This is a genomic window from Fibrobacter sp. (assembly GCF_017545445.1).
In the GTDB taxonomy this organism is placed as follows: domain Bacteria; phylum Fibrobacterota; class Fibrobacteria; order Fibrobacterales; family Fibrobacteraceae; genus Fibrobacter.
In genome coordinates this window covers 1-57,671 of the sequence record NZ_JAFWOM010000067.1, presented here as the reverse complement: position 1 = coordinate 57,671, position 57,671 = coordinate 1, and the positions used below count along the sequence as shown (strand labels likewise).

The following is a 57,671-nucleotide window of genomic DNA, read 5'->3' as shown; positions in this document are numbered from 1 at the left end:
GATGTAGATCATTTTAAGCAAATTAACGACACATATGGCCATGCCGAGGGCGACAAGGCTTTAGTCCTTGTTTCTCAAGCGCTCAAGAAAGCTTGTGAAAGCTTGAGCTATTCGATGTTCCTGTGCCGTTATGGCGGAGACGAATTTTTGATGATTGCGCAAACCGATGTTCCGGATGATGTAGTGAACAAGATTAAGGAATGCCTGCAAGAAGAAATTGCAAATCAAAAGCGTTCGCTGTCCTACACTATCGAAGCGAGCGTTGGCTTTGCTCGTTGGGACGGCCACCCGGAAAGCTTTAAAGAGAGCATGATCAACGCTGATAAGAAAATGTACGAAGATAAAAGAGATTAGGTTTTTAAAAGTGGTTAGTAAACAGTGATTAGTAAACAGGAATGCAATGGGAACGTTATTATATACAATCCTAACCACTAACCACTGTTTACTTTCTCTCGTCTTTCGTCTATAGCCGCGTGGTTCGGCAAGCTCACCAACCTAAGCGGCGTTCTTTCGTCTAGTATTACCCTTCCAGTTTGTTTTTCAAATAATGTTTTGCGGTGTAAGCGAGGTACATGATATCCGCAAGCACAAGAGCAATAGCGCAGGCGAAAAACACCGGCTGGTGCATGCCGAAACGGTTCGCCATTGCGCCGCCGACGAGAATTCCAATGCCGATGCCGATGTCCCAGCCGCTGAGGTAGGTGCTGTTTGCGGTGCCGCGTTGGTCATGGCGGGCTAGGTTCACGCACATCGTCTGGTAGCCGGGGAAAATGAGACCAAGGCTTGTGCCGATGAGGAACGATGCAAGGAAAAACATGACGGGGCCATGGCAGAATGCCAAGATGAAATATGCAACAACGTTCAGCGTCATCCCGGTGCCGACGAGATGAACAAGGTATCCCTTGTCGATGAGGCGACCCGTCATGATGCGGTTCAGAATGAGGCCCGCCGCAATGAGGGCGTAAAACCATCCCGAGCCGCCAATGCCAAGCTCCTTGGCGTATAGCGCAATGTAGTTCGTAACCGGCCCGTAAGCGAAACCGACGAAGATGAAGTTTGCAAACTGCGGCACGGCTCGCGTTAAAAAGAACCGGTCCAGCGAAAGCGGGGCGTGTGCTTTTTTCTCTTTGCGGGGAACGCGTAACGTTTGCACAAGAATAAGCCCTATAACGCACAAAATAATCGAAATCGCAAAGACGATGGAATCGCCGAAAGCTTCGTAAAGGAACATCCCTGTCATGGGGCCGGTTGCAAAAGCGAGGTTCACGCTGATGCCAAAATAGCCGATGCCCTCGCCGCGGCGGCTTGCAGGCAGTGCGTCAATAGCGACGGTATTGCTTGCCGTTGTCGAAATTCCAAAGAAAAGCCCATGTGCAAATCGCACAACAGCAAGAATCGGCAAAAGCCCAACCGTCTTGTAACCGATAAAGCAAAGAGTGAATGCGAAGAACGTCCAAAAGTACAGCGGTTTTCTGCTGAGCGTATCGACGAGAAACCCTGCGAAGGGGCGGCATGCGAGTGCTCCAATCGTGTAAAGCGAAATGATGATGCCGGCAGTCGCGTTGTCGGTTGCGAATTTGTCAATAATGTACAACGGAAGAATCGGCAACAACTGGTAAAAACTGAAGAACAAAAGAAAGTTCGCGGCAGAGCACGTTACAAAGTTACGCGTCCAAAGAGGAGGCTTTGCGTTGCCTCCAGTGTTTCCGCTCCCGATAGCTGTTGTATTTTCGTTAGATGTAACCATAATCAAATACCCCAGCACAAAGATAGAAAAAAGGAATCAATGCTTTGGACGAACTCGTCCTTGTCATTCTGGAGGCCAAAGGCCGATAGGAACTAGACTGGATTCTATCCCCCGGCTCGGTGGTTCGACAAAAGGTCACTGTGGTTCGACAGGCTCACCAACCTTATGCCGAAGTGCACCAACCTTAATTCGGGGCTAAAGGCTATCATAGGCTTCGCAGTTCTATTAACGGCTCCAATTACTATATTTCCTAATCCCTATCCCCTAAAACCTAACTCCTATTTACTTTCTTTCCAGCGCGACGAGCGTTTCGAGGTGCGGCGTGCCCGGGAACAAGTCGAGCGGCAGCACTTCCTTGACGCGGTAGCCAAAACGTTCCCATTCGGCGAGGGCATCCGGGATTTCGTCCGTGCCGCAGAAAATGTGCAGCACGCGGACGGGCTTGCGCAAAGCAAGCGCGCGAATCACGCCGGGTTCGGTTCCCTTGCGTGGCGGGTCCAGCAAAATGCGTTCTGGTTCGCCAGGGATCGGCCGCGGGAGTCGCATCTGCACGAACGTCTCGTCAATCTTGCCTGCGATGAACTTGTAATTTTTCTTCAAGAATCTGGCGGAAGCCTTCGCGCAATCGATGGACGGGCCTTCCCATTCCACGCCGAGTACAGACTTGGCGGCTTCGCCGAGTGCAAAACTGAAGAGGCCGTAACCGCAGTAAAGGTCCAAGAAGTGGTCGCCCTTTTCAAGGCCAAGCAAGCGGCTTGCGGACTTGATGAGGTTGTGAATCTGGCTTTCGTTAATTTGGCTGAAACCCGTCACCGGGTATTTGAGCCTGAAATGGCCGAGGTCCAGCGAAAGTTCACGCGGGCCGTAAAGCTGTTTGAAGTTGAGCGTGTCTGTCGGGCGCTTCGCTTCGAGATAGTAGTTCGATTCCGTAGTATCGACGTAAGTGTGCGCCGCCGTCACGTGGTACGGGCACTGCTGCAAAACTTCTGCAATTTGTTTCAACTTGCGGACAATGCTTGCGTCCAGTTTTTTCACGTTGAAAATCACGACGCGGTACTTGTACGTGCCGCGGATGATAATCCAGTTGAGCGCGTAGGCGAGCGGCTTGTACGCCGGCGTAATGAGCTTGTCGAACAGCAAACGGTAAATCGCATTGTGCTCTTCGGGTTCCAAGATACTATCGTATTCGTTAAAACGCAAATCGCCCGGCTTCATTTCGACTTGGCGCTTGGACGTGGTGCGGTAATTGCGCGGCATCGGACTTGCGATAATCGGTTGCGGGCCACGAGCAAGGCGGTTGACATCCCAAAATTCACGGATAGCGGCGTTCTTGACCTTGAGCTCTTCCTTGTATTCGAGCGGGGCAAGAGTCTCGCCGTAAGCGGAATCGGATTCCTTGGTGTAATTCGGGAGATTGTTGGCGATGGCTTGTTCAAAAAACATATTAATCCTTTTTTATACAATTCCAAATTTAAAAAGTTCCCGGAAAGTTTAAAGTCTATTTTTATGCTATGTGGGAGTGATTAGTGGTTAGTAAACAGTGGTTAGTAAGCAGTGGTTAGTAAGCAGTGGTTGGTGGTTAGTAAATAGTAGGAAGTGACTACACGTTTCTCCGTCATTCTGGAGGCTCGAAGAGCCGATAGAATCCAGTAAAGGTATGGGCTATAAGTTCGGTCGCCTGCAGCTCCCTTTGAACTATGGGGTATGGGCATAATGTAATAAGATCATCTCGGAACGAAACCATACAGTTTTAACAGCATTTACAAGATGTATGGCTTGGCTTGCAATAATAAGCATTTATTATATTTCGTATAAAGGCATGAAATTTATGAAATGGATTGGATTTTTTATCGTTGCCGCAATGTTTGTGGCTTGCGCGCCTAAGACGCGTCACGTATCTACAGAAAAGTTCGATGAAGCTATTTCTTCTACGAAACATCCAAGCAGCGCATTTTTGGATAGCATAAAAGAACTTGTGCTCCCGATTTATGACATGTACGTTTTGGAACGTCCGGGCCTTACCGGTAAAATCAGCGTGACGATGACGGTGCGTCAGGATGGCGGTGTAGATAGTGTTAGCATTGATACTTCGACGGTCAATTATCCAGAGCTAGAAAAAGAGGTTCAGGAAAAACTTGGCCAGCTAAAATGTCCTCTAATAGATTACAGGTCACTCAAGCCAAAAGCGAATATCGAATTCTCTGCTGAAGGGGTAGCTGTTACCCAGACTCAGCCTCGCTCGGCAAGTCAAATTATGAAAGTAGTCCGTAAGGAAGCGCCGCGGTTGAGATCTATTTATAACAGTTATTCAAAGAAGCGTTCTTTTGACGGCAAAGTTAGAGTAAAGTGGTCCATACCCCCTAGTGGCGATGTGGAAAATGCCGAAATCGTCGAAGCGACGACGGAGTATCCCGAGTTTGAAAAGGCTATTTTAGAAGATATAAAGCAATGGAAATTTCAAGACGGGTACAGCGGCAAGACTACCGTTACGGTGCCGTTCACGTTTTCTGAGTAAAGGGATTTTTAATCCAAATTCGCCTGCTCAATCATGGCCTCATTTTGGGATATTTTGTAGTTTTAAACAAAAAAAGGAATGGTTATGTTTAAATCTTATGCCGGTGCTTTTGCACTTTTAGCCGCATCTTCGTTGATGTTTACCGCCTGCGACGACAGTTCGTCATCGCCAAATGCGGGTATCGACCGCACAAATGTGAAAAATTGCGACGAGATGGTCAAGGAAGACGTAAATACATGGCACTTTATCCGCAAGGATGCGTTTGGCGATGATGCTGAATACATCTACAAGGCCGAAGGCCGCGACTTAATCGTGACCATCAAGGATTCGCACGGCTCAAACAATACCAAGACTTATTCCATGTACAACATGGAATCCGAAGTCGGGCTTGAATTGGCTTACCGTGCGGCCAAGGCGACTTGCGAAGACGGTCAATAAAATTTGAACACGGTTTAAACGTCATTTAGAAACTTGAAATCGTTTTTATCCCTTGCGGCTATTTGCTTTGAGGGATTTTTTAATAATGCTTTTTTAGTTCTTCGTTATTTTGTACATTTATAAACAAGTGTAGTGGGATGATTTAAAGAAAAGGATTTCTTATGAAATTTGCCATGTCGTTTATCCCATTTGCCGTTGTTTCGGCATTGCTGTTTGTTGCGTGTGGTGACGATAGCACCTCGATAAATTCAAACTCATTCCCAGAAGAAGTTGCGGATAAAACGGAATTGAACACGTATGAATGTAATTTTTCAGCTATGGGCGTGCTAATTTACGTTGAAAGCTTGGGCAAAAACTACGAATGCGATGGCGACGAATGGTTTGAATCTTATGACCAGCCGAAATCGAGCGCGAAGGGGAAAAGTTCATCGTCTAGTAAAGATAAAAGTTCCTCGAGCAACGGCAAAAGTTCGTCTTCCTCTGGTAAGTCTTCCTCGTCGTCTAGTAGTAGTGTTGTGTATAGCAGCTCGAGTGTGCTGGCTGTCTCTACCCTTTATGAACCTCCCTGTAAAAACGACAGTACGGACAATTGTGAATATGGACTTTTGTTTGATGAACGCGATGGTCAATCATATAAGACGGTGAAAATTGGAAAAATGTGGTGGATGGCTGAAAATTTCAACTATGCTTACCTGCAACCGACGGAAAGTTTAGATTCTTCGAGCTTTTGTTATGATGGCGAAGCATCGAATTGTGAAAAGTATGGAAGATTGTATTTATGGAGCGCCGTAATGGATAGTGCTGCTATTTTTAGCGAAAAAAGCGCGGGATGTGGTTATGGCGTGGAATGTGAAGGACATTTTCGTGCACAAGGGATTTGCCCTGCTGGATGGTATGTCCCTTCGTATGGAGATTGGTATACGTTGTTTAATATCGTTGGTGGAAGTGGGACTGCGGGTAATGTTCTTGTGTCTGCAGAATGGAGGAGTGATTCTATTAAAACTGATGCATATGGGTTTGGTGCGCTTCCTGCTGGAATCACAACATGTAGTGGCAGCTGCTATTCATCTAAGGGATCCAAAGCGTATTTTTGGAATTCATCTGAACATGGCCGATACAGTTTGGAATCATCTTACATAGATATTCGTAATGAATCAGTGATTACTGTTATAAACGAGTCGAAAGATTATGGGCTTTCTGTTCGTTGTGTGATGAATGATTCCTTATTACAAGGGTCATCTTCCAGTGTCAGACCTAAGTCGAGTTCTAGCAAAACAAATGTGTCCAGCAGCAGTTCCTCTAGATCTCTTACTTATGTAGACTTTCATTTGACATCACCGAAGGAAACTTACTTTAATCCAGAAATCAAATATGATAGTATAATCGATACCCGCGATGGCAAAGTCTACAGGACGATAACCATTGCTCCGGAGGGAACGGACTATTCCAAAACCTGGATGGCGGAAAACTTGGACTTTGACGTTGGTCAGGGAGGTTCGGGCGAGAATAAATACAATTGGTCCTGGTGTTTCCATTATGAGAAGAAAAATTGCGAGGTGGCGGGCCGCCTTTACACCTGGACGGCGACCATTGACTCCGTGAAGTTGGCAACTGATGCCAAGAATCCGTTGGATTGCGGTTTCGTTAAGGAATGCGGATTTACTGGTGCAGTTCAGGGAATCTGCCCTAGTGGCTGGCATCTGCCTGATACAACGGAATGGAATGCTTTGTTCACGGCGGTGGGTGGACGGGCTACTGCTGCTAAAATTCTCAAAACGCAAACGGGTTGGTATAATAACGGATCCGGCACGGATGACTTCGGATTTTCTGCGCTGCCTGCTGGTTACACCAGGGTTATTGATGAAGTTTTCAACTATAGTGCCCATGGAGGGTTCTTTTGGACTTCTACAGAACTCAATATCTACTTTGCGTACTACATCCGTTTGAACTATGACAGTGACGAAGCGAAATTGGAGTACATTGGTAAAGATGACGCCTACTCCGTCCGTTGCATCAAGGACAAGGAATAATTAGGACTTGTGGTGCGAAAAACGTTAAAAGTCCTAATGTTGGCCTTAGTCTGTTCGGCTTTCTGCTGGGCGGACTGCCATACCCTTGATCTTTCTGTAGTGATTGTTAAAGATTTTATGGTCATTGGCGCCAGGGGTGGCTTTTCTCCTAATATATTCTATACAACATTGTCCGACCGATATGGGACGCGTTATGTGACGCTTCATCGCGAAAGCGCAGACGATCCTGGCCGCATTGTGTGGGCGCTGTATTCCGAAAAGGATGGCTTGCTCGATAGTGTAATCGTCGATAAAAAACACAGAATGTATAAGGCGGTTGGGCTTGGTGAAGGTGGAATAATGCCGCCTCCATTGAAGAAAAAGTTGAAACACCATGACAAGAATGTTGTTGAGGCTCCGTTGTCTGCGCTTGATGAAGTTGTCTGGAATTTGGTTGAATATCGCAAGAACGCCGAAGACCGTCCTGATACGAATGATATTCTTTTTATGTTGGAACCAAATGGTAATCGTGAAGAATTCCTCCAGTGGCTTCGTTCTTATAAGCCGTTGGTGCAAGCGGCTAAGAATATTGGATTCTCGTTTTTGACGTTTGGATTGTTGGATGACGCTGATTCTAGCTATGGCGATTGGGCGAAACTGTCCAAGGATATGTACGATGCCGTGGGTGTGAGAATGCCGTCTCAAGACGAACTAAAAAAGCATAAGAGATGTTCCTGCGTTCTTGGGGCGGCGCTGGAAGGGACTCCTGCAACACCATATTCAAGAGGGGTGCTTGAGATTTTGAAAGGTGTAGGAAAGCCTCAAAACAAGTGACTTGCTAAAAATGCTGTAGAATTGAAAAAATCTGGCTTGTAGAGCTGGGGCTTTTTGGCGATCCCGGCGCTTCGGTGGTGCTTCGGCAAGCTCAGCATACCAGCTCAACGACCTTGTTTGAGGTGAAAATTGCGGAGGGTTGGAACAAAAAAGACCTCCCAAAGGGAGGTCCAAGAGCGGCGGACCGGGATCGAACCGGCAACCATTAGCTTGGAAGGCTAAGGCTCTACCATTGAGCTACCGCCGCGAGCGACAACAATTATACAAAAATATTGCAGTTTTTAAAGGGGTAAATAAAAAAGTTGTTGGAAAAATATGAAAAATTTTATAAATTTACGCTCACAATAACAAAACAATCATACCGAGGTAGCATACTTGTTCCCTAATCCGCGCGATCGTCGCATGCCCAACCGTCCCAGCGATGGGACTCGTACCAACGAAGATATCCATATCTCTCCGATTCGTCTCGTGAAAGAAGATGGCGAAGCTATCATTATCGAGACGAGCAAGGCATTGCAGATGGCGAAAGACGCCGGACTGGACCTTGTGGAAGTCTCCCCGAATGCTAAGCCACCTGTCTGCCGCATCATCAACTACGGCAAGTACAAGTTTGAACAACTGAAGAAAGCGAAGGCTGCTAAGGCCAAGCAGCACGTGGTGAAGCTCAAGGAAATCAAGATGCACCCGAAGACTGCCGAGAACGACTACCAGTACCGCATCAAGCAGGCTGGCGAGTTCTTGCAGGACGGTATGAAGGTGAAGCTTATCATGCAGTTCCGTGGACGCGAAATGGCGCACATGGACTACGGCAAGCGCCTGATGGAACGCGCCAAGGAAGACTTGGCCCCGTTTGGCGATTTGGAAATGGATTCGCGGGTGGAAGGCAACACAATGCTTTCTATCTACGGTCCGAAACGTGGTGCCGGTAAGAAACAAGACCAGGCACCGAAGCCCGTAACCGAGCCAAAGGCAGCAGGTGAGGCTTAACTATTAACCTACGAGGTAAAAATGCCTAAAATGAAAACTCACAGCGGTGCTAAGAAGCGCTTCCGCGTGACTGGTTCCGGCCATGTCAAGTTCAAGCGCGCTGGTATGCGCCACATTCAAGCCAAGATGACCACTAAGCGTAAGCGCAACCTCCGCAAGGGTGCACTTGTTAAGAAGGTCGATACCTATCACGTCAAGCGTCTGCTTGTAGTAGCATAAGGAGAGTAAGAATGCCACGCGCAAAAACTAGAGTTCCTTCCCGCGAACGCCGCAAAAAAATCCTCAAGGCCGCCAAGGGTTTCTATGGCCGCCGCAAGTCGAACCTTCGTCTTGCTATCGAAGCCGTTGCCCACGCTGGTCAGTATGCCTATGCACACCGCCGCGACAAGAAGGGTGATTTCCGCTCTCTGTGGATCACTCGCTTGAACGCTGCTGTTCGTGAATTCGGCATCAGCTATAGCCAGTTCATTTACAAGCTTTCCAAGGCTAACATCAACATGAACCGCAAGGTTCTCGCTGACTTGGCCGTCGCCGATCCGGCAGCATTTGCCAAGGTCGTGGAAATTGTGAAGGCTGCTTAAGTTCTGACTTAGCGAAAACGCGAGAAATTGCGCTCCGCCCGAAAAGGCGGGGCGTTTTCTTTTAGAATAAATCCACGTCGAGGACGGTTTTCTTTTTGCTCTTGGGTTCAACGACGGCGATGGAATATTTTGCCGTGCTGAGCAGGCGGTTGACGGTCGCAAGGACTTCGTCTTCGGTAATGGAACGTATTTGCTTTTCGGCGTATTCCATTGTATGGAACTCGCCGAGGTGGAGCGTCTGTTCCGCCATGCGGATTACTCGCTTTTCGGGACTGTCTGCGCCAAGATGCAGTCCGCCGAGGATGTTCGTCTTGGTGCGTTCGAGTTCATCCTTGATGAATCCGTGACGCAGGAACTTCTTGACTTCGTCGATGGAAAGTGCAAGTGCAGTCTTGAGCTGGTGCGGTTCTGTCGCAAGCGAAATGCCCCAATCGACACAGTCCTTGTAAAGGTCAGCGGTAGAATATACCGAGTAGGCGAGTCCCTTGTCTTCGCGAATTTTCTGGAACAGGCGCGATGCCATGCCTGCACCCATTGCCACGTTGAAAAGCGAGAACGCGCTACGGTCGCGGTCGCTCATCAGCGAGCGGTCAAAGCTGAGTCCCCAGAAAAGATTTGATTGCGTGATGTCGCTTTTCTGTACGACTTTTACGCTCTGGTTGGGTGTATAAATGTCTTGCGGAATTGTTCCGTTAATCTTTTTTTGTTCAAATTTTTCTGCACAAAGTTCTACAAGCTGTTCGTGGTTGACTTTGCCCGAGGCGCAAACGTAGAGTGGAATTTCATCGGTGACTTGACGCCCGTACTTGAGCATTTGTTTACGCGTGAGGGCCTGGACTTGCTTGACATTCCCGGTGATGGAATGTGCAATGCCGCAACCTTTGAAATGAATTGCGTTGAAGATGTCACCCACAAGTTCCTCGGGGATGTCGTCGTAGCTATGGACTTCCTCGATGATGACGTGGCGCTCCTTTTCCATTTCTTTTTTGTCGAAGCGTGGATGCATGAGCATGTCCGAAATGACGTCGATGGCAAGCGGCATGTCGCTGCTTTCGACTTGCGCGTAAAAGCCCGTCTCTTGGCGGGTCGTATAGGCTTCGAGATTTCCGCCGCGGTCTTCGATGGCGTGCGCGATTTCTAATGCGGTGCGGTTCTCGGTGCCTTTGAAAACGAGGTGCTCGTAAAAGTGGCTGAGCCCGAATTCATCTTTGGCTTCGTGGCGGCTCCCGCGCGGGACCCAAACGCCGACGGCTGCTGAATAGGCATGCGGCATGTAATCGGTTAAAATGGTGATTCCGTTTTCAAGAACGGTCTTTTTTATAGTCTGTTTCATTTTTTGTAAATCGACGCGTCGGAAAAGAGCTGAAAGTTGCGTTCGCGGCTAACAACGATAGAAAATATTGGGTAAAATTGTCATAAAAAAACACGTTTTGAGCACCCTTTCATTATTGTGTAAATTTTTCTAAATTATGCCGCGAAAAATTAAGCTCAAAGGAGTCAATATGGGCAAAGATTTAAAGGAAAAGGCTCTCGAATACCATGCCATGGGCAAACCGGGCAAGATTGAAATCGTGCCGACCAAGCCGCACAGCACGCAGACCGACTTGGGACTCGCTTACACGCCGGGCGTTGCTGTTCCGTGTCTTGAAATTGAAAAGGACCAGAACCTCGCTTACGAATACACCGGCAAGGGCAACTTGGTGGCGGTCATCAGTAACGGCACGGCAGTCCTTGGACTCGGCGATATTGGCGCTTTGGCCGGTAAGCCGGTGATGGAAGGCAAGGCCTTGCTTTTCAAAATTTATGCAGGTATTGACGTTTTTGATATCGAAATCAACGAAAAGGACCCGAAAAAGTTTATTGAAATCGTGAAGGGAATCGCCCCGACGTTCGGTGGCATCAACCTCGAAGATATCAAGGCTCCGGAATGCTTTGAAATCGAAGACACGCTTAAGGCGGAACTCGATATTCCTGTGATGCACGATGACCAGCACGGTACTGCAATTATTTCGTCTGCAGGCCTCTTGAACGCAATCGAAGTCGCTGGCAAGAGCATTCGCGATGTGAAGATGGTGGTGAACGGTGCCGGTGCTGCCGCTTGCGCCTGCACGAGACTTTATTTGTCTCTAGGCCTCAAGAAAGAAAATCTTGTGATGTGCGATAGCAAGGGCGTGATTCGCAAGGACCGTAAGGGCCTCACCGAAGCAAAGGCTTTCTTTGCAACCGACCGTACCGACATCGAAACGCTTGAAGATGCCATGAAGGGCGCGGACGTGTTCGTCGGCCTTTCCAAAGGCAACATCCTCACTCGCGAAATGGTCCGCAGCATGGCCGACCAGCCGATTGTCTTTGCGCTTGCAAACCCGACTCCGGAAATCAGCTACGAAGAAGCGATGGCGAGCCGTGGCGACCTCATCTTTGCGACGGGCCGCAGCGACTATCCGAACCAGGTGAACAACGTTATCGGTTTCCCGTACATTTTCCGTGGCGCTCTCGACGTGCGCGCAACTTGCATCAACGAGCACATGAAGCACGCCGCCGTCCGTGCGATTGCGACGCTTGCCCACAAGCCGGTGCCGGATGTGGTGAACATTGCATACAACGCGCAACGCTTTACGTTCGGCAAGGAATACTTGATCCCGAAGCCCTTGGACCCGCGTCTCCTCACGGAAGTTTCTATCGCCGTGGCAAAGGCTGCTATTGAAAGTGGCGTGGCCCGCAAGCCGATTACCGACTGGGACGCTTACTACGACAAGCTCCGCGACATGATGGGCTATGACAACAAGCTCATCCGTCAGTTCAGCGATACGGCTCGCAGCAACCCGAAGCGCGTCGTGTTTGCCGAAGGCGGAAACCTCAACATGCTCAAGGCCGCCGTGCAAGCGAAGACCGAAGGTGTCGCTCACCCGATTTTGCTTGGCAACCCCGAGCGCATACAAATTATCGCCCAGCGTGAACAGCTCGACCTCACGGGCATCCAGATTGTGAACCCGCGTTCGCCGGAAGAATTCGAACGCCGCCGCAAGTACGCTGAAATTTATGCCGAAGAAAATGGCCGCAACGGCGTAACCTTCGAAGAGGCCCGCGACGACATGTTCGAACCGAACCACTTCGGCATGATGATGGTGAAGGTCGGCGACGCTGACGCCCTTATTTCCGGTGGCTATTCCAAGTACAGCGAAACGATTGAACTCGCCAAGGAAATCATCGGTATCCGCGAAGAGTACAAGCACTTCGGCGCTTTGCACATTCTCTCCACCAAGAAGGGGACGTTCTTCTTGGCCGATACGCTCGTGAACCGCGACCCCGATGCAGAAACGCTTGTCGATATCGTAAAGCTCACTCACGACGCCGTGCGTTTCTTCGCTCACGAACCGGTGATGGCCATGCTCAGCTACGCAAACTTCGGTTCTGACAAGGGTGCTCCGCGCGGAACGTCCAACACGGCTCGCGAAGCCGTGAAGATGATTCACGAACAGTATCCGGATTACGTGATTGACGGCGAAATGCAGGTGAACGTGGCTTTGGACAAGGAACTTCGTGATTCAAAGTATCCGTTCAACAAGCTCAAGGGCCAGACGGTCAACACGCTTATCTTCCCGTGCCTCTCTTCTGCGAATACCACTTGCAAGATGCTTTTGGAAATGGGCGTGGGCGAATCGATTGGTCCTGTGCAGATGGGCCTGAACAAGCCGGTTCACTTTACCGACTCCGACGCTTCTGTGCACGATATCTTCAACTTGACCGTTGCTGCCGTCATCGACGCGATTGTGCAAGAAAAGAAGGACGAAGAAAAGAGCCGTAAAAAGTACGACAAAATTTGGTAAGTCGCGCATTAAGCGCTGTCGATGGTTTGAACCGTCGGAATCAGTCGTTTAAAAAGTCGTCGCAGATAAATTCTGCGGCGATTTTTTTATAAATGATACATTTGTATCATTTACGGTGTTTGAAACGTTTTAAACTTGATAAAAATTAACGTATTTTGCTAAAATTATTAATTTTTGTATCATTTTCTATTGACAATTGATTTTGATGGATGTATATTTATCAATATGAAACCGATTGTAGAATATAAAGATTACCGAGCCTATATGGCGGACTATTACGAAGAACGTAAGAGAACTTCGGCGTTTACTTGGCGCGAGTTTGCAAAGATTGCTGGGTTCACATCGCCTTCGTACTTGAAACTTGTTTGTGATGGCAAGAGCAGCTTGAGCCGTGTGACGATGAATCGTGTGGCGGTTGCGATGGGTCTTGTCGGCTATGAAATTGAATATTTCGAAGCGATGGTGAACTTTGTCAATGCTCAGAAAGACGATGTCAAGAAAGTTTACTTCGATAAGATGATGGCAATTTCTGCAGCGAACCAAGTGCGCGTCGTTGACAAGGATGCGTTTGAATATTACGACAGCTGGAAAAATCAGGTCGTGCGCGAACTCGCTCCGATGATGCCTGGTGCTATGCCGGGCGACATGGCGAAGATGTGCTGCCAGGAAATCTCTGCGCTTGAAGTCCGCAAGTCTCTTGCTTTTTTGGAAAAGGCGGGATTCTTAAAGAAGACTGGCGAGAATGTTTATGAGCAGACTGATAAAGCTGTTGTGGGTTCCAAGGAAGGCCTCACACTTGCGATCCGCATGATGCATCGCGAAATGGGGCGCCTTGGCATAGAATCTATTGACCAGTTTGGTCCCGAAAACCGTAACGTCACTGGCGTTACTTTAGGCGTAAACCGTGAAGGCTACGAAGAAATCGTGAAGGAGCTCGATGCATGCCGTAAGAAGATAATTTCGATAGCGGCGAAGTGCGGTGAGCTGGATCAGGTTTACAGATTGAATTTACATTTTTTCCCTTTAACTCAAAAAGTCGTTTGTGTAACGGAGGAATAGTATGAATAAAAAACTACATATGATATGCGCCGGAGCGCTTTCGCTTGCTGCTCTTGGTTGTTCGGACGTTGACGTATCGGGCTCATCAGAAGATCCCAATGTGCTGTTGGCGTATAATTCTTCGTCGAGTTCTGTTCCCGGGGCTTCGTCGAGCTCGGTGGCGGAATCATCGTCGGGGAGTTATGAGTTTGATTTAGGCGATTTGTGGAATCCGAGCGCGGGTGATTTTACCGTTAATGTAGCTCGCTATGCGGCATCGTTGCCGGCGAGTGCAAAAACCGATGGTCACTGGGTTTTGACAACGGATGCCGAAAATGGGGGCTCGTCGTCTGTTGTTTGGCCGATGGATTATGTTAGTTCTCAAGACGAAAGGGCTATTGTTGAAGCGTGCAATGGCATTTGTGGGACTGTCGTTTTGAAAGAACGTTCTTCTTTGAATGAAGATTCTTTTGTACATATCGGCTTTACGCTTGCGAAGGATAGTAGTGGCAATCCTGTTCCAGTCGATGTTTCTGATTGGGGTGGTATTTGCGTAACTCTTACATCGGATCAAGCGTTTGGCTTGCAATTGGCTGTCCGCGACTCGTTGGATTTACTTGATGAAAGGCTTTGGCCCACTTTCGCCTATCCGGCTGTTGCTTTGCCTAGAACAAAGGACGGTGAACCTAAGACGATATGCCGTAAATGGAGCGACTTCCAGATACCTACGTGGATGCAAGATGAACCGGAATACTGGAAAACCGATGTGGGTGCAAAAGCGGCGAAACAGCTAGTTGCGTTTAGAATCGAATTTGCGGGGAAACCTGGAGAATATAAGTTCAATATCATGTCGTTAGGGACTTATTCCGAACCGTTGTCAAGTTCTTCTTCGGGAACCGATCCGTTTGGAAACGTGTATGCGGGTGACGATTATCCCCGTGATTTGTGGGATGGTCAGGCTCGCGAGACTAATGTCAAAACGACTCTTTATGCGGATTCTTCGTGGAGCCATTTGCGAAATGGTCAATGGTTCGAGTACACGGATCGAAATGAAGGCGGGAGTTCGATTTTTGACTGGTATTGGAGCGATCAGTACGATGGACACGTTGCGCCTTTTGATGTGATTGTCGATGCGTGCGGTAGCCTATGCTGCTTTAATGTCATATTGGACCAGGGCGAACTTTCTAGAAAGCCGTATGCGTTGTTTGGGTTCCAGCTTGCTCAAAATGATTCTAACCAGGGCGTGCCGGTCGATATCTCTAATTGGGGCGGAATCTGTGTTACCTATAAGTCGGATTATCCTATAAGGATGGATTTGGATCCGGTGTCGTTGGAAATGAGCACGGATACCTTGACTTCGGGAAGCGCTATCGAAGATGCAGACTTGGATATTTATAAATGGCCTTCTGTTGTTTTACCCAAAACGTCTTCTTTAGAAATCGTTAAGTGCTATAAATGGAATGAATTCACCCAGCCTGATTTGGATAAGTTGCCGAATCCCGAAAAGTACAGAATATCGGGCGAAAATGTTGCCAAAAGGGCTGTAGCGGTCAGGTTCATTATCGAAGGCGAAAAGGGCGACGTGGGAGCTTTCGATGTAAAGGCTCTTGGAACGAATCGCGATTAGAAAATTATAGTGGGGAGGAAAAAGGACCCGGCGAAAGCCGGGCCTTTTTTGTACGACGTAGATGATTTGATGGACTTGTCAAGCTTAGCCCATGATGGCTGTGCCATATACAGTACAGTGTGTACTATATACGTTGAAAATATGTTTTTATCTTTAATTAAAATGCCTTTTTCTTTGAAAAAATGTAAAAATTGTACTGTAAAATATTGACTTTTATTTTTGAAAGTGTATATTTGTGAATATGAAACCGATAGTTGAATATCAAGATTATCACGCTTTTTTGAGCGACTACTACGAAGAACGCAAGAGGACTTCTGCGTTTTCGTGGCGCGAGTTTGCAAAAATTGCAGGGTTCGTTTCGCCTTCTTACCTCAAAGATGTTTGTAGTGGAAAAACGAACCTCAGCAAGGTGACCATGGGGCGAGTGGCCGCCGCTATTGGGCTTGTAGGGCACGAGGTGGCTTACTTCGAGGCAATGGTCCAGTTTGGCAATGCCAAGGCAGACGATGTAAAAAAGAAATTTTTAGAACAAATGCATTCGATTGCATTTGACCATAAAGTTCGCATTGTGGATAAAGACGCGTTCGAATATTACGACAGTTGGAAAAATCCGGTGGTGCGTGAACTTGCTCCGCTGATGCCGGGCGCCATGCCGGGCGAAATCGCGAAGGCGTGCACGCAAGAAGTTTCTGCGCTAGAAGTACGCAAGTCGCTAGCGTTTTTGGAGCGGGCGGGGTTCCTCAAACAAGTCCGTGAAAATGTTTACGAACAAACGGAAAAATCCGTAGAAGGCTCCAAGGAGGGCTTGCCGCTTGCGATTCGTTCGATGCATCGCGAAATGGGAAACTTAGCGGTCGATTCGCTTGACCGTTTTACGGCAAACGAACGCAATATTGCGGGTGTCACGATGGGTATCGACCATGAAACCTACGAACGCATTGTTCACGAACTGGACGAATGCCGCAAAAGGATTACCGCGATGGCCGAAGCGTGCAAAAATATCAAACAAGTTTACAGGTTGAATTTACAACTATTTCCACTTTCTAAAGAAGTTGTATGGAATGAGGAGGCTTGAAATGAAAAACAATATTTATTTGGCTTGTGGGGCGATGGCTCTTGCTTTTGCAGCGTGTTCAGAAGACAATGGAATCGTTGGAACTTCGACAGAGCCGAATACGTTTGCGCATGATTTTTCAAGCTCCGAGGCTGAGAGTTTGTCGAGTTCTGTAACTGAAAAATCGAGCAGTTCTGATTTTGGACTTTCGAGTTCGGCGGTCTTGCCGAAAATGTCTAGCTCGTCATCTGTTTTGCCGGAATCTTCGAGTTCGCTGTTCAAGCTTTCGTCGAGTCGTATGGAGCCTTATAGCAGTGCGCAGGCTTCATCTTCGAGCAGCGGGTCTTGGCCGCTTAGCAGTTCATCGCGTAATCCCGTTTTGTGCAAGACTGGTTATGCCAATGGCGGATGTGCTGGTGTTGATGGTGAAGGTGATTTGTGGAGCGGCTATAAAGCTGCGTATGAAGGGACAGAGTATATTGACGTTGGGCTTTATGCGGATTCGTCGTGGAAAAGCATGGCTAGCGGCGAATGGTTTGTTGTATTAGATAGCGCTGATGCTGGCAAGTCGGATATTCGTTGGCCGGTGAAATTGGGGAATGATAGTAATCCTAATTCGTTTACGCCTGTTATTGAACGCTGCAATAATGGCCTTTGCGGAACGGCTGTTTTGGAAAAAGGTTCTTTGACGTATAACCCGTTTGTGTTGGTTGGTTTTACTCTGGCAAAAGACAGTGCTGGAAAGCGGATTCCTGTTGATGTTTCGAACTGGAATGGGATTTGTGTGTTTTACCAATCGGATGTATCTCTTTCTTTGGAATTGGGCTTGGAAGATTCTGTAAGCGCTCTTATGGGTTACGCATTGCCTAGCGTTTCCTTGTCAAAAACTTCTTTGGCTTCGTCAAAGTGTTTTGAATGGAGCGAATTTAAGTTGCCGTCGTGGGTGAAAAGTATTGGTAAATTTGTGGATTTGGACAGGCTTGAGGAATTAGGCTGGCTGGAAAACGCCGGAGAAATGGCGGCCAAACAGCTTGTCGCTGTAAGGTTCAAAATACAAGCTCAACCTGGTGAATATGATTTCAACATTATGGCTATAGGGACGAATCTTGAATAGGTCGTGAATTGTAGGTCGTGATTTTTTTTGAATCTTGTTTGGAGAAAATTGCAAAAAAGACCCGGCGGATGCCGGGCCCTTTTCCAAATAACAAAGAGAATAATTCTGTTTTGTCCCTTGCGGGAGACGCTTATGTCGATCCCGGAATGCATCCGGGATGGCGTTCCGGCTGATTAGCGGAGCTTGATTTGTTGCACGTTCTTTTGGCTGCCCTGCTTAACGATGAGGACTGCCGGACCGCGGAAGTTTGTGCTTAACTGGACTTTGTTCATGCCAGCGTTCGCAGTGAAGCTTTGCTGGGCGATGACCTGACCCATGGTGTTCAAGAGCGTGGCCGTTGCACGGCTAGCCTTGTTTGCGGTAAACATGGCGTTCACGATACCCGGCTGGACGCTTACTTGCATCTTGGTGGTTACGATAACTCTCGGCATGCAAATACCGCTCTTCGTGTCTTCACCCCAGTCGCCCTTGTCGTTGGCCTTGATGAGTTTGCCCTTGGCGATGCCCTCAATGTCGGGCTTCTTGGTGTTGAAGTTTTGCAGCGTGTCTGCTGTGCCGTCGGCCTTCCAGAGGAGAAGATTGTCGAGGTACATGTCACCGGTGAATTGAGTTCCGCGGACGATGATGCCGAAGGCGTTCATCTTGGAGGCGTCTTTGAAAGCTAGCTGCCCTGCGCCGTCGCCGAATTCGATCTTGTGGTTCTTGAGCGTTCCGAAATCGGAGACGTCACCGAGCGTGACTTCGTTCCATGTCCAGCTGCTGCTCATGTTCATCACGACTACGTTTGCCCAGCCGTATTCGTTGCAACCGTCGCGAGAAGTGTCGTTGCATGGGCCTGCGGATTCGCCCGCAACTCGCATGTCGAAGGAAACGGCGACGTATTTGCTCCAGTCGGCACTAGTGTTGATGCGTATCGTGCCTACTTCTACGGTGTCGGATTGGACGGTCTTGTAGCTAACGTGAAGGGCCATATCGCCATCGAGGATAGTCGTGTTTTCCTTGACGGTGGAGTCAATGGTGTTGCCTGGAAGTGCTGCCTGGCCGTAAGCTTCACGCATGGCGTTGAGCGTTTCGACGTCGGTGATGTCGCCGACCTTGCCGCCGAACTTGTTCACTTGACGGCGGATAATCGTGAAGTTGCCGTTGCCTTCGTCGCCGGTATCCCAAACGCAAGGAACGAGGCCGTTCTTCTTGGCGGCGGCGACCGTGTAGCCGTACCAAGCGGCGCGAGCTTCGAGATGCTTCTTGAGATTGTCGCCTGAGAGAGCGTCAAGGCGTTTGACGGCACCCATTTCACCAATCACGACCGGGATGCCCTTGTCGAAAAAGCGGGTCTTGAGGCCGCTGAACAAATTGTCGATGGAAGTCTTGGAGCCGAGTGCGGAGCCGGAGCAGGTGTGCGCGGCATCGTTACCCGGAGTCTTGTCTTCCCAGTAGTAGAACATCTTGCCCCAGTCTTCGTCTCCGCTTGTCATGAGCGAGAACTGGTAGGGGTAGAAGTGGACTTCGGCCATGGTGTAGCCGTCGCCAGCCGGGTCGGTCGGGTACTGTTCGGAAAGGAGTGGTGCCTTGTCGATTTCGGTACGCGGGGACTGCACGACCACGATACGTGTGGCGTTGTTGCCGCCGGTAGAACGCACGGCCTTGATGCATGCTTCGTGGAATTGCTTGAGGACGGCCATGCGCTTGGAGTCGAATGCCCATTGGCCGTTGTCGGCACCGCCGTTCCACGGGTCGTTCACGCCCGGTTCGTTAGCGGAGGCGAAAATCAGGTGCTCGTCATATTCGGCGAACTTGGTGGCAATCTGCTTCCAGTAAGATTCCTGCTTGGCGGCAACTGCTGCTGCGGAGCTGTTCACAAGACCTGTCTTGTCGTAACCTTCGCCGTCAAAGACATGGTCTTCGAGCCAGCCTTCGTCCCAGTGGCTGTTCAAAATCGCGTACATGCCGTTATTGATGACGAGATCGACAACTGTCTTGACGGAATCGAGCCAACCGGCATTGATTGTGCCGTTAGAGGAATGGCTGTTCCAGGCGCATGGAATACGCACGGTGGTAAAGCCGGCATCTTTGATAGCTTTCACGTAGGCTGCGTCCGGGAACGGGTTGCCCCAAGCGGTCGGATTCCCCGGAACTTCCATTGTGTTGCCGATGTTGTAGCCGAGACCCATCTTTGGGAAAATTTCGGTTGCCTTTGGGAGCGCGAATGCCGATGCTGCTGCCAAGAGGATCGAGCTGGCGGCGATGCCGAAGGTGTTGAATCTCATGTCGAAGACTCCTATTGTGACTTGTTGTGGGTGTCTTGTTCGTGATTTTCTTAATGATTTTTAGAAATTTTTGAGAACATCCCCCACGATATCCCAAACATCCCTTATTCTCATACTCGTTAAATAATACACCCGTATATGCCTATAATATATACGATTGTAATTAAAAACGCAATAGGAAAATTGATATTTTACGAAAAATATCAACTTTGTAATAAGAAATATTGTAAAAACTGACTAAAATTTGAGAACTTTTTTTGAGAACATGGAGGGATGCGAAAGAGCCGGGCGGTTTTTCCCGTGAGTCAAAAGCGACCCGTGTTGACGGGTCGTGCTGACGATAGTGAGGCGAAGAAGGCGTCTTGGTGTTGCGGAAGAGCCGAGCGGTCTTTAATGCGCTTCGAGCCAGTTCTTGCCGAATCCGACGCTGGCTACGAGCGGAACTTTGAGTTCCATGGCGCCTTCCATCTCGGACTTGACCATTTGCGAGAGCGTTTCCACCTGTTCACGCGGGCACTCGAAAACGAGTTCGTCATGCACCTGGAGCATCATGCGGAGCGGGAGGTTTTCGTCGTTGATGCGCTTTTGGATGCGGATCATGGCAATCTTGATGAGGTCGGCGGCGCTGCCTTGCACGGGGGTGTTCACGGCCATGCGTTCGGCCATTTGCGATTCCATGCGGTCGGAACTGTCGATGCCTGCGATGTAGCGGCGGCGGCCCGAAAGCGTTTCGACATAGCCGTCGCGGTGGGCGGCTGCCTTGGTATCGTCAATGAACTTTTGCACCCCCTGGTACATTTCGAAGTAGCCGTCGATGAAGCTTTTGGCCTGTGCCATCGGAATTTTCAGGTCGCGGGAGAGGCGGAAGGCGGTCATGCCGTAGAGCACGCCGAAGTTCACGACCTTCGCGTCGCGTCGCATGTCGGCGGTCACGCTGTCCAGTGGCACGCGGTTGATGGCGGCGGCCGTGCGGGCGTGGATGTCGATGCCTTCCTTGTAGCTTTCGATGAGGGCAATGTCCCCGCTCAGGTGCGCAAGCATGCGGAGTTCAATTTGCGAGTAATCGACGGCGAGAATCACGTTGTTCGGGTTCTGTGGTACGAATGCGGCGCGGATTTGTTTGCCGAGATCGCTACGGACGGGGATGTTTTGCAAGTTCGGGTCGCGGCTCGAAAGACGGCCTGTTGCGGTGCCCCACTGGATAAAGCTCGTGTGGATACGCTTGGTGTCTGGATTCACGAGCGTCGGGAGCACGGAAACATAGGTGCTCTGCATCTTCTTGAGTTCGCGATACTCGATGACGGCAAAGACGATGGGGTGGGCGGCACGGAAGCTGAGTTCTTCAAGAACGGCGGCATCCGTGCTGCGTTTCTTGATTTCGGGGAGTCCGAGTGTGTCAAAGAGCACTTCGCCGAGTTGTTTGGGTGAGCCGATGTTGAATTCGCAACCCGCCATGTCGCAGATTTCTTTTTCGAGCTTTTCGATGCGGTGCTGCAAATCGGCTTGCAGGTCCTTTAGAATCTTGGTATCGACGAATGCACCGACGCCTTCCATCTGGTAAAGCACCTTGAGCAGCGGCATTTCTTGGCTGAAGAAGTACTTTTCGTAGTCGTACTTCTGGAGCTTGGCGCGGAGCGGTTTCCACAAGCGGAGCGTATAGACAGCGTCTTCGGCGCCGTATTCGGTCGCGTCCTTGATGGGCGTGCGGTTGAACGTAATTTGGTTCTTGCCGCGTCCGATAAGGTTTTCAATCGGAATCATCTCGTGCTGCAAAAGTTGCATCACCTGATTGTCGAGGCCGAGCCCGGTTTGGCCGGGCGAGAGCATCCAAGCGGCAATGAGCGTATCGACAATGTTTGCAGAATCGATTTGCTTTTGTGTGAGACCGAACGTGCGGGCGAGAACGTGCAAGTCGAATTTGGCGTTGTGGAAAACGAGGGAGCGCTTGCATGCTTCGAAAGTTGCGCCGCTATTGCAAGCGTCCGCGCTTTTTGAACCGTCGTCGGGCTGCTGCTTGGATTCACCATCGGGGAGTGTGCAAGAATCGTTCCAGAATTCAACAAACCACTTCTTTGTGGCGTTGAAGTCGAAGTTGCCGCCCTTGCCGGCGGGGTACGGGAACCCGATATCGTCGGTATGGCCGAGCGGGATGTAATAGCCTTTAGGGACGCTGCCGTCTTTTGCTGCGGCGGCGAGGCAAAGTCCGACAATGCTGCATTGCATCGGGTCGAGTCCGTTTGTTTCCGTGTCAATGCCGATTTCTGTTGCGGCGTCAAATTCCGATTTCATCTGTTCGAAGGTTTCTTCGTTATCGACGCAGATGTAGGTGGGCGGGAGGTCGGCGGGTGGTTCGGCTGGCTTACTTCGACTCGGCTCAGTACAGGCACCAACCTTGTTGTTTGTGCTCCCTGAGTGGTACACTGAGCTTGCCGAAGTGCTTGCCGAAGGGCTGTTGCAACCGCAAGAATCGCCGGAGTCGCTGTCGGAGTTGCGTACAAAGCCAGTTTTGCTCGGAACGTTTTCTAGCAAACGAACGAGACTGTTGATTTCGTGTTCTTTAAAAATTCCTTCGAGCGTGTCGCTGTGGATGCCGCAAAATTCAAGCGCGTCGAGGTTGCCGTTGTAGGCTCGCTTTGTTTGTAGCGTCACAAGTTCGCGGCTGAGGAATGCCTGTTCCTTGTTGTTCGCTAGGTTGTCGTGCAAACCTTTCTTTTTGATGTTGTCGAGGTTTGCGTAAATGTTGTCCATGTCGCCGTATTCGGTCAACAGCTGGATGGCGGTTTTCGGACCGACTTTCGGGACGCCTGGGACGTTATCGCTGGAGTCGCCCATGAGGGCGAGGTAGTCGCGGATTTTTTCAGGCGGAATGCCGTATTTTTCGAGGACTTGCTGCGGTCCGAAATCGATGCCGTCGGCGCCTTTTTCCAAGTGGAAAAGGTGGATCTTGTCGGTTACGATTTGCGACATGTCCTTGTCTTTGCTGATAATCACGACATGGTCAAAACCGGCTTTGACGGCAGCTTCGGCGGCACTCGCCATCACGTCGTCGGCTTCGTAACCCGGTTCTGACAAAAGCGGAATGCTGCTTGCTTCTAAGGATTCGCAAAGGAGCGGCATTTGTGCCGCCATTTCATCGGGCATCGGGCCGCGATTGGCCTTGTAGTCCGGGTAAAGTTCGTGGCGGAAAGTCTTGGTGTGCGCGACATCGCGTGCGATCGCGAAATGCGTGGGCTTGTGCTTAGCCAAAATGCGGAGGACTGCGCCCCAGTAGCCGTGCATCATGGAAACTTCTTCGCCCTTGCTGTTGACGAGTGGGTTCTGGCTGTAAGCGTAGAACATGCGGAACGCGAGTGCGAATGAATCAAGAAGGAGTAAAGTCTTTTCTGCCATGCAAAGGAATGTAGTAATTTAGACGAGAGAACGGGCTTCGCCCTACAGACGAGAGACGAAAGAACTGGCCGGCTAAAAACGCCGAAATTGCAAAAGTGGCGGTGAAATGAACAAAAAAATCTCAATTTCACCGCCAAAAATTAACTTGTCTGTCTTAAAATAGCCCGAAATCGACCCTTAAGGTTCCTCGCTGGCGGTGAAATGAACGAAAAATGATGAAAATCACCGCCGCCTAATGCCAAAATGCCTCCTTTTTACGCAAAATCTTTTGGACAAACTATAAAAGTGGCGGTGAAAACAGCGAAAAAACTCGGATTTCACCGCCAAGATCGCTTTCCCGTCAAAAATTTGCTCACGAACAAACGTCAAAATTTAAGATGCGTCGTTTTTTTTTCATTTTTGTATTTTTACTAAAAAGTTGGATAACAGTATGAAACGTTTTTCTTTTGCCTTGATATTAGCTTTGATGGTTGCCGCCTGTGGTGACGACGACAGCGATTTTGCGACACGTCCTTCGGACGATTCGTCTTCCAGCGTCTGTGAAGACTGTGATGATGCGTCCAGTAGCTCGGTGAAGTCGTCTTCTTCCGGTGCCAAGTTCAGTAGCAGTGCTAAATCTAGCAGTAGCTCTGCAAAATCGTCGAGTTCTTCCAGTGCGAAGTCTTCGTCCTCTAGCAAACAGAAGAGTAGCAGTTCTGTTAGGGGGATCCCTTGGAAAGGACCTAAAGAAAAATATTTTAATCCGGATGTTAATTACGGGACTGTGACGGACTTTCGCGATGGCAAAATTTATAGGACTGTTCAAATTGGGGATCAGACCTGGATGGCCGAAAACTTGAACTTCGAATACAAGGTGAAGCGAGACGAAGGGGACACTGTTTCATACGGGATGTGCAGTACGGATAATTGCGAAATATCTGGCCGCTACTATACCTGGGCTGAAGCCATGGATAGTGCAGCCGTGTTCTCTCAGAATTCGGCCGGTTGCGGCTTTGGTCATAAATGTTCTATCAAAAATCCTGCACGTGGTATATGTCCTGAAGGCTGGCATATTCCCACGGGAACAGAATGGGAAACCTTGTATAAAGTGGTTGGCGAAAGACCCCACGCATTGCAGGCGAAGGGCTTTGGAGATTGGTCTGATTTGACTCGTGAAGAATGGCCTGAGTCGACCGATGAATTTGGCTTTTCCACATTCCCTGTGGGTAGCTACTACGGAGGAGACATTATCCATTTAGGTAATGCTTACTTTTGGAGTGCGACAGAGTACAATGGCAGTATCGCCTACCATTGGATTTTGGGTGAGAATCAAGCTTACCTCACTCACAGTTTCGTAGATAAGCATGCCCATTTTTCAGTCCGTTGCCTCAAGGATGAATCCTCTGTACAACAATCGTCGTCGAGTGTTGCATCGAGCAGCAGTACCCCAGAAGGATATGTAGATCCATCGACGGTTGTTACTGGGACTATGACTGATGAACGAGACGGCCAGACTTACAAGACGATTACCATCGGGACCCAGACGTGGATGGCGGAGAACCTCAACTACGCATACACTGGTGTACCCTATAAAGTTGATGACTGTACCTCTGATTCCATTAGTTGGTGCTACGACAACGACTCTGCCAACTGCACCAAGTATGGTCGCTTGTACACTTGGGCTGCGGCTATGGATAGTGTTGGTACGTGGAGTATGAACGGCAAGGCGTGCGGCTATGACAACTCATGTTCGCCGACATACCCTGTGCGAGGCGTTTGCCCCGAGGGCTGGCACTTGCCTGATTCGACGGAGTGGGAAAGACTGTTTGCGGTGGTCGGCGGAAAAACGACTGGTGGCAAGGAACTCAAGTCTACATCTGGTTGGTACAATAGTAACAATGGTACGGATGCCTATGCCTTCTCTGCACTCCCTATTGGCTACAGGTACAACACTGGTTTTTATGGCAACCAGGGCCACCACGCGCTATTTTGGAGCTCTAATTCGCGCAATAGTTACTACGCGTACAACATGATATTGTGCTCCATCGGCGACGATACATATCTGAACTCCTTCTACAAGAACCACGCTTTATCTGTCCGTTGTGTGAAAGACTCCGAATAATTTTTAGAACAAGTCGTCGCCCTTGATTTCGCCTGCGCGCCACTTTTAGACTAAAAATGTTGGATTCTTTGTCTAAATCTCACAAAAATAAGCACATTTAGACAAGAAATAATGTTTTTTGTGTCTAAATCTTGTGTTTAGCTGTGATAGAAATAGGAGGGGAAAGCCTTCCCCTCGCTCCTGCTACGCCGTCATGGCGGGCCTCGCCCCGCCATTTAGTCGTATCATCCGCTACCCCTTCTAACGGGCCCTCAGTCGCCGGCCCGCAACGCCCCGGCTTACTTTAAGTTAGACTGCCATTTCTCTATTTTACGTTTTATAGGCAAAACGCTTCTAGGAATATTATTTTCATCGCAGATGATTTCTGCAAGGGTCCTATTTCCAATTTTGTAAGAGTGTACGAGTGCTTCGAGGTCGTTAAACTCTTCACATCGTAAATCATCGAAATAACTATCGGAATTCTCGTCTTGCAGATGAATTCTTACTTTGCCTATACCTGTAAAAGGATCATCAAATTCGATTAGATGCCATTTCTCCTCGTATTTGAATTCGATGCCTGTTGTGCATTCTTCAAAGAAATTTTCAACGGATTTGAAAGAAATCATTTTGCCGGACGCTCTACACCTTGAATTGCAAGATTTCTTCGGCAGACAGCATGTCGATTTTTTTCCCGACACGCTCGGCATACTTTCCCAATTCATAGATATTCAGCTTGCTTTTGGGCGGTTCCTTGTATGGATCAGGCGTAGCCATGTATTCTTCCATGGAATCTGCCACAATGACGGCTGGCTTTCTAGTTCCACTCATAGGTGTAGACCTCCAAAAGATTTTTGGCTGCTGCCTTGTCAATCATAAACTGATAAGGATGTTGCGCCCCTAAATAGGATGCTCCTAACACATCAATATAGTGATTTAACAGCTCTTTGTTAAGGGCAAAACCATGAACAAATCCTTCATGTCCCCACAAAAATGACCGGTCCGCAGCAATTGCAAAAAGATGTCCGCCAACACCACTATATTTCTGCACTCCAAATCGATGTTTGTTGTTATGCGGAGCGGTGCAACCCCAATGCAGGTACGCAGCTTTCACTGAAATGTCGTTTTTTACTCCCACAAGCCCTTGAATTTCGTTGTTGTCCTTCAAGGCAAGTGCGAAAACTTCAACACTATTGGGAACCTCGATCCAGTCAATTCCCCATCCGTTCTTTTCGTTAAACTTTTTCAGAAACGAGCGGCTCTCAATCCTGAACACCACGGTTTCCTTGATTTCTCCGGTGTCGGTATCCTTGAGGCAGGGGACGATTTCGTCAAGCCAGATTCCGACACCGCCGATTTTTGCATCGCTGTACATCGTTTACTCCTTTCCCCGCGGACATGCGTAAAAACAGCGGGGCTTTTTATTAAATTTGCTCTTTTGAACACTATAAATATAAACTTTCCAGGGGCGGATGTCAAGAGGTTTTCAGAAAAAATTCATTTTTCCCTATTCCAATAATCTATATTGCTGTTGACATAGCCCCATTCCTCATGGTTTGGGGCGCATAGAAATTTGAGTTATTGCTCTTATTCTCGCCTCGAAAACGACCAAAATTTCAAGTATCAGAGAGTAAGGCAAGCACTCACGCACCCTGTGCGTGGGTCGTTTGTGCTTATCTGATACAAGGCTTCTTGGTCGTTGCCTGAGGCGGTGGGTGCATTCGACTCCACGCCTTTTTTGTTGAAAAGGACTTCGGCTCGGTCATGCCCGTGCAAGCGCGGTCGCGACTCTCGCCTTACGCCTTTTTGTGGATTGGATGTACGGGAATCGGGGCAAGCAACCCCGAGGTCCTGTGAAGGTTCAAAAGACAAAGCCGGAAAAGAATCCGGCGCAGATTAAGTCCAAGGAACGCGTCGCCGCCCATGGCGAGGTATTTACTGCTGACCGCGAAGTGAACGCAATGCTTGACTTGGTAAAGCAGGAGACCGAGCGCATTGATTCTCGATTCTTGGAACCCGCCTGTGGAACGGGCAACTTTCTCGTAAAAATTCTAGAACGCAAACTTGACGTGGCCAAGAAAAAATACCGCCGTAGCCCGTTGGACTTCGAACGGAATTCTGTCTTGGCTCTATCCAGCATCTATGGTGTTGATATTCTCGCGGACAATGCGGAAACCTGCCGCGGCCGTCTCTTCAAGATTTGGAACAAGGCTTACAAGTCTGTTTGTAAAAGCGACCTGAACGAAGATACGCAAAAGTCGGCACAGTTCATTTTGGAACGTAATATCGTTTGCGGAAATGCTCTGTCTTTGATGAAGGTCGATGAAAACGGAAACGATACGGATAGTCCGATTGTGTTTTCGGAATGGGCTTTTGTGCGGGGCAACACTATGCAACGCAAAGACTACACCTTTGCGGATTTGATGCGCATTGGTGAAGGCTCTGAACTTGCTATGCCAAGTGACGAAGGAAATTTTTTGACGCAGTACACCTCTGATTACAGGAGACTATGGCAAGATGATAAACAAGCATAATCCCGATGTCTTGAGTTGCCTTGCAAACTTGAGCAACGATGAAGTGTTTACGCCGCCCGAGGTGGTGAACCGCATGCTTGATATGCTCCCGCAGGAACTGTTTGAAAGTACCGAGACAACGTTCCTTGACCCCTGTTGCAAAACGGGTGTGTTTTTGCGAGAAATTGCAAAGCGTTTGTTGGCGAATCAAATGCCGGGATACGAGCAAGCCGTAGAAGAAATAAACGCCAAGAAAGCGAACGGTCAAAAACTTTCGCCTGATGAAAAATGGTTTATGAACCAGTTGCAACATTCCATAGACCATATATTCCACAACCAGTTGTTCGGAATAGCCATTACCGAAATGACGAGTCTAGTGTCTCGCCGAAGCGTCTATTGTTCCAAGTGGCCTAATGGCGAATACTCTGTATCAAAGTTCGATAATCCCGAAGGAAATATCCGGTTCAAACGGATAAACCACACTTGGGTAAATGGCAAGTGCAAGTATTGCGGAGCAAGTGAAGAACAGTATAGCCGTGGAGATACTCTTGAAACGCATGCTTATGAATGGATTCACACTGAAAACCCCGAAGGAATTTTCAACATGAAGTTTGACGTGATTATCAGCAACCCACCGTACCAATTGAGCGATGGAAGTGGTGGAAGTACAGACAGTGCAATGCCTATTTATCAAAAATTTATTTCTCAGTCAAAAAAATTGAATCCAAAGAATTTAATAATGATTGTCCCTTCTAAATGGATGGTTGGAGGTCGAGGCCTTGATTCGTTTAGAAAGGAAATGCAAGACGATTTAAGATTGCAAAGAATTGTTGATTATGAGGACGCGTCTGCGTGTTTTCCTGGAATTCATATTGATGGTGGCGTATGCTATTTCTTGTGGAAAAATGATTATAAAGGGAAATGCAATTATTCCTTTATTTCTAATGACGGATCCATTTCTGAAAATAAACGTTTCTTGAAAAACGACGTATTTGATTATGTTATTAGGGACAACCGTATTCAATCTATTTTGGAAAAAACATCCCAAGATGGCAAGTTTAATGAATATGTTTCAAACGTTAAACCGTTTGGCATAAGGGGTTATCTGTTTAATGAGCCTGATAGATACCCTACTGCAAATTTGAAGGACAAACCTTATAAGGATTCTGTTCATATATATGGTGTAAAGGGTATAAAGGGAGGTGCAAGAAGAACTGAAGGATATATAAAAAGAGATCTTGTTAGCAATAATGAAGAAGCTATAGATAAATACAAGCTTTTCTTTACAACAAGTTATTCAACAAATGCAGTTAACCCTCCGGATGTAATTGTCGGTAATCCTGGTGATGTTTGTACTGAAACTTTTTTGTTGATTGGACCATTTAGAACCAAAAAAGAACAGCAGAACTGCTATTCATATATTCATACGAAGTTTTTCAAATTCCTCTTGTATCATGGGAAGGGAACGATGCACGTCAATAAGGCTGTATTTGGATTAATCCCTATGCTAGATTTTTCAAAACCTTGGACGGATGAGGAATTATATAGCAGATATAAACTAACGAAAAATGAAATTAAATTCATAGAACAGCTTTTTGAAAACACGGAGGACGCCTAATGCCTTCCGTTCAGTTAGACGAATTTCTCAGAGAGCGTCCTGAAGTCAACCCAACCATCTATGCCTATACAATCCCCGAGGTTGAAAAACTTAGGGGCTATATCAAGGTCGGCTTTACAGACCGTAATGTCGAAGCTCGAATCAAGGAACAGCTGCATACGGCAGGCCTTGAAGGAAAAATACTCTTCAAGGAATCGGCAATGTGCGCCGATGGTTCATGCTTTACCGATAAACAAGTTCACAAGATTCTTGAACGCAAAGGTTTTACTCGGCTGAACCAAGGCAAAGACCGAAACGAATGGTTTTTCTGTAAAGAAGAAGATGTTCTTGCCGCCATCAAGGAGCTCCGTACAGGTAAGCGTATTGATGAAGATCGCAACGAAACATTTGAAATGCGCCCGGAGCAGGAACGTGCCGTTGAAATAACGAGCGCCTACTTTAAGGCGACTTTGAAGGAAAAACCCGAGAGTTCGCCAAAATTCCTTTGGAATGCAAAGATGCGTTTTGGCAAGACTTTTGCCGCCTATAAGCTGGCACAGTCAATGAAGTTGAAGCGAATCTTGGTTCTGACTTTCAAGCCTGCGGTGGAAAGTGCCTGGGCTGATGACCTGTATCATCATGTAGATTTTAAGGGATGGCAATTCATCTCGAATAAAGACGCTAGGGATATCAATTTTTCTATAGATGAAGAATTTGAAGAAGCGGACAAGAATAAACCGATTGTAGTATTCGGTTCGTTTCAAGATCTGCTAGGGCGTAATGATGCTGGTGGTATCAAGGCGAAAAATGAATTTATCCACTCTGAAAAATGGGATTTAGTCATTTTTGACGAATACCATTTTGGCGCATGGCGAGAAAATGCGAAGAATCTCTTCGAAAAGCAGGACGAAGAAGCGGAAGTTAATTTTGACCAAGAAGAATTCCAACGCAAGGAAGCCGCGAATGCGATGGATGAATCTTTCTTGCCAATAACGACAAAGTATTATCTCTATCTTTCGGGAACGCCGTTCCGTGCACTCAATTCCGGTGAATTCATCGAAGAACAGATATTTAACTGGACATATTCCGATGAACAGCGTGCAAAAGAAACCTGGGTCGGAAAGAATAATCCATACAAGGCTCTCCCGCGTATGGTGCTGATGACTTACAAGATTCCCGAAAGCATTCGCGAAGTTGCTAGTCAGGGTGAATTTGATGAATTCGATTTGAACGAGTTCTTTAAGGCGGAAGGTAAAGGTGAAGACTCCAAATTTAAGCACGAAAATGAAGTGCAGAAATGGCTCGATTTGATTCGTGGTTCTTATTTGCCATCCAGTGTTGATGACTTGAAACTCGGACAAGACAAGCGACCGCCTATGCCGTATTCCGATACGCGCTTGCTGAATATCTTGACGCACACTTTGTGGTTCTTGCCCGATGTTGCCGCATGCGATGCAATGAAGAATCTGATAGATCAAAGGCAAAATACTTTCTATCACGATTATAAAGTTATCGTATGTGCCGGGACAAAGGCGGGCATTGGCCTGGAGGCTCTCAAACCAGTGCAAGCTGCAATGGCGAATCCTCTCAATTCGAAAACTATTACGCTTTCATGCGGTAAGCTCACGACAGGTGTGACGGTTCGCCCCTGGACGGGCGTGTTCATGCTCCGGAATCTGAAGAGTCCTGAAACATATTTCCAGACGGCTTTCCGTGTGCAATCTCCTTGGGAAATCAAGGACGATAAGGGTAATCCGCAGATTATCAAGGAAAACTGCTATGTGTTTGACTTTGCACTAGATCGTGCGCTGAAGCAGATTTCAAGTTATAGTTCAAGGCTTGATATCAACGAATCGGACCCCGAAAAACGTGTCGCCGAATTTACGAAGTTCCTGCCGGTGCTTGCTTATGATGGTTCCGCCATGATGCAACTAAATGCAGAAGCCATTCTTGATATCGCTATGTCGGGAACTTCTGCAACGCTTTTGGCTCGCCGTTGGGAATCCGCTTTGCTCGTAAATGTTGATAACGATACTCTTAAACGTTTGATGGACAACCCCGAGGCGATGGACGCCTTGATGCGTATTGAAGGCTTCCGTAGTCTTAATTCGGATATTGAAACGATTATCAATAAATCGGAGAAAGTCAAGAAAGCAAAAACTAAAGATGGTCCGTTGACGCCAAAGCAGAAACGAGAACTTACCGAAGAAGAAAAAGAATTCAAGGCGAAACGCAAACAAATTCAGGAAAAACTTATCAAGTTTGCGACGCGTGTTCCCGTGTTCATGTATCTGACGGACTATCGCGAACGATGCCTAAAAGATGTAATTACGCAACTGGAACCGGGACTTTTTAAGAAAGTTACGGGTCTTGAAGTTAAGGATTTTGAATTGCTGTGCTCACTCAATGTATTCAACGCCAGCTTGATGAACGAAGCAATCTTCAGCTTCAAGCGCTACGAAGATTCTAGCCTGAGCTATACCGGCCTTGACCTCCATGCCGGAGACGATGTCGGCGGCTTCGATACGGTACTTCGCCGCAAAGAGTACGAGGAATTGTTCTATGGACAACAGCGTTCAATGATGGCTGTAGAGCATGGTGAAGATTATACTAGAAACGAGAATGTTTCACCTGAAGTTGCGATGGCTGCTGAAAGGCGGGCTTTATATTCACGCATCAAGGCTGGTTCTATTGTTACGCACAAGCAACTAGGCAAAGGCGTTGTTGATAGGATATCCAAAGATTATAAGTATATCCATGTCAAATTCGGTAAAACAGAAAAAATGTTTGTATTCTACGATACGTTCAAGAAAGGACTTTTGAAATAATTTGTCAAAACCTCTTGACAACCGCCATCTAGTAATTTACATTTAGTGCACAAGTGTGTAGAAATTGTTTTCCGCGCACGAAGCAAAACAATCAAAGCCCCGCCTTTTTATGCATGTAGGCGGAGGGAGGAAAGATGAATACTAGCCAAACAAGGCGTTGCTTGTAAAAGGGGCTCGCCAGGTGGGAAAAAACCACGCCATTCGACGCGTACTAACGGCAGAACACGCGGATTTCTTTGAGATAAACCTCATAGAGACCCCTGCCGCGGTAGATATTCTTGCCGCTGCGAAAACAGTCGATGACCTTGTTCTGGTTTTTTCGGCTCTTAGCATATAGAAACTGGAAAGAGGCAAGACAATCATCTTCATTGACGAAGTCCAGAAATACAAGGAGATGATTACCAAAATCAAGTTCTTTGAGGAAGAAGGGTGTTTCCGATATGTCTTGAGCGGATCGCTCCTTGGAGTGGAACTGACGAATCTTGATTCTGCGCCGGTGGGCTACATGACCACGGTAGAAATGTTCCCGCTTGATTTTGAGGAATTCCTGCAAATCACGAATATCGACGACAACATCGTTTCTAGTTTGCGTTCGTCTTTCGAAAACCGGACTCCTGTCATGGATGCGGTAAACCAAAAATGCTGGACCTGTTCACTCGCTACCTTATCGTGGGCGGCATGCCGGAGGCCGTGAGCAACTTTGCGGACAACAGCAACCTGAACGATGTCATGCGAATCCATCGCGACATATTGAATCAGTACAAGCTTGATTTTACCCAATACGAAACGGAAGACAAGCGCCTGTTATTGACAAGTGCCACGAACGGTTTAGCATTATGCCAAAATACAGCCCGCCGCAAGACCCTTTTTGCTATAACAGTTGAAAAATCCATGCAATAGGGGTACGAAGGAACGGTACATGGTTTTTGCCTTTAACAAAACGCTCTTAAATCACTATATTGAAGTTCTAGGGCGACCTATTTAGGCACTTTGCATCCCTATCCATTAAAGGTAAACTGAACTTGCTGGAGTTGGGAAAATACGCAAGGCGTGTCGGGAAAACTGTTGATAAATTGACCGCTGAAGAAATTCCGACAGGTTCAGATTGAGGAAAATCGCATAATTCCCTGTCAATTTCATAAGGCGTAAGTAGGCTTTTTTATATTTCCCCACAAAAAAGGAATTGTCATGAAGAACTTTAGCGAAAACATCAAGTACATCGGTGTGGATGACCGCGATTTGGATTTGTTCGAAGGCCAGTACGTGGTGCCCGAGGGCATGGCGTACAATTCGTATGTAATTGTTGATGAAAAGATTGCCGTGATGGATACGGTCGATGCTCACAAGGTAAGCGAGTGGCTTGCCAACTTGGAAGCTGCTCTCGCTGGCCGCAAACCGGATTACTTGGTGATTCACCACTTGGAACCGGATCACGCCGGTGGCATTGCGGACTTTGTCGCAAAGTACCCGGAGGCAACCCTCGTGGCGTCTGCGAAGGCGTTCGCGCTGTTGCCGCAGTTCATGACGCTCCCGGCAACGATCAAGACGCAGACCGTGAAGGAAGGTGATACGCTTGCGCTCGGTGCTCACGCTTTGCAGTTTATCGGTGCTCCGATGGTGCACTGGCCCGAAGTTTTGTTCAGCTACGAACAAAACGAAAAGGTGCTGTTCTCCGCCGACGCATTCGGCAAGTTCGGTGTTTATGATGCCGACCCGGACGACTGGGCATGCGAAGCTCGCCGCTACTACTTCAATATCGTGGGCAAGTACGGCAACCAGGTGCAGGCGGTTCTCAAGAAGGCTGCCGCGCTCGACATCAAGACGATTTGCCCGCTGCACGGCCCGGTGCTCACCGAAAATCTGGGCTACTACATCGACAAGTACAACACTTGGAGCAGCTACGCTCCCGAAGACAAGGGCGTGCTCGTGGCATTCGCCTCGATTTACGGCGGAACCAAGAAAGCCGCGGAATTGCTCGGCGAGAAGCTCAAGGTTGCCGGTGTCGAGAAGGTGGTGGTTTCTGACCTTGCCCGCAGCGACATGGCCGAAGTCATCGAAGACGCTTTCCGCTACGACCGCATGGTGGTGGCCGCCCCCACATACGATGCGGGCCTCTTCCCGGTGATGGAAGACTTCTTGAATCACTTGAAGGCAAAGAATTATTCTAACCGCAAGGTGGGCGTTATCGAGAACGGCACGTGGGCCCCGATGGCAGCGAAGAAGATGACGGAAATCCTTTCCACGCTCAAGAACGTGACTCTTGCCGAAACGGTAGTGACGGTAAAGTCAACGCTCAACGCCGAGTCCGAAACCGCTATGGACAAACTTGTGGCCGAGATGGTTTAAGAAAACGCCACGAGTCCGTTGCTTGTCATGCCCGCCACCTTTGTCACCCCGGCCACAGTGCCGGGGTCGGTTTTAAGTGCATGCCTTCTCGTACTACCTCAAGATTTTATCAAGAACATATGACTAATTGCCAATAACCAGAAACTATTGCAACCCTCCTCTGATTCATCTGCAATCATGAGTGATTCATTTAATTTATAAAATTTTTGAAATTTGTAAAATTTACGTAATTTTACTAAAAAATGCAATCTTTGTATCATTTTATGTGTTGCAAACATAATCTAAATGAGGTATATTTGATTTTGTAGGGAGGTTGAACTTGAAACCGATAACCGAATATTTGGATTACCGAAAGTACATACTAGATTACTTCGACTGGCGAAAACGGAGTTCTGCGTTCTCGTGGCGTAAATTCTCCAAGCAAGCCGGGTTTGCGTCACCATCGTACTTGAAACTTGTCTGTGATGGCAAAGGTTGTCTGAGTCGTGTGGGAGTCCCGCAAGTGGCAAAAGCTATGGATCTTTGTGAATACGAGTGCGAGTACTTCAAATACATGGTAGATTTCACAAATATAACGGATGACGGCAAGAAAAAAGATGCCTTATGCAAAATGGAAGCATTGCGTGAGCCGTTTCGTTGTGGACTTGTTTTATGGTAGAGTACTTTTGTCGCAAATTATCTGATTTGGAAAATCCTGAGTTCCTAAAAAGTGAATGAGAGTGAATTTGTTTCCGTAAGGAGAATGAACATGAAGTCGATAACAGAATATCAAGACTATCGAAAGTACATGCTTGACTATTTTGACTGGCGAAAACGAAGCTCTGCGTTCTCGTGGCGTGAATTTTCCAAGATTGCCGGATTCTCATCGCCGTCATACTTGAAACTTGTTTGTGATGGTAAAAGTTCGCTGAGCCGTGTGGGTGTCCCTCTGGTGGCTGCTGCGATGGGCATGAATGAATTTGAACAAGAGTATTTCAAGCTCATGGTCGAATTCACGAATGCCAAAGACGACGAAAAGAGAAAAGAAACGTTCCGCAAAATGAAAGAATTTGCAAGCGAACAGCGTGCACGTGTGTTGAATGCTGATGCATTTGACTATTACGAATCGGCGGTGAATTCTGTTGTTCGTGAACTTGCTCCTTTGATGCCGGGGGCGCTTCCGGGTGAACTTGCCAAGAAAATCAAGCACACCTTCACGGCGCAACAAGTCCGTGATTCGCTAAAGCTCTTGGTCAAGCTCGACATCCTCAAGGCTCTTGGCGAAAATGTCTATGAGCTAACGGACAAAGTCATTACAGGGTCTGGCGAAGCACTTAAGCTTGCGCTCCGCTCCATGAACGGCCAGATGATTGACCTTGCTCGCGAAGCCATCGAAAAAATCGCTCCTGGTGAACGCAACATTTCGGGCGTGACGATTGGCGTTGATGAAACCGCTGTGAATCGCATCTCCGAAGAGGTGGACCGTTTTCGCAAACATGTCATCGCCATCGCCGGCGAATCCAAGAAAATCAACCAAGTTTATCGTTTAAATCTACAGCTTTTCCCGCTGACGGAAAAAGTGTAAGGAGGAAAAATTATGAATATCAAAAAAATTCAAAGGAAGATTCCTATGCACTTCAAAAAAATCATTCCGCTTTCGCTCGCTTCTATGAGCGTGATGGGCGCCTTTATCGCTTGTTCCGATAACAAGGTGGTGGGGGCTGATGAACAGCCTAGTACCGTGGCGGTGACACTGCCGTTAGATGCGACTTCTGCAGAAAAGAGCGCTGCCCTTATGGCTAAGATGAACGAAGTGTCTAGGCCCAATAAGGCGACTGCTGTTTTTCTGACAAGCGCTTTTGCTGGGGTTCAAGGCGAACAGTATGTTTTAGCTTTTGACACGGTTAATGCCCGCCAGACTTATGATGATGCGATGCAAGCTCTGATCAATAATGATGTTATTGATACTTCGTACCAAAATGGCAATGGTTGGATATGCTCAAAGACCGAAGATGGAACTTGCGGTAATTTTTATCATAAGTTTGGTGACGTATATACAATGCAAGATGAAAATGGAGTTCTGTATGGTGAAATTTCAGTAGATGAAACTGCTTTTTCAAGGCGGGATTTCTTGAAAAGTATCTATTGTTTAAGTGAAGGAGTAAACGATTATTTTAAGATTTCTGCTGATTCGAAATCTGTTGGTATGGATCTAAAAACGAAGGATTCTGTTATGACGGTGCAGTTTATGCAAGATTGCATAGCAGAAAATGGTTTCGTCCATAAATCGGGGGCGAATGGAGTATGGACTTATAAATGTGTTATTTCTAGAACATGGGAAGAGGACGATAACCACTTTAAAAACCCTTATTGGAAAAAGTATGCCGCCCATGTTGTAGATAATTGCAGATCAGATTCAGAATATGGGGAAAACTATCCTAATGTACCATGTATTTCTGAATCCTGTTCAGAATATAGTATGGATGAACTTCTAGATACGATGCGATCCGTACATGAACAAATGTTTAGACAAGATCAAGATTCAAATGACCGGAATGAAGAACATCAAGACTAATCCAATTACACCTTAAATAAAAAGTACTCCCGTTCATTGATTATTGAACGGGAGTTATTCATATTTACCCTATCAACTCAAACAAAAAGCCCGCTCCAATCGGAGCGGGCTTTCCCTAAACCACGAATTTTTGAATTACTTGATGTTCATTGTCCAAGCTCTGTTGCCGATTTTTACGACATACATGCCCTTGGCACCGGTATAGACTTTCTGCAACATGCCGATACCCTTGGTGGTGCGGACGACGTTACCGAGGCTGTTGAACACGGTGATGTTCAATCCCTGGGCGTTCTGCACGGTGATGTAGCCGCTTGCGTCAACGTATGCTACGAGGTGGCGACCGTCAATTGCTTGCATCGGGAGAGCTTCTGTCGCGCTGGATAAGCCCGGTTCGGTGCTAGAAGATGAATGATGATGGCTTCTGCTGGAACTCGATGCTTCCGTTGCGCTGGAAGAGGTTGCTTCTACGCTGGAGCTGGATTCCGGCTTCGGAGCTTCGCCGCCAGAAATCACGATGTCGCCTGCGTTCGGGACTGCGTCAAAGTAGATGTATCCGCCGTCAATCTTCGATTCGAGCTTGGCGTCGCCCTGCTTCACTTCGGCCTTGGAACCGTCGAACTTCACGCGGATGGAAAGCGGATAGTCGTACTTGGAAATGTTGTCAGCGATGTTGTGGGTGAGCTTGACGGTGATGTTTCCGCCGCTGCTGCTAGCTTCGACCTTGGATGCCTTGCGTTCCTTGAGGTACATGGCGACATGGCCCATCGGGGCTACCCAAATGTCCTTGTCGTTCTGCTGGGCCCACTTGAGTGCTCCATCGATAGCGTTGAGGTCGGTCGGGGAGTAGTTGGCGTTGCCGTTTTGCTTGCCCTGGAAACCGTGAGTGAGGAATGCAGCCCAGCCGTTGCTCTGGATGACTTTCTGCATTCTGCCGGTAAAGTCGTTCGTGCTCTTGAGCTGGCCTTCGGCACCGGTCATGGTGGCAGGAACTTGAGCCCAGTTGGAGGGACCGTCCTTGCCCATTTCGTCGCCCATGCCTTTCCAGCTGCCGTTGCAGATTCGGCCTACGATGTAGTTCTGCTTGACCGCACTTTCGTTAGGCACGTTGCAGTTTGGGTAGGCGACCGTGATGATGCCGTATTTCTGCTTGATTTTGCCTTCGATGGCTTTTTTTGAAGAAGCTTCTTCGCCGCTCATGTTTTGGCCGTGGGTGTTGCTGTGGCTTGCGATTTCGTGCCCTTCGTCGGCCAAACCCTGGAATCCGCTCCAGTTGGGGTTCCAGTTCACCACCAGGTTGAAGGTGGCTTTGTAGCCATACTTCTTGAACGTCGGACCAGCGTCAGTCACGTGGCTCGGTGCACCGTCGTCAAACGTGAACGAAGCCGCTCCCTTGCGGAAACCTGACCAAGTGCCGATTTCGGCAGTCTGGGCGAATGCGGAACCAGCCGCAAACATGCCTGCAGTGACTGCAGCGATAGAAATTTTCTTGTAGTTCATTATCCACACCTTTTAGAAATTAATCCATATTATGCACAATATAATCTATCCCCATATAAAAGGAAACGTGCTATGTTAAATTTCTTTTTGTTGTATAAATATGCAACAGGGGAGATTCGTAACGTCATTCTAGCATCGTCATTCCTTTTAAAGCGAAAAAAGGTGGCTCGATTACATACTAAAAATGCATTTGGTCGCATTTAGTATGTAATTGGGGTAATCGTATTTTATCCCTTACATACTAAACGGATTTTTTGGGGGTCTTAGTATGTAATTTCGGCATCTAAAAAGATGTTTTGAGGGCTTTTCGAGGCTTTAGAAAAGCAAAAATGCCATTTAATGTGCTTTTTGGAATGCTTTGACTCTCTTTTTTACATACTAAAACGTCAATTTTCTCTTTTAGTATGTAATCGAATAAATTAACAATTTCCATTTTGCATACTAAAAGACTGTTTCGGAGAGTTTAGTATGTAAAACAATGAAAAAAACACGGAAAAAAAGCAACAGTGCATCTCACATTTGCCCAGTCATCCCCCAGCCGACGTCAAGCATTCGCCATTACTCAGCTGCCATCTACCGCCGCCGTCCCTTAGCCGCCATCTTCCAGTTAACTTTTACCAACAAACATTTACAAGTCAACATTTACTCACTAAATTCTTATATTTCTTAACATGGATATATTGACGATTTTCTCTTCCGTTCTTGATGAAGCTTATTTGCCGAATGAATACCCGGCTCTCGCCGCTCTTGAAGCTGAATGGGCGGTTAAACGCCCGTTCGATGGCCTTCGCGTGCTTGTGGCGACTCCGATTTACCGCAATACAATGACGCAATATCGTGCACTTTTAGCGGGCGGGGCGACACTTTTGGTCGGTTTTTCCGGCATGAACGATAGAGAAATTGTCGAATTTTTGAAGGATAACGACGTTCCGGTCGTGACTCCTGCAGAAATGCTTGAAGCGGAATCTCGCGGAGAATTCGTCGATTTGGTGCTTGACTGTGCGGGCCCTTTTGCGGGGCTGCATCCTAAAATTGGCTTTGTTGAACTCACGCGTTCAGGCGTGCAGTATTATAAAGATGCAGAAAAACCTGTTTATGTAGCCGATAGCGGCATCGTCAAGCGGATAGAAACTTCGCTTGGGACGGGGGATGGCTATTTTCGTGCACTTGAAAAGCTCGGTTTTGCCAAAACAGTGTTTGATGACTCAGGGAATGAGTCCGGGAAGAATTTCGAGGGTCGGCGTCTGTTAGTCTTTGGCAGCGGCAAAGTCGGTTCTGGAATTGCGCTTCTAGGCGTGCGTCGAGGCTGTAACGTTACCGTCGTGACGGATTTGTCGCGTTCGGATGCTCAAAATTCTGCAAATCCAGCGGATTCGGCTACTTCTTTGACGGATAAGACTCCGGTGGCTTCAGCTTCGGTGGATTCTGCAACGCCGGATTCCGAGGCGTCAGAAAAAATGCCTGCGGGAGACTTTTCCTCGATACTTTTGCAGAATGGAGTCGAAGTTGTCGATTGCCATGACTATGAAGTCGTTTCTTCGCTGATTTACGCTTCCGATTTTGTGGTGACGGCAACTGGCGTGAAAAATGCTCTTGCGGCCCCGGAACTTCAAGAACCGCTTCTTTCGACTACAGCGATTCTTGCGAACATGGGTGTAGAAGATGAATATGGCGAAGCTATTCCGGCAGAACGCGTGCTCAACGCCAAGGGACCGTTGAATTTTATCCTCGAAGAACCGACGCACCTCAAGTACATCGATACGTCACTTGCTTTGCATGCTGCACTCGCCGAACTCCTTGTGCAAGAGGCGGGGGAGGGTGGCTCTGGCCTTCGCTATCCGCCAGAGGAACTTGAACAGCGGATTCTTTCTATTGCAATCCAAGATGGAATCATCGGCCCTGAAATCTGCGACATGCTCGGCGGTATTCCTGCCGATTATGATTGATTTGGTCATCTTCCTAACCCCTAATACCTAAAACCTAAAGCCTGTACAATGTCTCCCGAAAACATGAAAAAGGTGGTTGATCTCTGCAACCAGATTTCGAATATCACCTACGAGAATTTGACGAAAATTATTCGCCTCGAACAGACGGGTAGCGCCACTGGCGCCCGCAAACTCGACGACAGCGACCAAAATGACATTGATTCTTGGATGGGCGGCGGCACATGCTTCAGCATGACGTGGCATCTCTATCAGGCCCTCACCGATATGGGCTTCAAGCCGCGTCTTGTCATGGGACACAAGCGCAAAGAACGGAACATCCATTGCGCCCTCATCCTGCCCGACCCAGATCCTTCGACTCCAAGCCTGCGGCTTTCCGCTCAGGATGACACTGCGCTGCGTTCGCCTCTTTATAACGCTGTCACCCCGGCCCCTGTGCCGGGGCCGGATTCTTGCAAAACCCCCTCGCAGCATTCACCTCTCTCGTCTCTAGTCTCTCGTCTTTCGTCTGACACCCCATACCCCAAAGCGACCGAAGGGAGCGACTTCATAGCCCATACCTCCTATCTCCTCGATCCCGGTTACTTGATTTTCGAACCGCTTCCCATGCCACTCCCGCAGCCGTTCGGCACGGGCGAAGCCTTCTTTCCGCTTTCCCCGAACTGCGTCCGCCTTGTGCGTCCGACGCTCGAATCCATGGAACTCTGGACCGGCGGCGCTGGCGCTCCCATGAAACTCCGCTTCGAATATCCCGTCGAAGGCGTCTCCGTCGAGGAATTCAAACACCACTGGAACGAAAGTTTCTACCGCGAAATGATGACGTACCCGGTTCTCAACCGCCTCGACCGCGAAAAAGGCGTTCAGTATTATTACCAAAAAGGAAACCTCGTTGTCCGTAACGCAACCGGCTCGCAGATGACCAAAATCGCCCCTGCCGACCGCGTAAAGACCCTCAGCGACATCTTCAAGCTATCGCCGGACATCATCGAAAAGGCCCTGAACATCTTAGAAAAAAGACATTAGACTGGGTTTTAATTTGTTTATGCCGTTCCGAAAATGAACTTTTTGCTTCCGAAATAGATTTACTTCAGCTTCTTGAGTTCGTGCATCAGCATCGCCATGCCAATGATCGCGGCACCCGTGTCGGCGATAGGCTGTGCCATGAACACGCCCTTCAGCTCAAAGAAGTGCGGCAGAATCAGCAGGAACGGAATCAATAGAATCACTTGGCGGCAAGCGTTGAGGAACATCGCCCTGAGCGCTTTTCCAGTTCCCTGGAAGAAATTGCCTGCCAGCATGCCGAAGGGAATCATGAAGAATGCCGCCGTGAAGATTCTCATGGTCCAAGCGGTGAGTTCCTGCAATTCGAGGTCCTTGGGGGCAAAGGGGGCGACGAAAGCTTCGGCTTGCCACATCACGGCTCCCCAGCAGAGGAACATGAACGCACCGGCGTAAATGAACGAGAACTTGAGCGTTTCCTTGACGCGGTTGTTGAGCCTTGCTCCATAATTGTAGCCGATGATGGGCTGCGTTCCGTGGACAAATCCCAAAAGCGGAAGCACGATAATCGAGACGATGCTGTTGATAATGCCGAATGCCGAAATCGCCAAGTCTCCGCCTGAAAGTTCTCCGGTGGGCTTGACACTTATGTTACCGTAAGTCGTGAGGCTCCACGCAAGAATCGCGTTCATGAGACTGTTGCAAATCTGCATCACGGATGGCGGCAACCCAAGAATGTAAATCTTGCGGACATAGGCGATGTGCAGCTTCATGTGGCGCCAGCGAATCTTGATGGGCGAGGATTTTTTGACAAAGAACTGCGTAATCAGGCTGCTTGCGATTAGTTGCGAACAAACTGTTGCCCATGCGGCCCCTTCGATTCCCCAGTGGAATTTCATGATGAACAGCCAGTCCAAAACGATGTTGCTGACAGCGCCTGCAATTTCGCGGAACATGGCGGTTTTGGGGTGTCCCATCGAGCGGATAAAGTGGTTCATGCCGGGTGCGATCGTCTGGAAAACGGCACCGCACAGCAAAATGCGCATGTAGCTTTCGGCAACGGGAAGCGTCTGTTCGCTGGCTCCGAATAATTTCAAGAGCGGCGTCATGAAAATTTCACCGAACGTAAAGGCGAGAATCGCCATGATAATCAATAGCGAAAACGAGTTGTTCAGAATAATGCTAGCTTGGATGTACTTCTTTTGTCCGAGACGAATCGCGAAAAGCGTGTTTCCGCCGACGCCGACCATCATCGACAACGCCATAATGAACAAACAAATCGGGAAGCAGAGCGTGATGCCTGCGATGCCGAGGCTCCCGACGCCTTGTCCTACGAAAAAGCGATCGACTATATTATATAGTGCGTTCACGCACATGCTGATGATGGCGGGAACTGAAAACTGCAAGACAAGCTTCGGGATGCTTGCTGTGCCAAAAGAATTAAGGCGTTCGGAGTAAAATTCACTCATCGGCGCCAAAGATAGAAAAATGACCTCCCCAGTGCAAGTTCTTTGGAGTATTAGATTTTAGGAACGTCCTGACGCGAAGCGGAAGAATCCGGTCGCAGTTCTAGCGAGCTATGTTTAAGGTTTTTATTATAGGGGGGCGGAATTGTGCTCTTGTCACCCCGGCCACTTTGCGATGTCACCCCGGACCAGTTCCGGGGCCGGCTTACACGGTTCTAATTACAGATACGAAACCTTCTAAACCGCTACTTGATTTTTGCCGTTATTCTTGGCAACGTATAACAGTTTGTCGCTTTCAGTAATGAGTTCATTAATTTGGGCGATATTCACGCCTTGACGCGAAGCTAGCCCAAGGGAAATCGTCACTGGAATTACGGAATCCATCCATGCGAAGATATGCCGCTCGACAGTCGAGCGTAGCTTTTCGGCCCGTTTCTTTGCGTCTTCGGGCGTAATTCCGTTCATGAGTAACAGAAATTCTTCTCCGCCGTAGCGGGCGAGCAAGTCGGAGTCGCGCTTTTCGTCGTTCAAAAGCCGTGAGACTTCTTTCAAAACCAAGTCGCCGCAAGGGTGCCCCCAAGTGTCGTTCACATGTTTGAAATTATCGACATCGATCATTACAACGTGGACGAACGTGTTGTTGCGACGAGCGAAGACTAACTCACCTGCGGAACGGTCCATGAATGCTTGACGGTTCAAAATGCCTGTGAGCGGGTCCTTTGTCGCTGCTTCGTACAGTTCGCGGCTGAACGCTTCTTCACTCGGATCTTTGTAGGCGACTTTCAAGACCATGCGGCCAATCTGGAGCCTGTTGTCGGAATTGAGAATCTGCCTGTGGACGAAGTTCCCGTCAACGAATGTTCCGTTTGTGCTGTTCAAGTCTTCTACGGTGACACTCCCGCCATCGAATGATAAGGCGCAGTGCCTACGGCTTACCAGTTCGTCTTCGAAGCGGATATCTGCATCTTGACCACGACCGAGAACCACGGTCCCCCTTTCAAGCGGAATCTGAGCAAACTGAGTTTGCGGATACAGGACTATTAAATGCGGATGGACCACCATCTGTTCGAACTGGATGGTATTGTCGTTACTCATGATGGTTTCGTCTTCCATAAAACTCCCTCGCGTGATCGCGGACACACTGCAAATATAAGTCCTTTTTTGGTTATTGGTCATTGGTTGTTAGTCAATAGTCCTTGGTCGTTGGTCATTAGTCGTTGGTTGCGACTCTCGCTTACACGGTACTTCTCACATCTGTCACCCCGGATTTAGGTTGGTGAGCTTGCCGAACCATTCCGTGCTCATACCCTCTTTTCTATACAATACACCCATGATACAGTCTATATCACGGTGAGAATGTAAACTTAAAATTACTTTAGCTTGTTTGTAACTCAAAATTTACAAAACATGTTAAGAAATTGTGATTTAAACGGTATATTTCCTTATATAAATTTTTTTTCACAATTCTTTACAAGAAAAAATTTCTTTTTCCAAATTAAAAATTTAGATTTCATTACGGTGTGGCTTATAAGAAGGCCGGTCTTTTTGTTTGCCTCATTGGCTTTAAAAACCAAATGGATGAAATATATGAAAACACGTTATAACGCTTTGCATAGTGTTGCAATGATGCTAGGTCTGCTCCTTGTTGGAGGAGTTACGGGAGCTTGGGCAGACTTGAAAAAATCAGAATCGAGCAATGACGTTTGTTCGCCTGTAATCCACTTTAAGCTCCCAGACGGCTGGACAAGCGCATATTTGATGATTGGTGGAAATGCGGAACCATTCCCAAATCCCAGGTTAGCGGATAATGGTTGGACCGTAATAGATCTTGGTAGCACTAAGACCAATGATGATGCCTATTTCTTCATTAACGGTGTTAGAAAGAACGACTGTAACGACGGTGTGTGCGTTACGAGAAATGGCATCAATGTAAAACCGAATAACGCTCGTGTCGAGGGCTTTAAGTGTTCTGATATTGGGTCCAATGGTGAAATTTGGATCCAGGAACATCCGGATATCAAGAAAGAAGGTCAAGTTTATATAACCACGTCAAAACCGGACATCAAGGATTTCTATGTATTCTTGCCGGATAATACGACTTGGAAAAGCTCTACGCCGATGATCAAGGAAGATGGCGTTGACCATGAAATGTATGTCGATAACGACCATTGCGGATGGTATTATAGGCGCTATATTCTCGATGGAAAAATCGACAAGGCTCTTCCGTCGAGCGTGATTATTCACAGAGACGATGATAAGGAATTGAATGGCGCCATCGGTATGGGCGGCGAAAAGGCCTTGAATGAAGATCAAGCTGCCGAACCGATTGTGTTGGCGGACTTGTTTGATCTTTTCCAGCAGGATCCGAGCTACCATGGTGCCGTGTATTTCTTGGCAGACCAGATTCAAGCGGATGCTCTTGGTGGTGACACTTATGGTTGGTCTGCGACGCAGCCGTCTGGTGCCGTTGGTAACTGCTCGTATAATCTCGCTGCCGTTATCTACGATACCGATGCTGATTTACATCCGTTGTTCTCTTGCTATCAAGAAAATGCTGACGAAGGCCGTGATGGTTGCCAGACGAGATCGGAGTCACAAAAGGCTATTTACAGTTGTATCGGTGTTCGTCAAGGGCTTGTGCAATCGACTCTTGCTATTGAAAATGGCAAGAAGAAAATGAAGCTTACCGCTGATGGTGAAAAGTGTTTCTTGAGTCAAGCGACTTTCGACCAGATGTTCAACATGACGAAGGGTGTGAACGAAATGTCTTGCTATGACATGACTTTCACTCGTGCAAAAGACGGCAAGTGGGAATTTGACTCTGATTACTTTACTAGCCCAGGCCTCAAAACACCTGTTCAAGGTGGCTTCTATCCGGTTGAAGCTACAACAAATGCTGATATTCTCGCAGCGGATTCTACTCAGACTCCAGCCCCGAAGGCTCGTACCAAGCGTTGGGCTCAAGGTCCGGTGTTCTATGGACCGCTGCTCCGCGCCAATGATCCGACGGAACAGCTGCCAAAGATTGACGTTTATTGTAAAGGACCGGGTTGGCCCGAAAAGAAGGGGGTAACCGTTGATTGCGAAGGCCTCTTTGCCGATGGCGATGGTACGACTTCGCGTATAAATAGCGATTTGAAAATTGGTACGGTGGGTCAAGATGCTTGTGTCTTTGGCTGGAGCTGCAACGACAAGGGTAGTGCACCAGAAGGCTGGCCGTTCTATTCGAACGGTAGTGAATCGAAGGGAACTGAAACAGGTCGTTGGGAATCGACTGAAGATTCAAAGAGTGTCAATGGTGGCCGTAACCAGCACTTCTGCTTCGAATCTCATGCAAGTTTCCGTTACAAACCGGGCCTCAAGTTCAACTTCCGCGGTGACGATGATATTTGGGTCTTTATCGATAGAAAGCTCGCAGTTGATCTTGGCGGTACGCATCTTGCTGCTCCGGGCTATGTGGATGTGGACTATTTCATGAAGAAAAACGGTTATGGTCTTGATTCTATTGGTGGTAGGTCTTTTGATATCGATATCTACTTCTGCGACCGCCGTACGACGATGAGTAACGTCCGTATCAAGACGAACATGTTCATTGAACAGACGACCGGTATTATGGCCGAAGGTAAGCAAGATACACAAGATTACATCCTTCATGGCAACAACCACTTCAAGATTTGCTACAAAAAGTCCGGCAATGGTTCTTGCGCTGCAGCTTTGGGTGGTTCTGCTGGAGAAGAACTCACGTGTGATGATAAAATTAAAGAAAAGATTACTTTCGTCTTTACCCAGGATAAGACAGGACAAGATCCTACTAAAGTCAAGATTACCGAAGCTGACTTTGAAGCTGATCCAGTTCAGGCTAGAGGTGGTATAGATGTTACTAAACCATACGCTCCGGTTATCAACGATAGCTTGTTGGCCGCTTCGCTTGGAAGTGGTAAATTCTATCTCATTGTTAAGATTGGTGGCGACATGAAGGCCATCGAAGTAAACCTCAAGGGTAAACTTGGTGTTGCAAACCGCGATGCTATTCCTATAGATGTTGATGGTAATAAGGGATTCTTGCATCAATTCAAGTCTCAGGCAATGGCTTCTTCTCCGAACGAAGACGGTACTCCGGACATCAAGCAGATGATTCCGCTTTATATAGCCTCTATTACTGATCCTTGTAATGCTAATGGTTGCACGGATCCTCTTGAAATGATGGCTTCTGCAAATCAGTCTTATACCTTGACGGTCAGCAATCCGAAGGTTGTTTTATACAAGGTGCAAAATGGCACGCCGGTTCCGTTAAATCCTTCTGAAGGAACTACTATCGGAGAATCTGGTCTTGACACTATTTATGCCACGATTCCGTTTGATGATATGGAATCTGCTGTTGAAACGGCTACTATCGGCGTAAGGGGTGGTTCTAACAAGGCTGATATCAAGTTCTTTGTGCCGCGTCTTGTGTTTGTGGAAACCGATTCTACTTACAAGTTGGTCTCCGGCGATCCGGAACCTCCGAAAGAGACTCGTTTGAGAGGTTCTGCTTATCCGTTCTACATAGTCGCTCTCAACGGTGACGATTCTCCGTGCGGCGAACTTTGCAATTTCCCGATTACGAAGGGTTCCAAGACTTCTCCTGGTTTGAATGTCATTTCTGGTACCAATGTTGAAAATGGTCGTGCAACAGTTTGGGTTCAGTCTTCCTTGGTCTATGAAAAGTGCAATGCGCCCAGTTGCCGTGGTGCTGCAACGCTTCATATCACAGGTCCGAATCCGGCCCTTATGCAGGCTACTTACAACAACCTTCAGTTCTCTGAACCGCCGGTCCCGACACCGCTGTTTGCAGATATCTTTGATACGCATGGCGAAAAAATGGCTAGCGATATAAATGTCCCGACTCCGTATTATGTGCCGGAACAGGAATATCTCGACGGTATTGGCGATTCTCTGGTTATTTACTACCATCGTTATTTCCATAAGGACTCTCTCCCGGATTCAGTCTTTGTTTACTGGGACGACTTGAAGGGTTCTAAGGACTCTTTGGTAAAGTTCGATGCTGCTGATATTAGTAAGGGTGTTACTTGCGGTGCTAAGGCTGGGTTGGCTGATACGCTTTGCTTGGGTAGAATTTCTCTCTGGGGCAAGAAGCTCTCGTCGGATGTGAAAACATCTGGAACGGGTAAACTTAAGTCTTGGGCGACCTTCACCTCTCGTGGATCTTCTGTCACGAAGGATTATCCGAGCATTATCTATGACCGTATCGCTCCGATTATCGTCTCTGCAAGAGCGATTACCGACACCGCTAATGGTATGAATGCTCAGTTGAAGGTAGAATTCTCTGAAAAGATTGCTAAGGTATCTTCTACTCAGGGTGATGCAGTATTCTCATTCTACATCAATGCCGGTAAGGATCACCATTTCGAAAATAGCATTTCGCTTGCCAATGGCGTTTCTCTGCCTGAAAAGCTTGATGTTATGCACACCTTTATTTACAGCCAGAAGACCGCGTTCCCGCAGGCTGGCGATTACATCCACTTTAGAGGTGTTAACGGTATCGGTGTTGTGATGGATCAGTCTGATTACAAGTCGGTTGATTCGTTGGGTGCTGATACGCTCCGTATGGCTGATGGTGTGAATTGGAATATCGCTCCGCCTTATGACTCTGATCCGAATGCTCGTGTTCCGTCTCCGTGGGTTTTGATTACGGGTGACGTGAGCGCCTACGCAGTAAGACTTGTTCCGACGGGTTATGATGCAATTCCGCCTACGGTTGCGACTGCAAATCTTCCGTCTGTTGAAGTGCTTACCTTCGATGCTTATAAGGATGAAGGCGATTTCAAGAAGGCTTTAATCAACAAGGATATTACTGTTGATACAGCTCTTGCTAAGTACGGTTATGTGCCGCATGGCTGGTTTGTCAAGAGCGACATGAGTGCCTTGATTGTGGCTGACACTACAACGCAGAAAAAGATTGCACAAGAAGGGTATGAAAAGGTCTTCTTTAACTTTGAAATTCAGCTCTTCACCAATCTTGGATCACATGCCTTGACTTATAAGAGACGTATTTATTGCGATGACAATAAGAACTATAACGAGTACGGTAGGCATTATTTCGGTGGTTCCAACTGTGTTGATAAGCCGAAGAACTTCTTCATCTTGTGGAACATGAAGGGTGACAGTGATCGTCTTGTGGGTACTGGTGCTTTCGTTTCCAAGTTGAAGTCTTATGTACAGCTTGGTTCTATCGGCAAGAAGAACAAGAACGATAAGACTGAAATGTGGGGCGTCCGCCACAATACAAGTGTGATTGGAAGCTTCAATGTTGAAAAGAGCAACTAATTAGTCATCTTTCTTAGAATTTCAAGAAGCCTCCCTTTGGGGAGGCTTTTTGTATTACAGCGTGTCATCCTGAGCCCTGCGAAGGATCCAGTGAAGATCCCCTCACAGATTTCATTCCGGCTAGAGACTGTTTTGGATGCAGGAATGTACTGCTCTATTCTCTATGTTTTTCTATATTTTGCTACATGCGTAAGATTTTAATTGCAGCTTCGTTGTGCGCATTGGCTTGGGCCGGATCGCCAACTGATTTAGATTCTCTTTTCCGCGGTAATGAGTACAAGCCCTCGCTTAGTGCATCGCTCCGCGATACGACAAGCAATTCTGCTATTCCTGCTAAGGTTTCGGGCAAGAATGACAAGTCTGATGGGTTCTACATGCTCCAGTTCGAAGCTGTCGGCGATTTTGATGCCGCCCAGAGACGTAAGGCGCAGCTTACTGCGAGTACCGGTTATACCATTCAGGTGGTCTTCGATACGCCGTTCTATAAGCTTCGCGGCGGTGGATGGAATAAGCGCAAAGTTGCCGAAGACAAAGCACGTGAACTTTCTGCGTACAACATCAACGCTTTCGTCGTAAAAATTCGATAATCGCTTTTATCATAAAAACAAAGAGTAGGCAATTCGCCTACTCTTTGTTGTATATTTTGAAGTGATGTCACCCCGGATTAAGGTCCCTGAGCTCGGTTGGTGAGCCTGCCGAACCATGCCGAAGGGCCGGGGCCAGCTTTCTATCGGTAACAACTGATCCCGGCACAGAGGCCGGGATGACAGTTTGCTGAAGTGATGTCACCCCGGACTCCGTTCCGGGGCCTGTTTTTTTGTACGTTGTTTTTATGAGGCAACATAATTATTACGTATATCTTTTAACGACAAGCAACAACCTAACGTTTTATGTCGGTGTGACAAATGATTTGATTCGTCGAATGATAGAGCATAAAACGCACTATGTGAAAGGTTTTACGAGCGAATACAATGTGAATAAGCTTGTGTATTTTGAAACATTCACGAATGTTGAGGATGCAATTAAAAGAGAAAAACAACTCAAACGTTATAAACGTCTATGGAAGTTTAACCTTGTGAATAGCAAAAATGCGGAATGGATTGATTTGTCCGCACAGATTGGTGTTACAAAAGAAATGATTGAATGTGCTAAACAGCCGATGCCGGAACAGGGTCTGGCATGACAATTTTCTGAAGTGATGTCACCCCGGATTAAGGTCCCTGAGCTCGGTTGGTGAGCCTGCCGAACCATGCCGAAGGGCCGGGGCCTGTGTTTTTCCATAAACAACTGATCCCGGCACAGAGGCCGGGATGACAGTTTGCTTTGACCTTTCGTCTATAGTCTATAGTCTATCGTCTAACGACTACACCACTCCCAACGATTGCTTGATGCTGCTTTCGTCGAATGAGGATTTGTACAGTGCGCGTTCTTCTGGGGACACGTAAGCCAACTTGCGTTCGTTGTCGGGCCTCTTGGATCGGTCGCGAATCTTTACTTCCTTGTTCGAAAGCGAGTAGAAGAATTGCCCAGTCTTGATAAACTGCTTCTCGTGCAAGGCTTGCTTGATGGTCTCGGTCAAGACAGAATTCATCTTTGGACCGACACGTTCGATATGGTGCAGGTCCAGAATCCTTTGCAACAAGAGTTCGCAGTGGATAGGGCTTTCGTGATCGACATAGAACTTCAACTGCTGGATGAGTTGACTTGCCGAAAGTTCCAAAATGGGCAAGTCGTCGGCAGTCCCTTCGATAGGCGGATGTTCTACAACATAAGGCTCGATACTTGCAGACTGAGTTTGTGCGTCCGCATCTTCGCTTTTTTCTTCGTTGTCTTGCTGTGGCGGTGCAACGCTTTGCTCAATCGCGATAGTCGTGATGAGGTTTTCCTTTTCATCGGCATGGGATATATTCCATTGCGGAAGCCAAATGTAGAAGATGTTCCACCCGAATTTTGTAAGTGTGGTCGGACGCAGGTATTCTCGGTCTTCAACGGATTCCTTATAAAGTCCATTGCATGAATCGGTTTCAATGACAGCGAGGAAACGTTTGGAATTGTAGGCATCACTGACGATTGGGCCAATTGGAATGCCGCCTTGCGCTATACTCTCTTTGAACGGAATACCTTCTGCTTTAAATACATCTTTAATTTGTTCGCTAAGAGCCGATTCGATGATGTTTTCATCGAACTTTTCTTCTGGTAACGATTTTGAATTGAGCTGATTCACCCATTCCTGGAATAAGCCTGGTTTGGAATTCGCGAGTTTGTCTGAATCTTCGTTGGTCATGAACAAACTGAGCTTTTGCTTTGCAAGGGTGGTGCAAATCGAAAGCTTGCGACTTCCTGTTGTGGCTGTGGCACTCTCGATATCAGGGCAGACGAAAATGACGTCGCGATACAAATCAACAGCACGCTCAATTGTCTTAATGTAGAACTTGTTCTGTAAATTACCTTGTGTGAAGAACTTTGCTTGTGCTGGATACTTTTCTAAAGCCTTTTGAAGTTCCGCTTCAATTTCTTCACAGTGCGCTTGATTGAATGTCACGATGCCTAGCGTCTGGCTAGAATTCCGTGCTGCGTGCAACAGCGCGTGTTCTGCAATGGCAGAAATTGTATTACGAACAACTTTAATGGTGTGCAACTTGCTTGTGGGTAAGGTTGAATTTGAAAATTGCACAATTTCGTTGTTGTAAATGTTCTTGTTCGCAAAATCAAAAAGAACCGGATCCGCGTATTGCGACGTGTAACCGATAACTCTAGTCGGAATTCCTTTGCGGATCGATGCCGAAAGCATGTTGTCCTTAAAGAAGATGGACTGCTGGGATAATTCAGTATCGCAGGCATCTATCGGGAGCTTTTCTAACGATGGCGAACAAGGGTTGCCAAATAGAATGGCCTTTTTGGAATTGTTGATTCCTGGCATGGCTTCGGCGATGGTCGTGCAGTCAGCATCTAAGAACAGAGCCACGTCAAAGGAACCGAAATCTTGTTCGAATGTTTGTGGCAAAGTAACGCTTTGAAGCAGTTGCGGGTGCTTTTCGACGAGCGCATGAGCTTCACGGAAATTGGCATTGGAGAACTGGTCTAGCAGTGCTCTGTATTGGGCACTCTTCTGCTTTCTGTTTTTAGATGTTGTCGTGAACACCCCAGGGCATTTTGCGGCCACTGCATGCATCTGGCTGCTGGTCCAGGTCCGGGCAAAAGCCATGGCTATATCCATGTTTGCGTTCTTGGAATCTCTTACGAAATTTGCAAGATTTTCACACGGCGAATCAGAGATGTTGTCCATGTGCTCGCAAAGTTGCAAGTAAACGTCTTGCTCGTCCCAATGGCTTGACCAAGACTCGATTTTTTCAATCCAAATATCTACGTTATCGTTGTCGATGGATTCTTCCAAGTTCAGAGACTTGCTTATTGTTTGTAAGCATTTTTGCAAAAATTCAATGTTCGACAGCAGGTCGTCCAGTTCATCTACGAATGGCCTGAAGAGGTGCCATTGCTCAAGGACGTGGATCAGATGATCGAAGTCCTCGCTATTCTTGTTCCTTGCACGGAACGAGTAGAAGGAATGGATTTTTTCTGAAAGTTCTTTCCAATCCGTCTTTTCAAATTTCCAGTCTTTACCGAACAGGCGCATGGCAAGGACTGAGGAATCCTTGTACTTGTGCTTGCAATCTTGCAGTTCAATGAGCGCATCGATTTTTTCGACCAACATTTCGTCGGAGATTATGCTCTTGGGATTTTTGAAAACGGTGAGCAAGAATCGCTTGGGCCGGCGGTAATGGTCCGAGAGACTTCGGAGTGTAGAACTCAGGCTATCTACAAATTCGTTTCGTGCGTCGAAAACATTTTCGTCTATGGCGTTATCCGTATAGACGTCGGAACCCCTGCGGCGGTAGTTCGACCAGCGAGCACCCGCATTGGGCAAGTCCATCAAGTCGTCTTGATAGGCAACCCAGCCGTTGGAATGGAGGTTCCAGTCTTCAAATCCAGGCAAATCGTTTTCGAAACTTTTCTTGAAAAGATTGATTAAATCTGGAAGGTCGGCAAGCTTCAATCCGCAGGGATAGAGGTTTGATTTCTTGGTACATTCCAAGAATGGCTTTATCTTTTCAATCAGTTCCTTGGCATGCTCCAAGTCTTCGCCGACCGAACTCTTGCGGTCTTGCGAAAACGCGGGCATTTTAATATCGTAGAACGAGTCATAAACTTCGATTCCGTTTTGTTCAAAGAACAGCTGCGTCATCTGCTTGAGACTGGCAAGCATGGACTTGTATTTTGAATAAGGAACCTTGTCGATGTTCTTGAAAATTTCGCTAGAAAACTTTGTCTTTATCGGTTTGATTTTGGAAACTTCGTCAAGCAGTTCTGTGAGTTTTGCTCCGCTTGGCTTGATGGGATAGTTCACCAAGTCGTTGTAGGCGACAAAATTTGCACGAGTTTCGTTCAATACCTTTTGGAGCGTATCGCGTTCAGGACTTTGGAACGAACGGAACGGTGGTTTCCAAGCGGTTTCGAAATTCAGTTTTGTAATGGCTCTGCGGCTTATGACGCAGACTTTCTTCTTTTGCTGGACCAGGTCAGCAACGATGTTTACGGCGAGCTTCGATTTGTCAGAACCGGGGAGCGTCTGTATGGCGTAGGCGGTCGCTTGCTCGTTGAGGGCGTCTATGGCCGCCTTGTTCGTCTGCGAATCGGTTGTATAAGGGAAGTAGTGGTTCGCCGGATTAAAGACGTGGTCGTAAGTCGTTTCTTCAAAAAGAGACGGCTGTGGCAAGAATCCATCGTTTCCGATGGTGGCGTTGAAAAATGTGTTGTTCGCGACTTTGGCGGTTGCCCAGCTTTCGTTGGACAAGTTCCTTTTGAGGAGCAGCTTGTTGGTGCTGTAGAACATGATGCAGCAACCATTGCGCGTGAATTTCCAATCAGTCTTTGAGGCAATCTTTTTTTCGAGCGTGTCAAAAAACTTTTTAATATCAAAAATGTCATTTTTGATGAAGTCGGATGCGACCGGAAATTTGGTATTCTGGTCTTGCGACTGGAGGGCGATATTCTCGATGGGGAATCGTGAAGATATCGCAACGGTATCATGTTCGAAATTGTAATCTAATGGAATGAGTAACGCCGGTGCGAGAGTCTTTTCGCCCCATTTGACGAAACCTGTCACCATGTACAAATCTTGGGTGCAGAAGTCGTCCCTTTTGGATTGGAGAATTTTGCGGAAATTTTCCAAATCGGCCTTTTGGTGTTCTTCGTCGTATTTTGAAGAAATGGGAAAAAAGGACGCGAGTGTTCGCGGCTTAATTTCTTTTAGCCAAGTCTCGTAAAACTGGTCACCGTAATCAATAAGTAACGGAGATTGAAATTTGTTCTTTTGCGAAAAACAGAGCAGAAGGTCCCTACTCTCAAACACTGTTGCTTCTTCGCGAATCTTTTCTATTGTCGCAGACATTGAAGTTGATGCCATGCCACGAATATAAAATTTTTTGGGGTTTCTTGGTTAAGGGAGACTTTGCATAGTGATGTAAATCGCATCATTAAGTGAAATCGGGGCATTTTTTTCGGTGTGGAGTGCCTTGTGGAGGACGCGTCCGAAAAGCATTTCGGGGGTGATGCCTGCCTCTTTGTCTTGCCTTAAACTGTGGGCGAGTTCGCGTTTCGAAAGTTTTTTATTGTTTGTGTCAAAAATTAAAGGATGATGTAAGTAAATTGGAAGTTTTGTGCGCCCAAGAGCTTGCATTAACGCAATTTGTCGGGCTGTGGAATTGCGGATATCCTCGCCTCGGACGATATGCGTGATGTTTTCGTCGATGTCATCGACGCAGACGGCGAATTGATACGTCCATTGGTTTTCGCGGTCGCGAATCGGGAAGTCGCCACACTGGAGTTTCGGATTCTCGTGGAAATCGCCCAGTCGCAAGTCGTGCCAGTCGATAAAACGGTTAGGAACGATGAATCGCAAGTTGTGCGGCTCCATTTGGTTCACTTCGGCAGGCTTGCTTCGACAATGCTCAGCACAGGCAGTGTCCTTATTTTTTTCCCTCATCTCTGGCCTTTTATCTAGGTTGGTGCACTTCGGCATAAGGTTGGTGAGCCTGTCGAACCACAGTGACCTTTTGTCGAACCACATCTCTCGTCTATAAAAACACTTCCCCTGATACACGATTTCGCCGGTTTCGCTCTTGGGGTTTTCTTCTTGGAGCTGTTTGCGGCTGCAATAGCACGGATAGACGAGCGATTTTGCTTCGAGCTTGTGGAGGGCCGCCTCGTAAATGGAGTTTCGAGCGCTTTGGATGCTTTCGGAATCGTAGCGGAACCCGAGCCACGCTAAATCTTCGCGGATGCCTGCAATGTAGGCGGGGCGTGCACGGCTTTGGTCGTGGTCTTCGATTCGCAAGTGGACCTTTAAATCCCATTTCTTAGCAGCAGCCCATACGTAAAGAGCCGAAAGCAAGTGGCCTTCGTGGAGGTAGCCTGTGGGACTTGGTGCAAATCGAATTATTCCAGACATAATGGTGTGTAAGACATCACAAATGTAAAATTTTAAAAATGTTTTAAAAATTACGTTTTCACACAAAAGGCTTTTTTGAATGTATATTTGGTTCGATGTCGGGATGTTCTCAAAAAAATGGAGTATTTATGGGTGGAATGAGCAAAATTATAAGGGCTTTGGCAGCTCTTGTCTTTTTCTGTACAGTGAATTCCTTCGCTGACGATATCATGGCGACCGCTTCGAACGGGGCGACTGTCATTTTGCACGATAATGGTCGCTGGGAATACTACCAGAATAATTCTAAAATTCGGGATATCCGCGAAAGCGCCATTCCCGAAGATGCCAAATTCAACGTGATGGTCGAGTACGAAAATCCGGAGAGGATTCGCCATAATGTGCGGCTTGCGATGGAAGCCGAATTTGCGACCGAAGAAGAAATCAAGGACAGCTTGAGAAAGGTCCCGAAGGGTGGCTACATTTATTTCCAGGTCAAGACTTCTCAAATTAAGAAGGGAATGCCCCGCAAGTTGACGTATTCCTTGTACGATGGCGGCAAAAATCCTATCTTTACGAAAACGGCTTATGATACCGAGGCTGTTCCCAGCGAACTCAGCGGAGTCTCCAATTTGCTCGTCGTACCGGTCTATGGTCGCCCGAAATCCAAAGTCTTGCTTGCCCGTGTGCAGGCTCGCGACGGATTGGAAACGCTCGATATCGACATTCCTGTTAGGTAACGTGCATTGTTAAAATTTGCGGTAGTCGATCTAGAAACGACCGGCGGTCATAAAGAAGATAATCGAATTATGGAAGTAGGGATTGTCCTGATGGACGGTCCCGAAGTTGTTGGAACGTATCACTCGCTAGTGGATCCGGGGCAGCCGATTACGCCGTTTGTGCGGGAGTTGACGGGGATTACCGACGAGATGGTCAATGGAAAGCCGCAGTTCGGGGCGATTGCTGAACATGTGGCTCATCTTTTGGAAGACCGCATTTTCGTGGCGCACAATGTGCAGTTCGATTGCAAGTTCATGACTTCGGAACTGAAACGTTGTTGCATCAAGTTCAATCCGCCGAGGCTTTGTACGGTAAAACTTTCGCGGCGCGTGTTTCCGGGGCAACCGAGCTATAGTTTGCATAAACTCACGGAATCGTTGGGGCTGCCGGATTTTAATCACCACCGGGCCTTAGACGATACGATGGCCGCTGCCGGAATTTTGCGCTTGGCGATTGAAAAAGTGGGCGAGGCCGGCGTATTGAAATACGTAGTGAATTTGTCCGTTGCAAAGAAGCTGGCGGTTAGTCAGTAGTCGGTAGTCATTAGTCAATGGTCGTTGGTCAATGGTTGTTTGCTATTGTTCTTTTCGTCATCCAGAGTGGCGATAGATGCGAAGGATCCAGTGAAGGTTCTTTATTGCAATTTCAAGATTTAACTGGATTCTTCGGCGATCCTCGCCTCAGAATGACGTGCAAGGAAATCAAGCGAGAGGCCACTTGTGGACTCGCATTTGATTTCCGCTGAGTCATGCGCTTGCGCAATGACGTGCAAGGTTATCAAGCACGAACGCTTGCGTTCGTATTAGATAATCGCAGCAGTCAAGCCTCGAAG

The 57,671-nt window shown here is 47.6% G+C and carries 44 protein-coding genes and 1 tRNA gene (1 of these 45 running past the window's edge); 31 read left to right on the top strand and 14 right to left on the bottom strand.

What is annotated here, in order from left to right; all coding sequences use genetic code 11:
* Nucleotides 1-354, top strand: partial view of a GGDEF domain-containing protein gene (locus IKG78_RS07370; protein ID WP_290941699.1) — the 3' portion only. It extends 777 nt beyond the left edge of the window; 354 of the gene's 1,131 nt are visible here — the last part of the coding sequence; its start codon lies beyond the left edge, outside the window; its stop codon occupies nt 352-354.
* A gap of 166 nt (nt 355-520) precedes the next feature.
* On the opposite strand, the gene IKG78_RS07365 is transcribed toward IKG78_RS07370, so the two are convergent.
* Nucleotides 521-1,747 carry an MFS transporter gene (locus IKG78_RS07365; RefSeq protein WP_290941696.1) on the bottom strand — a complete coding sequence of 409 codons (1,227 nt, stop codon included), beginning with the start codon at nt 1,745-1,747 and terminating at the stop codon, nt 521-523.
* 282 nt (nt 1,748-2,029) lie between these two features.
* On the bottom strand, nt 2,030-3,190 hold the full coding sequence (locus IKG78_RS07360; protein WP_290941693.1) for a class I SAM-dependent RNA methyltransferase: 1,161 nt from the start codon (nt 3,188-3,190) through the stop codon (nt 2,030-2,032).
* A 376-nt stretch (nt 3,191-3,566) separates the two neighbouring features.
* On the opposite strand from IKG78_RS07360, the gene IKG78_RS07355 reads away from it, so the two are divergent.
* The 4 genes from IKG78_RS07355 to IKG78_RS07340 all read left to right on the top strand — a co-directional run bounded on the left by IKG78_RS07355 (nt 3,567) and on the right by IKG78_RS07340 (nt 7,543).
* Nucleotides 3,567-4,262 carry a TonB family protein gene (locus IKG78_RS07355; protein WP_290941690.1) on the top strand — a complete coding sequence of 232 codons (696 nt, stop codon included), beginning with the start codon at nt 3,567-3,569 and terminating at the stop codon, nt 4,260-4,262.
* Nucleotides 4,263-4,346: 84 nt separating this feature from the next.
* Nucleotides 4,347-4,700, top strand: a complete 354-nt coding sequence (locus tag IKG78_RS07350; protein ID WP_290941687.1) for a hypothetical protein — start codon at nt 4,347-4,349, stop codon at nt 4,698-4,700.
* A 161-nt stretch (nt 4,701-4,861) separates the two neighbouring features.
* Nucleotides 4,862-6,730: a fibrobacter succinogenes major paralogous domain-containing protein gene (locus tag IKG78_RS07345; RefSeq protein WP_290941684.1), complete on the top strand. Its 1,869-nt coding sequence runs from the start codon at nt 4,862-4,864 to the stop codon at nt 6,728-6,730.
* Nucleotides 6,731-6,766: 36 nt separating this feature from the next.
* Entirely contained in the window at nt 6,767-7,543 is a 777-nt protein-coding gene (locus IKG78_RS07340; RefSeq protein WP_290941681.1) for a hypothetical protein, read from the top strand.
* Between the two features lie 175 nt (nt 7,544-7,718).
* Here IKG78_RS07340 and IKG78_RS07335 read toward each other — a convergent pair.
* Nucleotides 7,719-7,790: transfer RNA gene (locus IKG78_RS07335), tRNA-Gly, on the bottom strand.
* 155 nt (nt 7,791-7,945) lie between these two features.
* On the opposite strand from IKG78_RS07335, the gene infC reads away from it, so the two are divergent.
* The 3 genes from infC to rplT are packed head-to-tail and all read left to right on the top strand — an operon-like array spanning nt 7,946 to nt 9,111.
* Complete coding sequence (infC, locus tag IKG78_RS07330) at nt 7,946-8,530, top strand: translation initiation factor IF-3 (protein ID WP_072828010.1); 585 nt, start codon at nt 7,946-7,948, stop codon at nt 8,528-8,530.
* 21 nt (nt 8,531-8,551) lie between these two features.
* Entirely contained in the window at nt 8,552-8,749 is a 198-nt protein-coding gene (rpmI, locus tag IKG78_RS07325) for a 50S ribosomal protein L35 (RefSeq protein ID WP_072812865.1), read from the top strand.
* An 11-nt stretch (nt 8,750-8,760) separates the two neighbouring features.
* A complete protein-coding gene (gene rplT / locus IKG78_RS07320; RefSeq protein WP_072827901.1) occupies nt 8,761-9,111 on the top strand; it encodes a 50S ribosomal protein L20 in 351 nt (116 codons plus the stop codon).
* 61 nt (nt 9,112-9,172) lie between these two features.
* Here the strand turns inward: rplT and IKG78_RS07315 are convergent, their stop codons facing one another.
* Nucleotides 9,173-10,444 carry a pitrilysin family protein gene (locus IKG78_RS07315; RefSeq protein ID WP_290941671.1) on the bottom strand — a complete coding sequence of 424 codons (1,272 nt, stop codon included), beginning with the start codon at nt 10,442-10,444 and terminating at the stop codon, nt 9,173-9,175.
* Nucleotides 10,445-10,613: 169 nt separating this feature from the next.
* Between IKG78_RS07315 and IKG78_RS07310 the strand changes: the two genes are divergently transcribed.
* From IKG78_RS07310 to IKG78_RS07290, 5 genes are all read left to right on the top strand, one after another.
* Complete coding sequence (locus tag IKG78_RS07310) at nt 10,614-12,938, top strand: NADP-dependent malic enzyme (protein WP_290941666.1); 2,325 nt, start codon at nt 10,614-10,616, stop codon at nt 12,936-12,938.
* Between the two features lie 225 nt (nt 12,939-13,163).
* Entirely contained in the window at nt 13,164-13,997 is an 834-nt protein-coding gene (locus IKG78_RS07305) for a TIGR02147 family protein (protein WP_290941663.1), read from the top strand.
* Between the two features lies 1 nt (nt 13,998).
* A complete protein-coding gene (locus IKG78_RS07300; protein WP_290941659.1) occupies nt 13,999-15,603 on the top strand; it encodes a hypothetical protein in 1,605 nt (534 codons plus the stop codon).
* Between the two features lie 241 nt (nt 15,604-15,844).
* Nucleotides 15,845-16,678, top strand: a complete 834-nt coding sequence (locus IKG78_RS07295) for a TIGR02147 family protein (RefSeq protein WP_290941656.1) — start codon at nt 15,845-15,847, stop codon at nt 16,676-16,678.
* A 1-nt stretch (nt 16,679) separates the two neighbouring features.
* Nucleotides 16,680-17,771 (top strand): hypothetical protein, encoded by a 1,092-nt coding sequence (locus tag IKG78_RS07290; protein WP_290941652.1) that lies wholly within the window; start codon nt 16,680-16,682, stop codon nt 17,769-17,771.
* 173 nt (nt 17,772-17,944) lie between these two features.
* Here the strand turns inward: IKG78_RS07290 and IKG78_RS07285 are convergent, their stop codons facing one another.
* Both IKG78_RS07285 and polA read right to left on the bottom strand, forming a co-directional pair.
* Nucleotides 17,945-20,038, bottom strand: a complete 2,094-nt coding sequence (locus IKG78_RS07285) for a glycoside hydrolase family 5 protein (RefSeq protein ID WP_290941648.1) — start codon at nt 20,036-20,038, stop codon at nt 17,945-17,947.
* A gap of 390 nt (nt 20,039-20,428) precedes the next feature.
* Nucleotides 20,429-23,428 carry a DNA polymerase I gene (gene polA / locus IKG78_RS07280; protein ID WP_290941645.1) on the bottom strand — a complete coding sequence of 1,000 codons (3,000 nt, stop codon included), beginning with the start codon at nt 23,426-23,428 and terminating at the stop codon, nt 20,429-20,431.
* 430 nt (nt 23,429-23,858) lie between these two features.
* Here polA and IKG78_RS07275 point away from each other — a divergent pair, with 430 nt between their 5' ends.
* Nucleotides 23,859-25,529, top strand: coding sequence for an FISUMP domain-containing protein (locus IKG78_RS07275; protein WP_290941642.1), 1,671 nt, complete (start codon nt 23,859-23,861; stop codon nt 25,527-25,529).
* A 278-nt stretch (nt 25,530-25,807) separates the two neighbouring features.
* Here the strand turns inward: IKG78_RS07275 and IKG78_RS07270 are convergent, their stop codons facing one another.
* From IKG78_RS07270 to IKG78_RS07260, 3 genes are read right to left on the bottom strand one after another with little or no spacing between them, the layout of a single operon-like run.
* Nucleotides 25,808-26,134, bottom strand: coding sequence for a hypothetical protein (locus tag IKG78_RS07270; RefSeq protein ID WP_290941637.1), 327 nt, complete (start codon nt 26,132-26,134; stop codon nt 25,808-25,810).
* A gap of 13 nt (nt 26,135-26,147) precedes the next feature.
* Nucleotides 26,148-26,336: a hypothetical protein gene (locus IKG78_RS07265; protein WP_290941632.1), complete on the bottom strand. Its 189-nt coding sequence runs from the start codon at nt 26,334-26,336 to the stop codon at nt 26,148-26,150.
* Nucleotides 26,323-26,880 carry a hypothetical protein gene (locus IKG78_RS07260; RefSeq protein WP_290941627.1) on the bottom strand — a complete coding sequence of 186 codons (558 nt, stop codon included), beginning with the start codon at nt 26,878-26,880 and terminating at the stop codon, nt 26,323-26,325. Before IKG78_RS07260 ends, IKG78_RS07265 begins: the two co-directional genes overlap by 14 nt.
* 478 nt (nt 26,881-27,358) lie before the next feature.
* Between IKG78_RS07260 and IKG78_RS07255 the strand changes: the two genes are divergently transcribed.
* From IKG78_RS07255 to IKG78_RS07215, 9 genes are all read left to right on the top strand, one after another.
* Nucleotides 27,359-28,039, top strand: coding sequence for a DNA methyltransferase (locus IKG78_RS07255; RefSeq protein ID WP_173344113.1), 681 nt, complete (start codon nt 27,359-27,361; stop codon nt 28,037-28,039).
* Between the two features lie 73 nt (nt 28,040-28,112).
* Nucleotides 28,113-29,636 (top strand): Eco57I restriction-modification methylase domain-containing protein, encoded by a 1,524-nt coding sequence (locus tag IKG78_RS07250; protein WP_290941621.1) that lies wholly within the window; start codon nt 28,113-28,115, stop codon nt 29,634-29,636.
* A complete protein-coding gene (locus IKG78_RS07245) occupies nt 29,636-32,443 on the top strand; it encodes a DEAD/DEAH box helicase family protein (protein WP_290941618.1) in 2,808 nt (935 codons plus the stop codon). Before IKG78_RS07250 ends, IKG78_RS07245 begins: the two co-directional genes overlap by 1 nt.
* Before the next feature lie 394 nt (nt 32,444-32,837).
* Nucleotides 32,838-33,137 (top strand): hypothetical protein, encoded by a 300-nt coding sequence (locus IKG78_RS20300; protein WP_366074978.1) that lies wholly within the window; start codon nt 32,838-32,840, stop codon nt 33,135-33,137.
* A complete protein-coding gene (locus tag IKG78_RS07235; RefSeq protein ID WP_290941615.1) occupies nt 33,083-33,343 on the top strand; it encodes a hypothetical protein in 261 nt (86 codons plus the stop codon). Before IKG78_RS20300 ends, IKG78_RS07235 begins: the two co-directional genes overlap by 55 nt.
* A 288-nt stretch (nt 33,344-33,631) precedes the next feature.
* Complete coding sequence (locus IKG78_RS07230) at nt 33,632-34,789, top strand: MBL fold metallo-hydrolase (RefSeq protein ID WP_290941612.1); 1,158 nt, start codon at nt 33,632-33,634, stop codon at nt 34,787-34,789.
* Between the two features lie 319 nt (nt 34,790-35,108).
* Nucleotides 35,109-35,447, top strand: a complete 339-nt coding sequence (locus IKG78_RS07225; RefSeq protein ID WP_290941610.1) for a TIGR02147 family protein — start codon at nt 35,109-35,111, stop codon at nt 35,445-35,447.
* A gap of 90 nt (nt 35,448-35,537) precedes the next feature.
* Entirely contained in the window at nt 35,538-36,353 is an 816-nt protein-coding gene (locus IKG78_RS07220; protein ID WP_290941609.1) for a TIGR02147 family protein, read from the top strand.
* Between the two features lie 12 nt (nt 36,354-36,365).
* Nucleotides 36,366-37,343, top strand: coding sequence for a hypothetical protein (locus tag IKG78_RS07215; protein WP_290941607.1), 978 nt, complete (start codon nt 36,366-36,368; stop codon nt 37,341-37,343).
* Between the two features lie 135 nt (nt 37,344-37,478).
* Here the strand turns inward: IKG78_RS07215 and IKG78_RS07210 are convergent, their stop codons facing one another.
* Nucleotides 37,479-38,840: a polysaccharide deacetylase family protein gene (locus IKG78_RS07210; RefSeq protein ID WP_290941605.1), complete on the bottom strand. Its 1,362-nt coding sequence runs from the start codon at nt 38,838-38,840 to the stop codon at nt 37,479-37,481.
* 671 nt (nt 38,841-39,511) lie between these two features.
* Here IKG78_RS07210 and IKG78_RS07205 point away from each other — a divergent pair.
* Both IKG78_RS07205 and IKG78_RS07200 read left to right on the top strand, forming a co-directional pair.
* A complete protein-coding gene (locus IKG78_RS07205; protein WP_290941604.1) occupies nt 39,512-40,786 on the top strand; it encodes an adenosylhomocysteinase in 1,275 nt (424 codons plus the stop codon).
* Between the two features lie 48 nt (nt 40,787-40,834).
* Nucleotides 40,835-41,806, top strand: coding sequence for a hypothetical protein (locus tag IKG78_RS07200; RefSeq protein ID WP_290941602.1), 972 nt, complete (start codon nt 40,835-40,837; stop codon nt 41,804-41,806).
* Between the two features lie 59 nt (nt 41,807-41,865).
* Here IKG78_RS07200 and IKG78_RS07195 read toward each other — a convergent pair whose 3' ends face one another.
* Nucleotides 41,866-43,251, bottom strand: a complete 1,386-nt coding sequence (locus tag IKG78_RS07195) for an MATE family efflux transporter (RefSeq protein ID WP_290941600.1) — start codon at nt 43,249-43,251, stop codon at nt 41,866-41,868.
* Between the two features lie 234 nt (nt 43,252-43,485).
* On the bottom strand, nt 43,486-44,361 hold the full coding sequence (locus IKG78_RS07190; RefSeq protein ID WP_290941597.1) for a GGDEF domain-containing protein: 876 nt from the start codon (nt 44,359-44,361) through the stop codon (nt 43,486-43,488).
* Nucleotides 44,362-44,835: 474 nt separating this feature from the next.
* Here IKG78_RS07190 and IKG78_RS07185 point away from each other — a divergent pair, with 474 nt between their 5' ends.
* From IKG78_RS07185 to IKG78_RS07175, 3 genes are all read left to right on the top strand, one after another.
* A complete protein-coding gene (locus IKG78_RS07185) occupies nt 44,836-49,575 on the top strand; it encodes a fibro-slime domain-containing protein (protein WP_290941593.1) in 4,740 nt (1,579 codons plus the stop codon).
* Between the two features lie 185 nt (nt 49,576-49,760).
* Complete coding sequence (locus tag IKG78_RS07180; RefSeq protein WP_290941591.1) at nt 49,761-50,162, top strand: SPOR domain-containing protein; 402 nt, start codon at nt 49,761-49,763, stop codon at nt 50,160-50,162.
* Nucleotides 50,163-50,407: 245 nt separating this feature from the next.
* Nucleotides 50,408-50,758, top strand: coding sequence for a GIY-YIG nuclease family protein (locus tag IKG78_RS07175; protein ID WP_290941588.1), 351 nt, complete (start codon nt 50,408-50,410; stop codon nt 50,756-50,758).
* Nucleotides 50,759-50,938: 180 nt separating this feature from the next.
* On the opposite strand, the gene IKG78_RS07170 is transcribed toward IKG78_RS07175, so the two are convergent.
* Both IKG78_RS07170 and IKG78_RS07165 read right to left on the bottom strand, forming a co-directional pair.
* Nucleotides 50,939-55,039 (bottom strand): DUF3320 domain-containing protein, encoded by a 4,101-nt coding sequence (locus IKG78_RS07170; RefSeq protein WP_290941585.1) that lies wholly within the window; start codon nt 55,037-55,039, stop codon nt 50,939-50,941.
* Nucleotides 55,040-55,072: 33 nt separating this feature from the next.
* Nucleotides 55,073-56,083 carry a glutamate--tRNA ligase family protein gene (locus IKG78_RS07165; protein WP_290941583.1) on the bottom strand — a complete coding sequence of 337 codons (1,011 nt, stop codon included), beginning with the start codon at nt 56,081-56,083 and terminating at the stop codon, nt 55,073-55,075.
* A gap of 128 nt (nt 56,084-56,211) precedes the next feature.
* On the opposite strand from IKG78_RS07165, the gene IKG78_RS07160 reads away from it, so the two are divergent.
* The 3 genes from IKG78_RS07160 to IKG78_RS07150 are packed head-to-tail and all read left to right on the top strand — an operon-like array spanning nt 56,212 to nt 57,584.
* Nucleotides 56,212-56,799, top strand: coding sequence for a hypothetical protein (locus IKG78_RS07160; RefSeq protein ID WP_290941581.1), 588 nt, complete (start codon nt 56,212-56,214; stop codon nt 56,797-56,799).
* A gap of 6 nt (nt 56,800-56,805) precedes the next feature.
* Complete coding sequence (locus tag IKG78_RS07155) at nt 56,806-57,372, top strand: 3'-5' exonuclease (RefSeq protein WP_290941578.1); 567 nt, start codon at nt 56,806-56,808, stop codon at nt 57,370-57,372.
* Nucleotides 57,373-57,389: 17 nt separating this feature from the next.
* A complete protein-coding gene (locus IKG78_RS07150) occupies nt 57,390-57,584 on the top strand; it encodes a hypothetical protein (RefSeq protein WP_290941575.1) in 195 nt (64 codons plus the stop codon).
* The last annotated feature ends 87 nt before the right edge of the window (nt 57,585-57,671 follow it).

Bases quoted from the DNA above. Each gene is read 5' to 3' on its own strand.
- IKG78_RS07365 (WP_290941696.1), bottom strand. From the start codon at position 1,747: ATGGTTACATCTAACGAAAATACAACAGCTATCGGGAGCGGAAACACT.
- IKG78_RS07360 (WP_290941693.1), bottom strand. From the start codon at position 3,190: ATGTTTTTTGAACAAGCCATCGCCAACAATCTCCCGAATTACACCAAG.
- IKG78_RS07355 (WP_290941690.1), top strand. From the start codon at position 3,567: ATGAAATTTATGAAATGGATTGGATTTTTTATCGTTGCCGCAATGTTT.
- IKG78_RS07350 (WP_290941687.1), top strand. From the start codon at position 4,347: ATGTTTAAATCTTATGCCGGTGCTTTTGCACTTTTAGCCGCATCTTCG.
- IKG78_RS07345 (WP_290941684.1), top strand. From the start codon at position 4,862: ATGAAATTTGCCATGTCGTTTATCCCATTTGCCGTTGTTTCGGCATTG.
- IKG78_RS07340 (WP_290941681.1), top strand. From the start codon at position 6,767: ATGTTGGCCTTAGTCTGTTCGGCTTTCTGCTGGGCGGACTGCCATACC.
- infC (WP_072828010.1), top strand. From the start codon at position 7,946: ATGCCCAACCGTCCCAGCGATGGGACTCGTACCAACGAAGATATCCAT.
- rpmI (WP_072812865.1), top strand. From the start codon at position 8,552: ATGCCTAAAATGAAAACTCACAGCGGTGCTAAGAAGCGCTTCCGCGTG.
- rplT (WP_072827901.1), top strand. From the start codon at position 8,761: ATGCCACGCGCAAAAACTAGAGTTCCTTCCCGCGAACGCCGCAAAAAA.
- IKG78_RS07315 (WP_290941671.1), bottom strand. From the start codon at position 10,444: ATGAAACAGACTATAAAAAAGACCGTTCTTGAAAACGGAATCACCATT.
- IKG78_RS07310 (WP_290941666.1), top strand. From the start codon at position 10,614: ATGGGCAAAGATTTAAAGGAAAAGGCTCTCGAATACCATGCCATGGGC.
- IKG78_RS07305 (WP_290941663.1), top strand. From the start codon at position 13,164: ATGAAACCGATTGTAGAATATAAAGATTACCGAGCCTATATGGCGGAC.
- IKG78_RS07300 (WP_290941659.1), top strand. From the start codon at position 13,999: ATGAATAAAAAACTACATATGATATGCGCCGGAGCGCTTTCGCTTGCT.
- IKG78_RS07295 (WP_290941656.1), top strand. From the start codon at position 15,845: ATGAAACCGATAGTTGAATATCAAGATTATCACGCTTTTTTGAGCGAC.
- IKG78_RS07290 (WP_290941652.1), top strand. From the start codon at position 16,680: ATGAAAAACAATATTTATTTGGCTTGTGGGGCGATGGCTCTTGCTTTT.
- IKG78_RS07285 (WP_290941648.1), bottom strand. From the start codon at position 20,038: ATGAGATTCAACACCTTCGGCATCGCCGCCAGCTCGATCCTCTTGGCA.
- polA (WP_290941645.1), bottom strand. From the start codon at position 23,428: ATGGCAGAAAAGACTTTACTCCTTCTTGATTCATTCGCACTCGCGTTC.
- IKG78_RS07275 (WP_290941642.1), top strand. From the start codon at position 23,859: ATGAAACGTTTTTCTTTTGCCTTGATATTAGCTTTGATGGTTGCCGCC.
- IKG78_RS07270 (WP_290941637.1), bottom strand. From the start codon at position 26,134: ATGATTTCTTTCAAATCCGTTGAAAATTTCTTTGAAGAATGCACAACA.
- IKG78_RS07265 (WP_290941632.1), bottom strand. From the start codon at position 26,336: ATGAGTGGAACTAGAAAGCCAGCCGTCATTGTGGCAGATTCCATGGAA.
- IKG78_RS07260 (WP_290941627.1), bottom strand. From the start codon at position 26,880: ATGTACAGCGATGCAAAAATCGGCGGTGTCGGAATCTGGCTTGACGAA.
- IKG78_RS07250 (WP_290941621.1), top strand. From the start codon at position 28,113: ATGCTTGATATGCTCCCGCAGGAACTGTTTGAAAGTACCGAGACAACG.
- IKG78_RS07245 (WP_290941618.1), top strand. From the start codon at position 29,636: ATGCCTTCCGTTCAGTTAGACGAATTTCTCAGAGAGCGTCCTGAAGTC.
- IKG78_RS20300 (WP_366074978.1), top strand. From the start codon at position 32,838: ATGATTACCAAAATCAAGTTCTTTGAGGAAGAAGGGTGTTTCCGATAT.
- IKG78_RS07235 (WP_290941615.1), top strand. From the start codon at position 33,083: ATGCTGGACCTGTTCACTCGCTACCTTATCGTGGGCGGCATGCCGGAG.
- IKG78_RS07230 (WP_290941612.1), top strand. From the start codon at position 33,632: ATGAAGAACTTTAGCGAAAACATCAAGTACATCGGTGTGGATGACCGC.
- IKG78_RS07220 (WP_290941609.1), top strand. From the start codon at position 35,538: ATGAAGTCGATAACAGAATATCAAGACTATCGAAAGTACATGCTTGAC.
- IKG78_RS07215 (WP_290941607.1), top strand. From the start codon at position 36,366: ATGAATATCAAAAAAATTCAAAGGAAGATTCCTATGCACTTCAAAAAA.
- IKG78_RS07210 (WP_290941605.1), bottom strand. From the start codon at position 38,840: ATGAACTACAAGAAAATTTCTATCGCTGCAGTCACTGCAGGCATGTTT.
- IKG78_RS07205 (WP_290941604.1), top strand. From the start codon at position 39,512: ATGGATATATTGACGATTTTCTCTTCCGTTCTTGATGAAGCTTATTTG.
- IKG78_RS07200 (WP_290941602.1), top strand. From the start codon at position 40,835: ATGTCTCCCGAAAACATGAAAAAGGTGGTTGATCTCTGCAACCAGATT.
- IKG78_RS07195 (WP_290941600.1), bottom strand. From the start codon at position 43,251: ATGAGTGAATTTTACTCCGAACGCCTTAATTCTTTTGGCACAGCAAGC.
- IKG78_RS07190 (WP_290941597.1), bottom strand. From the start codon at position 44,361: ATGGAAGACGAAACCATCATGAGTAACGACAATACCATCCAGTTCGAA.
- IKG78_RS07185 (WP_290941593.1), top strand. From the start codon at position 44,836: ATGAAAACACGTTATAACGCTTTGCATAGTGTTGCAATGATGCTAGGT.
- IKG78_RS07180 (WP_290941591.1), top strand. From the start codon at position 49,761: ATGCGTAAGATTTTAATTGCAGCTTCGTTGTGCGCATTGGCTTGGGCC.
- IKG78_RS07175 (WP_290941588.1), top strand. From the start codon at position 50,408: ATGAGGCAACATAATTATTACGTATATCTTTTAACGACAAGCAACAAC.
- IKG78_RS07170 (WP_290941585.1), bottom strand. From the start codon at position 55,039: ATGGCATCAACTTCAATGTCTGCGACAATAGAAAAGATTCGCGAAGAA.
- IKG78_RS07165 (WP_290941583.1), bottom strand. From the start codon at position 56,083: ATGTCTGGAATAATTCGATTTGCACCAAGTCCCACAGGCTACCTCCAC.
- IKG78_RS07160 (WP_290941581.1), top strand. From the start codon at position 56,212: ATGGGTGGAATGAGCAAAATTATAAGGGCTTTGGCAGCTCTTGTCTTT.
- IKG78_RS07150 (WP_290941575.1), top strand. From the start codon at position 57,390: ATGGTCGTTGGTCAATGGTTGTTTGCTATTGTTCTTTTCGTCATCCAG.